Source organism: Rhodanobacter terrae (genome assembly GCF_042657005.1).
GTDB lineage: Bacteria > Pseudomonadota > Gammaproteobacteria > Xanthomonadales > Rhodanobacteraceae > Rhodanobacter > Rhodanobacter terrae.
On record NZ_JBHSNG010000005.1, the window covers coordinates 115343 to 169514 of the forward strand.

The 54172-nt window shown below is 65.7% G+C and carries 61 protein-coding genes (2 of these 61 cut by a window edge); 37 read left to right on the forward strand and 24 right to left on the reverse strand.

Translation table 11 applies throughout. The features are described from left to right. The 3 genes from ACFPPB_RS06820 to ACFPPB_RS06830 form a co-directional block, all read right to left on the reverse strand. Positions 1-206 carry the beginning of a catecholate siderophore receptor Fiu gene (locus ACFPPB_RS06820; RefSeq protein WP_377325666.1) on the reverse strand. The gene continues 2128 nt to the left of window position 1, outside the view, so the window shows 206 of its 2334 coding nt (coding positions 1-206); the start codon lies at positions 204-206; its stop codon lies beyond the left edge, outside the window. Positions 207-525: 319 nt separating this feature from the next. Next, complete coding sequence (locus ACFPPB_RS06825; RefSeq protein WP_377325668.1) at positions 526-2679, reverse strand: M13 family metallopeptidase; 2154 nt, start codon at positions 2677-2679, stop codon at positions 526-528. Between the two features lie 292 nt (positions 2680-2971). Beyond that, positions 2972-3649: a DUF502 domain-containing protein gene (locus tag ACFPPB_RS06830; protein ID WP_377325670.1), complete on the reverse strand. Its 678-nt coding sequence runs from the start codon at positions 3647-3649 to the stop codon at positions 2972-2974. 198 nt (positions 3650-3847) lie between these two features. On the opposite strand from ACFPPB_RS06830, the gene ACFPPB_RS06835 reads away from it, so the two are divergent. Together ACFPPB_RS06835 and ACFPPB_RS06840 are read left to right on the forward strand one after the other, a co-directional pair. Then, positions 3848-4378, forward strand: a complete 531-nt coding sequence (locus tag ACFPPB_RS06835; RefSeq protein ID WP_377325672.1) for an RNA polymerase sigma factor — start codon at positions 3848-3850, stop codon at positions 4376-4378. Continuing rightward, positions 4375-5034: a hypothetical protein gene (locus ACFPPB_RS06840; RefSeq protein ID WP_377325674.1), complete on the forward strand. Its 660-nt coding sequence runs from the start codon at positions 4375-4377 to the stop codon at positions 5032-5034. The genes ACFPPB_RS06835 and ACFPPB_RS06840 overlap by 4 nt, the downstream gene beginning before the upstream one ends. Here ACFPPB_RS06840 and ACFPPB_RS06845 read toward each other — a convergent pair. After that, positions 5031-5504 (reverse strand): DUF4442 domain-containing protein, encoded by a 474-nt coding sequence (locus ACFPPB_RS06845; RefSeq protein WP_377325676.1) that lies wholly within the window; start codon positions 5502-5504, stop codon positions 5031-5033. The two genes, ACFPPB_RS06840 and ACFPPB_RS06845, sit on opposite strands and share 4 nt — an antisense overlap. Positions 5505-5560: 56 nt before the next feature. Continuing rightward, entirely contained in the window at positions 5561-6427 is an 867-nt protein-coding gene (gene trxA / locus ACFPPB_RS06850; protein WP_377325678.1) for a thioredoxin, read from the reverse strand. A 127-nt stretch (positions 6428-6554) separates the two neighbouring features. Here trxA and ACFPPB_RS06855 point away from each other — a divergent pair, with 127 nt between their 5' ends. From ACFPPB_RS06855 to nadD, 8 genes are all read left to right on the forward strand, one after another. Beyond that, the gene (locus ACFPPB_RS06855; RefSeq protein WP_377325680.1) at positions 6555-7172 is read left to right on the forward strand and encodes a paraquat-inducible protein A; all 618 of its coding nucleotides are present in this window, start codon (positions 6555-6557) and stop codon (positions 7170-7172) included. Next, the gene (locus ACFPPB_RS06860; RefSeq protein ID WP_377325682.1) at positions 7169-7810 is read left to right on the forward strand and encodes a paraquat-inducible protein A; all 642 of its coding nucleotides are present in this window, start codon (positions 7169-7171) and stop codon (positions 7808-7810) included. The genes ACFPPB_RS06855 and ACFPPB_RS06860 overlap by 4 nt, the downstream gene beginning before the upstream one ends. Next, entirely contained in the window at positions 7803-9500 is a 1698-nt protein-coding gene (locus tag ACFPPB_RS06865; protein WP_377325684.1) for a PqiB family protein, read from the forward strand. Before ACFPPB_RS06860 ends, ACFPPB_RS06865 begins: the two co-directional genes overlap by 8 nt. After that, positions 9497-10108: a PqiC family protein gene (locus ACFPPB_RS06870; RefSeq protein WP_377325686.1), complete on the forward strand. Its 612-nt coding sequence runs from the start codon at positions 9497-9499 to the stop codon at positions 10106-10108. The genes ACFPPB_RS06865 and ACFPPB_RS06870 overlap by 4 nt, the downstream gene beginning before the upstream one ends. Positions 10109-10208: 100 nt before the next feature. Then, positions 10209-12863 carry a leucine--tRNA ligase gene (gene leuS / locus ACFPPB_RS06875; RefSeq protein ID WP_377325688.1) on the forward strand — a complete coding sequence of 885 codons (2655 nt, stop codon included), beginning with the start codon at positions 10209-10211 and terminating at the stop codon, positions 12861-12863. A gap of 5 nt (positions 12864-12868) precedes the next feature. Next, positions 12869-13417, forward strand: a complete 549-nt coding sequence (locus ACFPPB_RS06880; protein WP_377325690.1) for an LPS-assembly lipoprotein LptE — start codon at positions 12869-12871, stop codon at positions 13415-13417. Next, a complete protein-coding gene (gene holA, locus ACFPPB_RS06885) occupies positions 13417-14427 on the forward strand; it encodes a DNA polymerase III subunit delta (protein ID WP_377325692.1) in 1011 nt (336 codons plus the stop codon). Before ACFPPB_RS06880 ends, holA begins: the two co-directional genes overlap by 1 nt. Continuing rightward, positions 14424-15062, forward strand: a complete 639-nt coding sequence (gene nadD / locus ACFPPB_RS06890; RefSeq protein WP_377325694.1) for a nicotinate-nucleotide adenylyltransferase — start codon at positions 14424-14426, stop codon at positions 15060-15062. Before holA ends, nadD begins: the two co-directional genes overlap by 4 nt. Positions 15063-15075: 13 nt before the next feature. Here nadD and ACFPPB_RS06895 read toward each other — a convergent pair whose 3' ends face one another. Further along, the gene (locus tag ACFPPB_RS06895; protein WP_377325696.1) at positions 15076-16947 is read right to left on the reverse strand and encodes a 3'-5' exonuclease; all 1872 of its coding nucleotides are present in this window, start codon (positions 16945-16947) and stop codon (positions 15076-15078) included. Positions 16948-17022: 75 nt separating this feature from the next. Further along, positions 17023-17946 carry an oxygenase MpaB family protein gene (locus ACFPPB_RS06900; RefSeq protein ID WP_377325698.1) on the reverse strand — a complete coding sequence of 308 codons (924 nt, stop codon included), beginning with the start codon at positions 17944-17946 and terminating at the stop codon, positions 17023-17025. Between the two features lie 234 nt (positions 17947-18180). Between ACFPPB_RS06900 and ACFPPB_RS06905 the strand changes: the two genes are divergently transcribed. Then, positions 18181-19278 carry a 3-deoxy-7-phosphoheptulonate synthase gene (locus ACFPPB_RS06905; protein ID WP_377325700.1) on the forward strand — a complete coding sequence of 366 codons (1098 nt, stop codon included), beginning with the start codon at positions 18181-18183 and terminating at the stop codon, positions 19276-19278. Between the two features lie 25 nt (positions 19279-19303). On the opposite strand, the gene ACFPPB_RS06910 is transcribed toward ACFPPB_RS06905, so the two are convergent. After that, positions 19304-19729 carry an OsmC family protein gene (locus ACFPPB_RS06910; RefSeq protein ID WP_377325702.1) on the reverse strand — a complete coding sequence of 142 codons (426 nt, stop codon included), beginning with the start codon at positions 19727-19729 and terminating at the stop codon, positions 19304-19306. A 150-nt stretch (positions 19730-19879) separates the two neighbouring features. Between ACFPPB_RS06910 and ACFPPB_RS06915 the strand changes: the two genes are divergently transcribed. The 8 genes from ACFPPB_RS06915 (at position 19880) to ACFPPB_RS06950 (ending at position 24635) form a co-directional block, all read left to right on the forward strand. Continuing rightward, entirely contained in the window at positions 19880-20155 is a 276-nt protein-coding gene (locus ACFPPB_RS06915) for a GNAT family N-acetyltransferase (RefSeq protein WP_377325704.1), read from the forward strand. A 140-nt stretch (positions 20156-20295) separates the two neighbouring features. Continuing rightward, positions 20296-20901 (forward strand): DUF1345 domain-containing protein, encoded by a 606-nt coding sequence (locus ACFPPB_RS06920; RefSeq protein WP_377325706.1) that lies wholly within the window; start codon positions 20296-20298, stop codon positions 20899-20901. A gap of 63 nt (positions 20902-20964) precedes the next feature. Continuing rightward, positions 20965-21294 carry a pentapeptide MXKDX repeat protein gene (locus ACFPPB_RS06925; RefSeq protein WP_377325708.1) on the forward strand — a complete coding sequence of 110 codons (330 nt, stop codon included), beginning with the start codon at positions 20965-20967 and terminating at the stop codon, positions 21292-21294. A 107-nt stretch (positions 21295-21401) separates the two neighbouring features. Continuing rightward, positions 21402-22490: an NAD(P)H-dependent flavin oxidoreductase gene (locus ACFPPB_RS06930; protein ID WP_377325710.1), complete on the forward strand. Its 1089-nt coding sequence runs from the start codon at positions 21402-21404 to the stop codon at positions 22488-22490. Between the two features lie 64 nt (positions 22491-22554). Then, complete coding sequence (gene rsfS, locus ACFPPB_RS06935; RefSeq protein ID WP_083572972.1) at positions 22555-22941, forward strand: ribosome silencing factor; 387 nt, start codon at positions 22555-22557, stop codon at positions 22939-22941. Between the two features lie 136 nt (positions 22942-23077). Next, positions 23078-23548 carry a 23S rRNA (pseudouridine(1915)-N(3))-methyltransferase RlmH gene (rlmH, locus tag ACFPPB_RS06940; RefSeq protein ID WP_377325712.1) on the forward strand — a complete coding sequence of 157 codons (471 nt, stop codon included), beginning with the start codon at positions 23078-23080 and terminating at the stop codon, positions 23546-23548. Between the two features lie 31 nt (positions 23549-23579). Further along, positions 23580-24029: a GNAT family N-acetyltransferase gene (locus tag ACFPPB_RS06945; RefSeq protein WP_377325714.1), complete on the forward strand. Its 450-nt coding sequence runs from the start codon at positions 23580-23582 to the stop codon at positions 24027-24029. A 33-nt stretch (positions 24030-24062) separates the two neighbouring features. Then, positions 24063-24635, forward strand: a complete 573-nt coding sequence (locus tag ACFPPB_RS06950; RefSeq protein ID WP_377325716.1) for a Maf family protein — start codon at positions 24063-24065, stop codon at positions 24633-24635. A 6-nt stretch (positions 24636-24641) separates the two neighbouring features. Here the strand turns inward: ACFPPB_RS06950 and ACFPPB_RS06955 are convergent, their stop codons facing one another. Together ACFPPB_RS06955 and ACFPPB_RS06960 are read right to left on the reverse strand one after the other, a co-directional pair. After that, positions 24642-25472 carry a CPBP family intramembrane glutamic endopeptidase gene (locus ACFPPB_RS06955; RefSeq protein WP_377325718.1) on the reverse strand — a complete coding sequence of 277 codons (831 nt, stop codon included), beginning with the start codon at positions 25470-25472 and terminating at the stop codon, positions 24642-24644. A gap of 105 nt (positions 25473-25577) precedes the next feature. After that, complete coding sequence (locus ACFPPB_RS06960) at positions 25578-25970, reverse strand: MAPEG family protein (protein WP_377325720.1); 393 nt, start codon at positions 25968-25970, stop codon at positions 25578-25580. 119 nt (positions 25971-26089) lie between these two features. Between ACFPPB_RS06960 and ypfJ the strand changes: the two genes are divergently transcribed. Together ypfJ and ACFPPB_RS06970 are read left to right on the forward strand one after the other, a co-directional pair. Then, positions 26090-26956, forward strand: a complete 867-nt coding sequence (gene ypfJ / locus ACFPPB_RS06965) for a KPN_02809 family neutral zinc metallopeptidase (protein WP_377325722.1) — start codon at positions 26090-26092, stop codon at positions 26954-26956. Positions 26957-27058: 102 nt separating this feature from the next. Next, entirely contained in the window at positions 27059-27442 is a 384-nt protein-coding gene (locus ACFPPB_RS06970; RefSeq protein WP_377325944.1) for a YkgJ family cysteine cluster protein, read from the forward strand. Between the two features lie 3 nt (positions 27443-27445). Here ACFPPB_RS06970 and ACFPPB_RS06975 read toward each other — a convergent pair whose 3' ends face one another. Both ACFPPB_RS06975 and ACFPPB_RS06980 read right to left on the reverse strand, forming a co-directional pair. Next, entirely contained in the window at positions 27446-28237 is a 792-nt protein-coding gene (locus tag ACFPPB_RS06975; RefSeq protein WP_377325724.1) for an anti-sigma factor family protein, read from the reverse strand. Then, entirely contained in the window at positions 28227-28796 is a 570-nt protein-coding gene (locus ACFPPB_RS06980; RefSeq protein ID WP_377325726.1) for a sigma-70 family RNA polymerase sigma factor, read from the reverse strand. The genes ACFPPB_RS06975 and ACFPPB_RS06980 overlap by 11 nt, the downstream gene beginning before the upstream one ends. Positions 28797-28960: 164 nt before the next feature. Here ACFPPB_RS06980 and ACFPPB_RS06985 point away from each other — a divergent pair, with 164 nt between their 5' ends. Beyond that, positions 28961-29902 (forward strand): metallophosphoesterase family protein, encoded by a 942-nt coding sequence (locus ACFPPB_RS06985; RefSeq protein ID WP_377325728.1) that lies wholly within the window; start codon positions 28961-28963, stop codon positions 29900-29902. Further along, positions 29899-30291, forward strand: coding sequence for a cupredoxin domain-containing protein (locus ACFPPB_RS06990; RefSeq protein ID WP_377325730.1), 393 nt, complete (start codon positions 29899-29901; stop codon positions 30289-30291). The genes ACFPPB_RS06985 and ACFPPB_RS06990 overlap by 4 nt, the downstream gene beginning before the upstream one ends. On the opposite strand, the gene ACFPPB_RS06995 is transcribed toward ACFPPB_RS06990, so the two are convergent. Together ACFPPB_RS06995 and ACFPPB_RS07000 are read right to left on the reverse strand one after the other, a co-directional pair. Continuing rightward, a complete protein-coding gene (locus ACFPPB_RS06995; protein WP_377325732.1) occupies positions 30278-31087 on the reverse strand; it encodes a DODA-type extradiol aromatic ring-opening family dioxygenase in 810 nt (269 codons plus the stop codon). The two genes, ACFPPB_RS06990 and ACFPPB_RS06995, sit on opposite strands and share 14 nt — an antisense overlap. A 140-nt stretch (positions 31088-31227) precedes the next feature. Further along, a complete protein-coding gene (locus ACFPPB_RS07000) occupies positions 31228-33174 on the reverse strand; it encodes a DEAD/DEAH box helicase (RefSeq protein WP_377325734.1) in 1947 nt (648 codons plus the stop codon). A gap of 166 nt (positions 33175-33340) precedes the next feature. Between ACFPPB_RS07000 and fghA the strand changes: the two genes are divergently transcribed. Next, positions 33341-34189 (forward strand): S-formylglutathione hydrolase, encoded by an 849-nt coding sequence (gene fghA / locus ACFPPB_RS07005; protein WP_377325736.1) that lies wholly within the window; start codon positions 33341-33343, stop codon positions 34187-34189. Between the two features lie 97 nt (positions 34190-34286). Here fghA and ACFPPB_RS07010 read toward each other — a convergent pair whose 3' ends face one another. Together ACFPPB_RS07010 and ACFPPB_RS07015 are read right to left on the reverse strand one after the other, a co-directional pair. Next, positions 34287-35624: a DEAD/DEAH box helicase gene (locus ACFPPB_RS07010; protein ID WP_377325738.1), complete on the reverse strand. Its 1338-nt coding sequence runs from the start codon at positions 35622-35624 to the stop codon at positions 34287-34289. Positions 35625-35789: 165 nt separating this feature from the next. After that, positions 35790-36446, reverse strand: coding sequence for a class I SAM-dependent methyltransferase (locus ACFPPB_RS07015; RefSeq protein WP_377325740.1), 657 nt, complete (start codon positions 36444-36446; stop codon positions 35790-35792). Positions 36447-36571: 125 nt separating this feature from the next. On the opposite strand from ACFPPB_RS07015, the gene ACFPPB_RS07020 reads away from it, so the two are divergent. Beyond that, complete coding sequence (locus ACFPPB_RS07020; protein WP_377325742.1) at positions 36572-37804, forward strand: MFS transporter; 1233 nt, start codon at positions 36572-36574, stop codon at positions 37802-37804. A 67-nt stretch (positions 37805-37871) separates the two neighbouring features. Further along, positions 37872-38357, forward strand: a complete 486-nt coding sequence (locus ACFPPB_RS07025; protein ID WP_377325744.1) for an FKBP-type peptidyl-prolyl cis-trans isomerase — start codon at positions 37872-37874, stop codon at positions 38355-38357. 113 nt (positions 38358-38470) lie between these two features. Here the strand turns inward: ACFPPB_RS07025 and ACFPPB_RS07030 are convergent, their stop codons facing one another. Then, positions 38471-39046: a C40 family peptidase gene (locus ACFPPB_RS07030; RefSeq protein WP_377325746.1), complete on the reverse strand. Its 576-nt coding sequence runs from the start codon at positions 39044-39046 to the stop codon at positions 38471-38473. Between the two features lie 275 nt (positions 39047-39321). Here ACFPPB_RS07030 and ACFPPB_RS07035 point away from each other — a divergent pair, with 275 nt between their 5' ends. The 4 genes from ACFPPB_RS07035 to ACFPPB_RS07050 all read left to right on the forward strand — a co-directional run bounded on the left by ACFPPB_RS07035 (position 39322) and on the right by ACFPPB_RS07050 (position 43239). Continuing rightward, entirely contained in the window at positions 39322-40581 is a 1260-nt protein-coding gene (locus ACFPPB_RS07035) for an NAD(P)/FAD-dependent oxidoreductase (protein WP_377325748.1), read from the forward strand. A gap of 114 nt (positions 40582-40695) precedes the next feature. Continuing rightward, complete coding sequence (gene gorA / locus ACFPPB_RS07040; RefSeq protein WP_377325750.1) at positions 40696-42042, forward strand: glutathione-disulfide reductase; 1347 nt, start codon at positions 40696-40698, stop codon at positions 42040-42042. Between the two features lie 14 nt (positions 42043-42056). Continuing rightward, the gene (hutG, locus tag ACFPPB_RS07045; protein WP_377325752.1) at positions 42057-42836 is read left to right on the forward strand and encodes an N-formylglutamate deformylase; all 780 of its coding nucleotides are present in this window, start codon (positions 42057-42059) and stop codon (positions 42834-42836) included. A 10-nt stretch (positions 42837-42846) separates the two neighbouring features. Next, entirely contained in the window at positions 42847-43239 is a 393-nt protein-coding gene (locus ACFPPB_RS07050; RefSeq protein WP_377325754.1) for a hypothetical protein, read from the forward strand. Between the two features lie 91 nt (positions 43240-43330). Here ACFPPB_RS07050 and ACFPPB_RS07055 read toward each other — a convergent pair whose 3' ends face one another. The 7 genes from ACFPPB_RS07055 to asnS form a co-directional block, all read right to left on the reverse strand. Beyond that, positions 43331-43753, reverse strand: coding sequence for a RidA family protein (locus ACFPPB_RS07055; RefSeq protein ID WP_377325756.1), 423 nt, complete (start codon positions 43751-43753; stop codon positions 43331-43333). Next, positions 43750-44421 carry a carbonate dehydratase gene (gene can, locus ACFPPB_RS07060; RefSeq protein WP_377325758.1) on the reverse strand — a complete coding sequence of 224 codons (672 nt, stop codon included), beginning with the start codon at positions 44419-44421 and terminating at the stop codon, positions 43750-43752. The genes ACFPPB_RS07055 and can overlap by 4 nt, the downstream gene beginning before the upstream one ends. 85 nt (positions 44422-44506) lie before the next feature. Beyond that, positions 44507-45973, reverse strand: coding sequence for an aldehyde dehydrogenase (locus tag ACFPPB_RS07065; protein ID WP_377325760.1), 1467 nt, complete (start codon positions 45971-45973; stop codon positions 44507-44509). A 54-nt stretch (positions 45974-46027) separates the two neighbouring features. Then, positions 46028-46819, reverse strand: a complete 792-nt coding sequence (locus ACFPPB_RS07070) for an SDR family oxidoreductase (protein ID WP_377325762.1) — start codon at positions 46817-46819, stop codon at positions 46028-46030. Positions 46820-46841: 22 nt separating this feature from the next. Further along, positions 46842-47156: a hypothetical protein gene (locus ACFPPB_RS07075; protein ID WP_377325764.1), complete on the reverse strand. Its 315-nt coding sequence runs from the start codon at positions 47154-47156 to the stop codon at positions 46842-46844. Next, positions 47153-47986, reverse strand: coding sequence for a MalM family protein (locus ACFPPB_RS07080; RefSeq protein WP_377325766.1), 834 nt, complete (start codon positions 47984-47986; stop codon positions 47153-47155). Before ACFPPB_RS07080 ends, ACFPPB_RS07075 begins: the two co-directional genes overlap by 4 nt. A gap of 14 nt (positions 47987-48000) precedes the next feature. After that, complete coding sequence (gene asnS / locus ACFPPB_RS07085; RefSeq protein WP_377325768.1) at positions 48001-49401, reverse strand: asparagine--tRNA ligase; 1401 nt, start codon at positions 49399-49401, stop codon at positions 48001-48003. 161 nt (positions 49402-49562) lie between these two features. On the opposite strand from asnS, the gene ACFPPB_RS07090 reads away from it, so the two are divergent. The 7 genes from ACFPPB_RS07090 to radA form a co-directional block, all read left to right on the forward strand. Then, complete coding sequence (locus ACFPPB_RS07090; RefSeq protein ID WP_377325770.1) at positions 49563-49889, forward strand: HesB/IscA family protein; 327 nt, start codon at positions 49563-49565, stop codon at positions 49887-49889. A gap of 172 nt (positions 49890-50061) precedes the next feature. Further along, a complete protein-coding gene (gene rpsF, locus ACFPPB_RS07095) occupies positions 50062-50496 on the forward strand; it encodes a 30S ribosomal protein S6 (protein ID WP_072760477.1) in 435 nt (144 codons plus the stop codon). A gap of 15 nt (positions 50497-50511) precedes the next feature. Then, positions 50512-50742, forward strand: coding sequence for a 30S ribosomal protein S18 (gene rpsR / locus ACFPPB_RS07100; protein WP_007081973.1), 231 nt, complete (start codon positions 50512-50514; stop codon positions 50740-50742). A 134-nt stretch (positions 50743-50876) separates the two neighbouring features. Further along, positions 50877-51326 (forward strand): 50S ribosomal protein L9, encoded by a 450-nt coding sequence (rplI, locus tag ACFPPB_RS07105; protein ID WP_377325772.1) that lies wholly within the window; start codon positions 50877-50879, stop codon positions 51324-51326. Between the two features lie 232 nt (positions 51327-51558). Beyond that, positions 51559-52953, forward strand: a complete 1395-nt coding sequence (locus tag ACFPPB_RS07110) for a replicative DNA helicase (protein ID WP_377325774.1) — start codon at positions 51559-51561, stop codon at positions 52951-52953. A gap of 19 nt (positions 52954-52972) precedes the next feature. Continuing rightward, complete coding sequence (gene alr, locus ACFPPB_RS07115; protein WP_377325776.1) at positions 52973-54061, forward strand: alanine racemase; 1089 nt, start codon at positions 52973-52975, stop codon at positions 54059-54061. A 110-nt stretch (positions 54062-54171) separates the two neighbouring features. Next, position 54172, forward strand: a 1-nt sliver of a protein-coding gene (radA, locus tag ACFPPB_RS07120; RefSeq protein ID WP_377325778.1) for a DNA repair protein RadA. It continues 1385 nt past the right edge of the window; a 1-nt sliver of its 1386-nt coding sequence is all that appears in the window; its start codon straddles the right edge of the window (only 1 of its three bases is visible, at position 54172); its stop codon lies off the right edge, out of view.

A 54172-nucleotide genomic window follows, 5' to 3' on the forward strand; every position in this document is an offset into this window, starting at 1 on the left:
CTGGCGGCTTCCACTTTCACGCCAGGCAGGTTCTTCGCGTTGGCGACCTGGGCATCGCTGGACGGTATGGACGCAGGCATGTCCGTGGCGGTTGCGGGAAAGGCCAGTGCCAGACCGGTGAGCAAGGTGGCGGCGCTTGCCAGGCCGGATGCCGAAGAGGACTTGCGAGTGGTGATCGGGTGCTTGCGGCTGTTGATGAAGGCCATGGGGATCCTGATGAGTGGCATTTTCGGGGCAGCCGAAAGCACGCACAGCGGGGTGGCTGTGTGGGCGATTGCGTGCCACGGTGGGCGGGGATCTGAGCTTTATGAAACGTGCCGGCGATGTCGCTGCGCGAATCGGCCAGGGCAGGCACGTACGATAATTTTAATGAGAATGATTTGCAATACCAAAATATCATCGAGGCGTGCCGGCAGCGCAAAACCGTCGGAGGCTGATGGCATGTCCCACGAAAAAGGCCCCGCATTCACATGCGGGGCCTCGGTATCCATGCCGCGATGATCTGCGGCACTCAGGGACGACGGTTTACCAGATCTTCACCTGCTTGTCGGCCGGACGTACCATCGCATCGCCGGGCTTGCACTGGAACGCGGTGGCGAACGCTTCCATGTTCGAGGGGGCGGCCATGGCGCGGATCGATATCGGTGAGTGCGGGTCGGTGTTGAGCCGCAGTTCCATCTGCTTCTCGCGCGTGCTGCCGCGCCAGACGCGCGCCCAATTGAGGAAGAAGCGCTGGTCCTGGGTGTAGCCGTCGATCTTCTTGTCGGCTTCGGCGGTGTTTTTCTTCAGCGCGGTCTGCAGCGCGTCGTAGGACACGTTGAGGCCGCCCAGGTCGGCGATGTTCTCGCCCAGGGTCAGCTTGCCGTTGACATGCAGGTCGGGCTTGTCCTTGATCGGCGCGTAGGCATTGAACTGGTCCACCAGCTTGCCGGTGCGGGCATTGAACTGGGTCTTGTCGTCCTTGGTCCACCAGTCTTTCTGGTTGCCGTCGCCATCGAACTGGCTGCCCTCGTCGTCGAAACCGTGGCTGGCCTCGTGGCCGATCACTGCGCCGATGCCGCCATAGTTGATCGCGTCGTCGGCCTTCGCATCGAAGAACGGCGGCTGCAGGATCGCGGCCGGGAAGTTGATGGTGTTGTCGGTCGGGTTGTAATACGCATTGACCGTCTGCGGGGTCATGCCCCATTCCTTGCGGTCGGTCGGCTTGCCGATCTTGGCGATGTCGTACTGGTAGTTGAACTTGCCGGCGGCTTCGACGTTGCCGTAGTAGTTGTCCGGCTTGATGTCCAGGCCGGACCAGTCGCGCCATTTGTCGGGATAGCCGATCTTGGGCAGGAACTTGTTCCACTTGTCGATCGCCTTGGCCTTGGTGTCGGCGCTCATCCAGTCGAGGTTCTCGATGCGGGCCTTCAGCGCATTGCGCACGTTGGTGACCAGTTCCTCGGCGCGCTGCTTGGCTTCCGGGGTGAACTCCTTGGCGACGTACAACTGGCCCAGCGCCTGGCCCATGCCCTGGTTGACGGCGCCCAGCACGCGCTTCCAGCGCGGTTTCTGCTGCGGCTGTCCGGCCAGCGTGGTGCCGTAGAACGCGAACTTGTTGTCCTGGAAATTCTTGCTGAGATACGGCGAGGCATCGTCGATCGCGTGGAAGCGCAGATAAGCCTGCCACTGGCTGACCGGCGTGCTCGCCAGCATCTTGTCGAACTCGGCGAAGAACTTCGGCTGCGACAGCGAGAAGCCCTTGTCGACGGTGACGCCCTGGGCGGCAAAGAATTTTTCCCAGTGGAAGTGCGGGGTGACCTTGTCGGCGTCATTGACACTGACGAAGTGGTACTGGTTCTTCGGGTCGCGTTCTTCCACCGGCGCCAGCGACGCGGCGGCGAGCCGGGTTTCGAATTTCAGCACGTCGTCGGCCTGCTTCTTCGCATCGGCTTCGGCGACGCCGGTCAGTTCGAGCGATTTGGCGATATAGGCGACATAGGCATCGCGGATCGCCTTGTAGTCCGGCTTGGTGTAGTAATCCTTGGTCGGCAGGCCCAGGCCGCCTTCATTGGCGTACGCGATCTGCATGTCGGCGTGCTGAAAGTCGGCGCCGGAGCCGAACTGGAACACCTGGCCGTCGCCTTCGGCGTAGCGCTGGGTGATGAAGTCGGCCACATCGCTGCTGCTCTTCAGGCCGGCGATGGCGTCCAGCTTGGGCTTGAGCGGCTCGAAGCCGTTCTTTTCGATGGTCGCCTCATCCATGCCCGAGTGATACAGCCAGCCGATCTTCTGCTCGATCGAGCCGGCTTTGGCGCTGTCCGCGTTCTTGCTCGCTTCGTCGACGATGTCGTGCTGGGTCTTCAGGCTGGCTTCGTTGAGGATGTTGAAGGCGCCCCAGCTGGTCTGGTCGTTCGGGATCGGGTTGGCGGCCACCCACTTGGCATTGACGAAGCCGTTGAAGTCCTGGCAGACGTTGATCTTCGGGTCGAGTTCGCTGACATCGAAGATGCTCTTGCCGGTATCGGCTGCCGCGCTGGTGCCAGCGGCGGCCGGAGCGGTGCCGGCAGGGCCTGGACTGCTGCTGGCACTGCTGGTCGGCGCATTGGCAGCCGGCTCCTGCTTGCCGCAGGCAGTCAGCGCCAGGCCCAGGCTCACGGCGAGTGCCAACGTCAGGGGCTTCAGATATTGCTTGCTCATGGATATCCCTTTGTGAGTGATGTTGCCCGTCGGGCGGTTGCGGTGAGACCGCGCTGGCCGCGATGTCGTGTCCCCCCCGAATCGTGGCCATACCTGCTCACGCTAGGTCAAACGTCATGGAGCAGACAGTGTCATAGGTCAGGGGTTCCGGTACTCCCGGCCGGGGCGGGATTCGCCGGCAAAGGATGCCGTCGCCCGGCATCCAGCCGCAGCGGGGGATAGGCGCCGACGTACCGGGCGGCGTGCCACGGCGAACGCTACAGGCAAGGCGGACAGCGGACGCGACGCCGATTCATGCACCATCTTCCGTTGCTTCATGGCGCAGCGCCGCGGGCGAAGCGGGCAGCGTATCGGGCGCCACCGCGCCGCCGGAAATGATGAAGGCCATGGCCTGATCCATCGTCCAGTCGGTGGGGGTCAGCTCCTGCAGCGGCAGCACGACGAGATAACCGCCGGTGGGATTGGGCGTGGTCGGGACGAACACGGCAGCCATCTCGCGGCCGGTGCCATCCTCGACCATCACCCGGGTGACGAATCCGACCACTTTCATGCCCCTGCGCGGGAATTCGACCAGCACCACGCGTTGCACGCCGGATGGCTTGTTCTGCAGCACGGCCATCAACTTCTTGGTGCCACCGTAGATCGTCTGCACGACCGGAATGCGCGCGAGCAGGCCGTCGAACGCATTGATGAAACGCTGGCCGATCACCCGGTTGGCCAGCCAGCCGAGCATGTACAGCGCCAGCAGCGTGATAAGCAGGGCGATGATGAAGATCAGCCATTCCGTCTTGAGCGTGTCGGCCGCATGCGGTGCGACCAGCGCCAGCGCATTGAGCATGGCGCTGACCAGCGGCGCACCGATCCCCGCCAGCATGCCCAGCACGAACTTGAACACCAGCCAGGTCACCCACAACGGGATGAAGGTGAGCAGGCCGGTGAGCAGATAGCGTTTGAGGCGCAGGGGACGCATGGGGATTCTGTCGGTGAAAGGGAGTCAGTCATTCTAGAGGACGGCGCCAACATGGCGGCATCGCCGTCGGTCGGCATGGGGAGCGACGATGGCCGGGGGGCGGGCTGGATCATCGGCCGTGGCGGGTGTGGCGGGCCGCTGTGATTTTTCCCGCGGCCGTGCGAATCATGTGGTGAATCGCAGGGAATATCGACGTCCATGACTGCCAGACAACATCAGCAACGCTTCGAATCGCTGTTGCACGAACATCGCGGGATCGTCTTCAAGGTGGCCTGTCTGTACAGCCGCAGCGCTACCGATCGCGAGGATCTGGTGCAGGAAATAAGCGTGCAGCTGTGGCGTTCGTTCGGCGGCTACGACGAGGCGCGGGCGAAGTTCTCCACCTGGATGTACCGCATCGCGTTGAACGTGGCGATTTCGCAGGCGCGGCGCGAGCGCTGGTCGGAGGCCAGCCGCTTCGAGCCGCTGGAAGCGCACCACCTGGAAACCGTCGGCGGCGGCGAGCCGATTGCCGAACCGGACGAGCGGCTGCAGGCGATGTACACGTTCATCGGCCAGCTCGATCCGCTCAACCGCGCGCTGATCCTGTTGTACCTGGAAGACCGCAGCTACACCGAAATTGCCGAGATCCTCGGTATCAGCGAAACCAATGTGGCGACCAAGATCAGTCGCATCAAACAAAAAATGCGCGGCCGGATGACCGGCGCGGTAACCACCGTGAGGGCATGACGATGGAACTGGATGACTTCAAGCAGGCCTGGCAGGAGCTCGACCGTCGGCTGGAACGGCAGGAGGCGTTACAACGGCGTATGTTCCGCGACGGCAAACTGGACAAGGTCCGCCGGGGTCTGCGTCCGCTGGCCTGGGGTCAGGCGATCCAGTTGGCTCTTGGTGTGATCTTTGCTGCCTGGGGAGGGGCGTTCTTGGCGGATCATCGGCAGGTTCCGCACCTGCTGATCTGCGGCTTGTTAGTGAATGCCTGCGGCCTGCTTTTCATCATTTCCGCCGCTCGCAACCTGTACCTGATCCAGCGCATCGACTATGCGGCGCCCGTGCTCGAAATACAGCGTCGGCTCGCTGATCTGCATGCCTGGCGCCTGTCCGTCGAGGGGCCGGCAAACGCGGTGATCGCCTGTTTCATCTGGATTCCCGTGTTGTGGATGAGCCTGGCCGAACACGGTTTCGATCTGTGGACATACGACAAGGTCGGCTTCCTGCTTTGGTCGCTATCGAGCAGCGTGGTCGGGCTGGTGATGGTCGTGCTGGCGGCTCGGCTGATGCGCCGCCTGGGGCATGCCCGCGCGCTGGAGGACAGCGCAGTCGGTCGCAGCGTGCGAAACGCCGAAGCCATACTCAGGGAGATTACCCGTTTCGAACAGGGCTAGGTCGGCAGCGGCGACGTTCCGCGTGCCTTCGGCTTCAGCCGCACGTAGATCTGCTTGCGCACGATGGCAATGACCTCGCCGGAGGCGGTCTTCACTTCGGTCTCGAACCAGCGCAGCACCTTTTCACCGCCGGCTGCCGCTGCACGCAGCTCGTCGACGACGCTGCTCTCTAGCTTGAAGTGCGCGTAGACATCCTCACGCCCTGGCGCCACGAAATCGATAGCGCCGGCTTTGTCCCAAACGTAATAGTCGTTGCCTAGCTGGTGCATCACCAGCAGCATCCAGAACGGATCGGTCATGGAAAACAGGTTGCCGCCGAACTGGCTGCGTACATAGTTGCGGTTCCATGGTCGTAGCCGCAGCACCACCTGCGCCTCGCTGTAGTCGTCGCGGAGCGCCTGCACGCGGATGGAGTTGCACAGGAACGGCGGCCACAGGTTGAGCAGTCGGCGGAACGTGGATGCGCGCATGAATGTCGGGTCCGGGCATGATCGGGGTGGGCTGGTGGGTGTAGCAGTGGCGGTGCTCAGAACAGCAGCGACGCCATCCTGCGCCGATAACGGCTGACCAGTTCGGCGTCGTCGAGCGTGGCGAATGCGGCGAGCAGGCGCTTCCTGGCCTGGCCGTCATTCCAGTCGCGGGCTTTCTGCAGAATGAGGAGGAACTGCTCCAGGCCGGCTTCGGCATCGCCTTCCAGCAGCAGCCGCACGCCCAACTGATCACGCGCTGCCCAGTCGCCGGTGTCGGCCTGCAAGCGTTGCAGCAATTCGGCCCGTGTAGGCGCACCTTTCAGCGCATGGGCCAGGTCCAGTTCGCTGCGCAGGCGCACGGCACGCGCATCGATGGCGAGGTTGGCGGGCAGTGCGGTCAAGGCAGCCTCGGCCGCGTCGGTCTGGCCGGCACGCATCAGTGCCTGGGCCAGTTCGAGTTTCAGTTCGGCCTTGTCAGGCTCGGCGGAGATCGCCTGCTGCAGCCGGGTCAGGGCCTGGTCCGGAGTTTCCGGCGCAGCTTCTTCCTCGACGGCCTGTTCGATCGCTTCCAGCGGTTGCACGTGACGCGACAGGAATTCGCGCAGCTGGCCTTCCGGCAACGCACCGGCGAAACCGTCGAGCACCTGGCCGTCCTTCACCAGCACCACCGTGGGTATGCTGCGGATGCCGAACATGCCGGCCAGTTCCTGCTGCTTGTCCACGTCGACCTTGCCGAGCCGGAACGCACCGTTGTATTCGGCGGCGAGCTTTTCCAGCATGGGGCCGAGCGTCTTGCACGGCTCGCACCAGATCGCCCAGAAATCCACCAGCACGGGTGTGGTCAGGGAAGCCTGCAATACCTCGGCTTCGAAGGTCTGCTGATCGACGTCGAAGACATGGTTGGTGAGGGCAGCATCGGTCACGGAAAACTCCAGCTCGGCGGATGCCGTTCAGATCGGGGCATCGCGCAGCATATCAAGCCGTTTACCGCGTTCACCTCAGATTTGCGAGAATCCACGCATCGTCACGCCAGAGCAAGGCATCGGGTGCATGAGCACGGCCTCACCAGGAACGCTGTTGATCTGCGAGCACTGCGACACGGTTTACCGTCGCCGCACGCTGCAGCGTGGTGAAGTGGCGCGCTGCGCATGCTGCCTGGCGGAACTGGAGCGGCACCAGCCGCTGGGCGTGAACGCACTGCTGGCGCTGGTGTTTACCGCGATGATCGTGTTCGTGCAGGCGAACATGTGGCCCATCGTCACGCTGGGACTGAACGGACAGTACAGCGGCACCACGCTGTGGGGCATGATCATCGCGATGTGGCAGCAGCAGGCGCAGGTGGTGTCGGTGCTGGCTGCGGTCACATTGTTCTTTTTCCCGCTGACCAAGATGCTGGTGCTCGGCTGGCTGCTCTGGTTTGCCCGCAGCGGCCGGCGTGCGCCGGGTTTCGTGCGGCTGATGGTCCTGCTGCACCACGTCGGGCCGTGGACGATGAGCGAGGTGTTCGTGCTCGGTGCGCTGGTGGCCATCGTCAAGGCACACAACTATTTCGACGTGGTGGCGGATCCGGGCATTTATGCCTACGCCGCGCTGACCTTGCTGATCACCGTCTTCGCCGGCGTCGACTTGCGCCGGTTGTGGGAACTCACGCGGGAGGATCCGGCATGAGCGCGTTTCCGCGCGCTGCGGAACTCGGCTTGATCGGCTGCCACGTGTGCGGCCTGGCCTGCCGAAGCGGGCCGGGCGATGAGTGCCTCGCTGGCGGGCACGTGGTTTGCCCGCGTTGCGGCTCGGCGCTGCACCGGCGCAAACCGAACAGTTTTGCGCGCACATGGGCATTGCTGATCGCCGGGTTCCTGCTTTACATCCCGGCCAATGTGCTGCCGATCATGCGTACGGCCAGCTTGAACGATATCGACGACAACACCATCATCAGCGGCGTGGTCGAGTTGTGGGTCAAGGGTTCGCCGGATCTGGCGGTCATCGTGTTCACCGCCAGCATCGTGGTGCCGATGCTGAAATTCCTTTCGATGGGCACGCTGTTGCTGAGCAGCCAGCGCGGCAGTGGCTGGGCTCGGCCGCAGCGGGCCAGGCTCTACCGGCTGGTCGAGTTCATCGGCTACTGGTCGATGCTGGATGTGTTCGTGGTGGCGCTGCTGACGGCACTGGTGCGCTTCGGCCTGTTGAGCCTGGTCGAACCGCTGCCCGGCGTGATCTTTTTCGGCCTGACCGTGGTGCTGACCATGCTGGCCTCGATGAGTTTCGACCCCCGGTTGATCTGGGATGGCAGGGATACGGATGACTGACGACAGCCACACTGAGCCGGGCTCCCCGAACGACGCCGAGCTGCCGCGACCGGTGGTGAAGCGCCGCCGCTTCAATGCCTCGCTGATCTGGCTGGTGCCGGCGCTGGCCGCTCTGGTGGGTCTCTCGCTCGTGGTCCATTACTGGCTGCAGGCCGGCCCGCAGATCAGCATCAGCTTCCAGAGTGCCGAAGGCCTGGATGCGGGCAAGACGCCGGTGAAGTACAAGAACGTGGTGATCGGCAAGGTGCAGAAAATCCGCCTCAGCGCCGATCACAAGCGTGTGCAGGTCACCGTGGCGCTGGAGAAGAGCGCCGAGAGTTTCGCCACCGAAGGCACTCGCTATTGGGTGGTGCGGCCGCGCATCGGGCTGGGTGGCGTATCCGGCATCGACACCTTGTTGTCCGGTTCCTTCATCGGCGCGGACGTGGGCGACTCCTCGACGCCGCAGGAGGACTTCAAGGGGCTGGAGACGCCGCCGTCGGTGAATCACGGCGCGCCGGGCCGCAGCTATGTGCTGCACACCGACGACCTCGGTTCGCTGGATATCGGCTCGCCGGTTTATTACCGGCGCATCCAGGTCGGCCGGGTGGTGTCCTACGAACTGGACAAGGACGGCAAGGGCATCTCGATAGGCATTTTCGTGGACGGCCCCAACGATCGGTTCGTCACCACATCCACCCGCTTCTGGAACGCCAGCGGTATCGATCTGTCGCTCGGAGCCGGTGGTCTGAAGGTCAACACGCAGTCGCTGGCCTCGGTGCTGGCCGGCGGCATCGCCTTTCTCGATCCGCGCGGCCCCCACGACAGCACGCCGGCAGCCGAGCTGACGTCGTACCAGCTGTTTGCCGACCAGGCTACGGCGATGGCGCCGCCCGATGGCGAGCCGCATTATTTCCGCATGCGTTTCGAGCAGTCGGTGCGCGGGATGGCGGTGGATGCGCCCGTGGAGTTTCTCGGCATCAACATCGGCAAGGTGGTGTCGGTCAATCTCGATTACGACGAAAAGACCCAGCGCTTCCCGGTGGTCGTGGGCGCGGTGGTGTATCCGCAGCGCCTCGGCAAGGCCTACGACAAGCTGGTGGCGCTGGCCAAGGCGCGCGGCGAGAATCCCGACCTGTCGCAACTGCTGGGGCGCATGGTCGAACACGGCTTGCGCGCTCAGGCGCGCACCGGCAACCTGCTGACCGGCCAGTTGTACGTGGCGCTGGATTTCGTGCCGCATGCGGCACCGGTGGCGTTCGATCCCAACGCCAAACCGCTGCTGATGCCCACCGTTCCGGGCAGCTTCGACAAGCTGCAGGAGCAGATGGCCAGCATCGTCGACAAGCTCGACAAGATTCCGTTCGACAGCATAGGCAGGAATCTGGACCAGACCCTGGCCGGGCTCGACGCCACGCTGAAGCAGGTCAACGGCCAGACCTTGCCGGCATTCAACGACACTTTGAAAGGCGTGCAGAAAACCATGGGCACAGCCAGCGATGCGCTGTCCAGCGACTCGCCGCTGCAGCAGAACCTGGGCACCACGCTGGAGCAGATGCAGCGCATGGCGCGTTCGCTGCGGGTGCTCACCGATTATCTGGGCGAACATCCGGAGGCATTGATCCGCGGCCGCCGGCCCGATGACAAGCCCGCCACCACTGCCGCACCGCCGGCAGCGGCTGCCAGACCGCCACAAGGGAGCCAGCCATGATCCGTATCGCCATGCGCCTGCTGGGCACGGGAGCCGCGCTGGCGCTGGCTGCCTGCGCATCGGCACCGCTGCATTACTACACATTGGTTGCACCGGCAGCCGACACGCCGGTGAGTTCAGCGCCGCCGTCGTTGCCGTTCGAATTGCTGCCGGTCGGCGTGCCGGCGCAGGTCGACCAGCCGCAACTCGTGGTGCGCGAAGGCGGGCAGGGCGTGGCCCTGCTCGACAGCGAGCGCTGGATCGCGCCGCTCAACGACGAGGTGCGCAGCGCGCTGTCGGCGGATCTGGCGCGCGAGCTGCACAGCCAGGATGTCAGTGGCTTGCCCGGCAACGACAAGCCATTGCTGAGGATCAAACTGGATCTGCGCCGGTTCGACTCGCAGCCGGGCAGTTACGCGCTGATCGAGGGGGCGTGGAGCGTGCGGCTGTTGCGCGGGCAGCACCCTGCTGCGCTGGCCTGCACCAGCCGGGTCACTGAAACAGTCGGGCCGGGTTACGACGCGCTGGTGCAGGGGCACCAGCGCGCGATCGGCGCGTTGGCGGCGCAGATCGCCGCGGCGGCACGCCTGCTCGGCACTGGCCAGACGCCCCTCTGCCCGGCCGGCTGAAGGCCTCGCGCTTGGCGCCCGGCTCGTGCTGGGCTAGTCTGACCAGTTCGCCGCAGTCGGCTTCGCCGGCCTGCACCAACCGCATTACGGCACCGGAATCATGCAGGACATTCATCAGGACTCGAACTCTCCCGATCAGGGCAGCACGCCGGAGGGCTACGCGCCGCAGGCGGTGGAGGCCGCTGCGCAGCTGTACTGGAACGCGCGGCACGCGTACGAGGTGAAGGAGGACAACTCGCGGCCGAAGTTCTTCTGCCTGTCGATGCTGCCCTACCCATCGGGCGCGCTGCACATGGGGCACGTGCGCAACTACACGATCGGCGACGTGATCAGCCGCTACCAGCGCATGCAGGGCAAGAACGTGCTGCAGCCGATGGGCTGGGATGCGTTCGGCCTGCCCGCCGAGAACGCGGCGATCAAGAACCAGACCGCACCGGCGAAATGGACCTACGCCAATATCGACCACATGCGCAGCCAGCTGAAGTCGCTGGGCTATGCGATCGACTGGTCGCGCGAGTTCGCCACCTGCCGCCCGGACTATTACCGCTGGGAACAGCTGATGTTCACCCGCCTGCTGAAGAAAGGCATGGCGTACCGCAAGAACGCGGTGGTGAACTGGGATCCGATCGACCAGACCGTGCTGGCCAACGAGCAGGTCGTCGACGGTCGCGGCTGGCGCTCCGGCGCGGTGGTGGAAAAACGCGAGATTCCGCAGTGGTTCCTGCGGATTACCGACTACGCGCAGGAATTGCTGGACGGGCTGGACACGCTGCCGCGCTGGCCCGACGCGGTCAAGACCATGCAGCGCAACTGGCTGGGCCGCAGCGAGGGGCTGGACATCCATTTCGTCGTGGAGGGCGAGGCCGAGCCGCTGACGGTATTCACCACCCGTCCGGACACGCTGATGGGTGTCACTTTCGTCTCGATCGCCGGCGAGCATCCTCTGGCGGTCAAGGCGGCGCAGGGTAATGCGAGGCTGGCTGCCTTCCTCGATGAGCTGAAGCATGGTGGCGTCTCCGAGGCCGAGCTGGAGACGCAGGAAAAGCGCGGCATGGCTACCGGCCTGTTCGCGGTGCATCCGGTCAGTGGCGAAAAAGTGCCGGTGTGGGTCGCCAACTTCGTGCTGATGGGCTATGGCACCGGCGCGGTGATGGCGGTGCCGGGGCACGATCAGCGCGATTTCGAGTTCGCGCACAAGTACGGTTTGCCGATCAAGCAGGTGATCGCGGTCGCCGGTGCGGACGCCGACTACGATCCGAACCAGTGGAAGGACTGGTACTCCGACAAGACCCGCGCCGACATGCGCGTGGTGAATTCCGGGGAACTGGACGGCAAGACGTATCGCGAGGCATTCGAGTTTCTGGCCGCGAAGCTCGAGGGCGACGACAAGGGCCTGCGCCGCGTGAACTGGCGTCTGCGCGACTGGGGCGTCAGCCGCCAGCGTTACTGGGGTTGCCCGATTCCCGTCATCTACTGCCCCAAGTGCGATGCGGTGCCTGTGCCGGAAGACCAATTGCCGGTGGTGCTGCCCGAGGACGTGGCCTTCAGCGGCGTGCAGTCGCCGATCAAGGCCGACCCGGAATGGCGCAAGTGCGTGTGTCCGCAATGCGGCGGCCCGGCCGAGCGCGAGACCGACACCTTCGACACCTTCATGGAGTCGAGCTGGTACTACGCGCGCTACACCAGCCCCGGCGCGAACGCGCAGATCGACGAGCGGGCGAACTACTGGCTGCCGGTCGACCAGTACATCGGCGGCATCGAGCACGCGATCATGCACCTGCTGTACTTCCGCTTCTATCACAAGCTGCTGCGTGATGCGGGCATGGTGCATTCGGACGAGCCGGCGCAGAACCTGCTGTGCCAGGGCATGGTGATTGCCGAGACGTTCTATCGCGACAACGCGGACGGCTCGAAGGACTGGATCAATCCCTCGGCGGTCGAGATCCTGCGCGACGACAAGGCGCGTGTGATCGGCGCCACGCTCAAGGCGGACGGCCAGCCGGTGCATATCGGCGGCACCGAGAAGATGTCCAAGTCGAAGAACAACGGCATCGACCCGCAGACCATGGTGGACAAATACGGCGCCGACACGGTGCGGCTGTTCTCCATGTTCGCCGCGCCGCCGGAGCAGTCGCTGGAATGGAGCGAGGCAGGTGTCGAAGGCATGGCGCGCTTCCTCAAGCGCCTGTGGCGCGAAGTCACCGCGCACGCCGCGAGCCCGGATCACCCGGTCACCGACCCGGCGGCGCTGGATGCGGGTCAGAAGACGTTGCGCCGCCAACTGCACGAGACGATCCAGAAGGTCGGCGACGATTTCGGCCGGCGCCATGCGTTCAACACCGCGATCGCCGCGCTGATGGAATTGCTCAACGCGCTGAGCAAATTCGGCGATCAGAGCGAGCAGGGTCGCGCGGTGCGCCATGAGGCACTGGAAGCGATGGTGCTGCTGCTCAATCCGGTGGTTCCGCACATCAGCCATGCGTTGTGGCAGGTGCTTGGCCATGCCGAGACGGTGCTGGAGGACCAGCCATGGCCCGTGGCCGATCCGGCCGCGCTGGTGCGCGACAGCATCACCCTTGCGGTGCAGATCAACGGCAAGTTGCGCGCTACCATCGAACTGGCCGCGAATGCCTCGAAGGAAGAGGCCGAGGCTGCGGCGCGTGCGCAGCCGCAGGTGGCGCATTTCCTCGAAGGCATGAGTGTGCGCAAGGTCATCGTGGTTCCCGGCAAGATCGTCAACATCGTCGCAGGATGAAATCCATGAGCTTCATGAAAGCGCGTCGCCTGTTCCAAGCCTCATTGCTGCTGGTCGCGGCGCTCGCACTGAGCGCCTGCGGCTTTCACCTGCGCCGGAACGCGAGCCTGCCGCCGCAGATGCAGCGGGTGCATCTCACCGTGAGCGGCGGCGGCGAGTTCCAGCGCCGTCTGACGCGCGCGCTGGAAACCTCCGGGGTCACGGTCGAGGACGACGCCGGTCCCGGCATCGCCGAACTGCGCGTGCCGGTGGCGGCGTTCAGCACCGATACGCTGAGTGCCGGCGGCTATGTGCGCATCACCGAATACGCCGTGCACTACCAGGTGCAGTTCGACGTGGCCGACGCCGAGGGCCGCACGCTGGTGCCGCATCAGCGCATCGACATGTCGCGCGAATACAGCTACGACGCCACCAACACCGTCGGCAACGCGTCGCAGGTGCAGGAGATCCAGCGCAGCCTCAACGACGACATGGTGCAGGCGATCCTGTTCCGCCTGCAGGCCGCCAGCAAGCACGAGCTGGCCGCACCGGCGACCGCCTCCAGCGCGCACTGATGCCGCTCAGTTCCGGCCAGTGGCAGAAGGCGTTGGCGGCAGACAGCCTGCAGTCGGCATACCTGCTCGCCGGCGAACAGCTGCTGGTGCTGGAAGCGGCCGATGCGTTGCGCGCGCAGGCCCGGAAGCTGGGCTACAGCGAACGCGAAGTGCTCGACGTCGGCCAGCATTTCGACTGGAACGACCTGGCCCGCGCGGCTGCCGGCATGTCGCTGTTCGCCACCCGCCGGCTGATCGACTTGCGCCTGCCCACCGGCCGCCCCGGCACCGAGGGCGCCAAGGCGATCAATGCGTTCTGTGCCGACCCGCCGCCGGATGTCACCTTGCTGATCACCGCGATGGAGTGGAGCAGCAAGCACGACGGCGCGTGGAGCAAGAAGCTCGACGCCAGCGGCACGATGGTGGTGTTCAACTCGCCGCGGCCGGATCAGTGGGGCGCGTGGATCACGGCGCGACTGGCGACGCGCGGCCTGTCCGCCACGCCCGACGCGGCCGCGTTGCTGGCCGAACGCGTCGAAGGCAACCTGCTCGCCGCCGCGCAGGAAATCGACAAGCTTGCCGTGTTGCACGGGCAAGGTCGCATCGATGCGGCGGAGATGGAAAACCTGGTCGCCGACAGCGCCCGCTACGACGTGTTCAAGCTCACCGATGCCGCGTTCGTCGGCGATGGCGCGCGTGCGCTGCGCATTCTGGCCGGGCTGCGTTCCGAAGGTGACGAACTGCTGGCGCTGATGGGCTGGCTGGTCAACCAATTGCAACTGGCACTGCGCCTGGCCAATGCCCACGATCTGGCCGCGCAGATCCGCGCCGAGCACCTGTGGCAGGCGCGCGAACAATTGTTCCGTCAGGCGCTGCGCCGCGCGCCGCGCGAACACTGGCTGCAATGCCTCGCCCGCGCTTCGCGCATCGACCGCATGGTCAAGGGTCGCGAGCAGGGCAATCCATGGCAGGAGGCCGAGCGGCTGATCGCCGCGATCGCCGAACCGCGCGCTGCCAAGGCGCTGGCGTGAAACCGCTGGCGATTTTCGGGGGCACCTTCGATCCGGTGCACCTGGGTCATTTGAGCGTGGCGTGGGAAGCGTCCGAGCTGCTCGACGCCGACGTGCGCCTGATGCCGGCCAGCGTGCCGCCGCATCGGCCAGCACCGACTGCCTCGGCAGCGCAGCGCGTGGCAATGCTGCGTGCCGCGCTGCAAGGCCAGTCGCGCCTCACGCTGGACACGCGCGAACTGGAACGCGCCGGCCCGTCGTACACGATCGACACCTTGATCGAATTGCGGGCAGAGCAGGGCGCGCGCCCGCTGGTGTTGCTGATCGGCGCCGATGCGTTCGCCGGCTTGCCCGGCTGGCATCGCTGGCGCGAGCTGTTCGATCTGGCGCATATCGGCATTCTGAGCCGGCCCGGCGTGGGGGTCGTGTTGCCCGATGAGCTGCAGCGCGAGATCGCCGATCGCCGCGTCGACACGGCGGCCGCGTTGTGCGAGGTCGCCGCCGGCAACGTGATCGACCTGGCGGTCACGCCGCTGGAAATCTCCGCCACCCGTATCCGCGAGCTGCTCGCCAGCGGACGCGAGCCGCGTTACCTGTTGCCCGCGGGGTTGTTCGACGACTTCGACTTGCTGTCGCCGTATCGCTCGCGCAGATAGCCGCGCAACCGTATCAGGCGCGACCCTCCAGTTGCTCCTGCACCTCGTTGATCGAATCGCGGATGCGCTTGCTGAAGACCGAGTCGTCGTGGTGGATAAGCAGCAGGTGTTCGGTGGCGCGGGTCATCGCGACGTAGAGCAGGCGCGCCTCGTCGGCCTCGCTCTGCCCGGGTTTGGGCAGCGAGCCCAGGCCCGGGATGATCACGAACGGAAATTCCAGGCCCTTGCTGGAATGCATGGTGACCAGCTTGACGCTGTCCTCGACCACGAACAAGGTGTGCTTGCCGGTACCGTCGGCAAGCCGGCTGGGGATGCCGATGCGCTGCAGGGCCTCGTGCAGCCTCTCGCCCTCCCACTGGTTGCGGAACAGCACGGCCATGTCGGAATACGGCCGGCCATGCGCGTGCTCGTCGCGCAGCCGTGCGATCAGTACATCGAGCTGCGCGGCGGCGGTGTCGGTGCGCAAGAGTTCGGGCAGCGCGCCGCGGCGGCCGGCGCTTTGCGGCGCGATCAACGGCACGCCATCGTCATCGTCGCCGCGCGATTCGAGCAGTTCCTGGGCGAAGCCGCGCGCGACCGAGAGGATTTCCAGCGTGTTGCGGTAATTGAGCTTGAGAATGGTGGTGCGGCCCTGCGCCTGCACGCCCAGGCTCTTCCAGCTGATCTTGCGGCGGTCGGCCTGGCCGTAGATGTTCTGCGCGTCGTCGTACAGCACCAGCAGCGAGTTGGTGGCCGGATCGATCATCTGCACGATCAGCTTGTACCAGTCCGGCTCGAAGTCGTGGCCTTCGTCGATCAGCACGGCGCCATACTGGAAACGCGGAATCTGGCCGCTATCCACGCCGGCGATCACCGCGGGCGGCAACGCTTCGAAGAACGCCTTGTCTTTGCCGGACGGCAGCGGCACGTGGTACGCCACCAGCATCTTGCGGCACCACTTGTGGAAGTTGTAGACCTGCACCTTCTCGCTGAGGCCGCGCTCGCCGATCAGCTGTTCAAGCCGCGCGGCCAGCGTCTTGTTGTAGCAGAGCACCAGAATGGGTTTCCCCAGCTCGCGCGCCAGCTGCATCGCGCGGAAGCCGAGGATCATCGTCTTGCCGGAGCCGGCGACGCCGTGGATGATCCGGTGCTCGTCGCCGAGCGAACGCGCCAGTTGCTCCTGCTGCGAGTCCATCACCTTGACCAGGTCGGGAATCTCCAGCGGACGCACCGCCGCGGCGGTGGGACCGAACAAGCCGAACTGGCCGCTGCCGGGCTCGACCCGCAGCTCGGGAAACAGGTGCCAGCGCACGCGGTCGATCTGCGGCAGCGTCAGCGTCACCGGGAACACCTGCGGGAACATCGCCCACAGCCGTTCCTGGAACGCCTCGGCGTCCACCGTCTCGTACAGTTCGTCGCGACAGATCACCAGGTGCTCGGGCAGCACTTCGCCCAGCGCGCCTTCGTCGAACTGTCTGCGGGTGATGTTGGCCAGCACTACGCCCCAGGCCCACGGCATGATCAGCTTGCCGGCGTAGCGGCTGCCTCGCGGGTGGCGCAGCGCCGGATCGCGTTCCAGCACCACGCCGATTTCCAGCGCGTAGGCGCGTGCCTGCAGCAGCGGGTTGTTTTCCTTGACCAGGCCGCGATCGGTGACCAGGGTGAACTGGGTGCTGTCGGCGTGGCGGATGGTATCGGCCTTCCAGTCCTTCACCTCCAGCACCAGCAGGCCTCGGCGCGGATGGAACACCACGAAGTCCGGATGGCGCTGCTTCAGCCCGACCGGCACGTCGTACCACAGCAGGTAGTCGTCCTCGAGTTTCTGCTCCAGCCGCTCGGAAACGCGCTTCTCGCCGCCGGTCATGCGCGGCAGGCAGCTGTTGCGGGTCGGAATGAGTGTTGCCACGAAAGTCCTTGGCTGACGCTGTCGCATGACGTTAGCCGATGGGACGAAGCTGTCAATGCCGCTGGACGGCGGCGATCAGGCCCAGTGCTGCAACCGCTCCGCCGGCACGCCCACGCGCCGGCAGGCGCGGCTGGCGATGCCGTCCTTCAGTGCGGTGCGAAAGACCGGAGCGACTGTCCACAGCGCGTGGGCCGCCAGTCGCGCCTGGCGTTGTTGCCGCGGGGTGCGGCCGAGTCGCCCGGTCGCCCAGTCCGGCAGCAGGGCGGCGCCGGCATGCAGGAACAGATCGCGCGACAAGCCGGCTGCCGGCACCGGCAGACGCACTTGCGACAGCAGTTCGAGCACCACGCGCGAACGTTCGGTGCAGGCCAGTTCGGGCTGGATGCGCTGAAAGTAGGCGTTGACGGCCTGCTCCGAGGCGGGCACCGCGTGGGCGCCCAGCGCTTCGGCAATCCGCCGCGCTTCGTCGTAGTAGCGATCGGCCGCATTTGCCGGAAGGGCTACATGGCTGTAGCGGCGATAACCCTGCAGGAAACTGTACGCTTCGGTGACGTGTACCCAGGTCAGCAGTGCGGAATCGTTCGCGGCATACGGACGTCCATCCTCACCATGGCCGGTGATGTGCGCGTGGATCTGCCGCACGTGTTCGATCAGCGCCTCGGCCTGCGCGCGGGGTGCGTAGGTGGTGCCGCCCACGAACGCGGTGGTGCGGCGCAGGCGCCCGAGCAGGTCGCCGCGGAAATTGGAGTGATCCCACACGCCGGCCAGCGCCAGCGGATGCAGCGTCTGCAGGGTCAGTGCGGCCAGGCCGCCGGCAAGCATGCCGGGGAAATCCGAGTGCACGCGCCAGGTCGCGCTGTCCGGCCCGAACAGGCCCGGGTCGCCGTGCGGATGGTCGTAGTCGAGGCTGCCGGTGTCGGCGCGCGGAAAGGCGTTGAGGACCCAGCGACGGATCGGCTCACGGGCGGGACGGGTCAGCAGATCGAGGGGAGAAAGCATGCCGGCAGTCTATCGTCAGTGCGGGGGGAGTTTGATCTGGACGTCCGTTGTGTTATCTATGTCGCCATGCATTCCGCCACCGCCCGCCTGTATTTCTGGTTTTACGGCTATCCGAAGCCAACGGCGGCGGCGCGGGCGCGATCTTACTGAACTGATCGACACAACCACGACCGAACCGCCATCACCGGCGGTTTTTTTATGGCCGCCACCGGAAAATCCTCCAGGAGAGCCGCCATGCACCCCACCGACGACTTGCGCATCCGCGCCATTCACCGCCTCAGCACGCCTGCCGAGGTCATGCGCGACTGCGCGGCCACCGACGCGGCGATGGCCACCGTCGACGCCTCGCGGCAGGCGCTGCACGGCATCCTCGCCGGCAGCGACGACCGCCTCGCGGTGGTCATCGGTCCATGCTCGATCCACGACACCCGCGCCGCGCTGGAGTACGCCGCCCGGCTGGCGCCGCTGCGCCGAGAACTCGGCGATGCGCTGGAGATCGTGATGCGCGTGTACTTCGAGAAGCCGCGCACCACGGTGGGCTGGAAGGGGTTGATCAACGATCCCGACCTGGACGGCAGCTTCCATATCGACAAGGGGTTGCGCCTGGCCCGCGGCCTGCTGCGCGACATCAATACGCTGGGCGTGCCGGCCGGCTGCGAGTTCCTCGACATGATCACCCCGCAGTACATCGCCGACCTGGTGGCCTGGGGGGCGATCGGCGCGCGTACCACCGAAAGCCAGGTACATCGCGAGATGGCCTCGGGGCTGTCCTGCCCGATCGGTTTCAAGAATGGCACCGACGGCAACGTGAAGATCGCGGTGGACGCGGTGCAGGCCGCGGCGCAGCCGCATCATTTCATGGCGGTGACCAAGGACGGCCAGGCCGCCGTGGCCGCCACCCGCGGCAACGGCGACTGCCATGTGATCCTGCGTGGCGGCAAGGCGCCGAACTACGACGCCGCCAGCGTCGATGCGGCCTGTGCCGCGATCGGCAAGGCCGGGCTGCAGGCCCGGGTGATGATCGACGTCAGCCATGCCAACAGCGACAAGAAGCCGGAGAACCAGCCACGGGTGGCCGAGGACATCGCCGTACGGATCGCCGCCGGCGAGCGGCGCATCCTCGGCGTCATGGTGGAGAGTCATCTGCTGGGCGGACGCCAGGAACTCCAGCCCGGCCAGCCGCTGCGCTACGGCCAGAGCATCACCGACGGCTGCATCGACTGGGACAGTTCGGTGCAGGTGCTGCAGCGGCTGGCGCAGGCGGTGCGCCTGCGCCGCGAAGGTGAAGCCACCGCGGGGTCGCCACGCGCTCTCGAAGTCGCCGCCGGGTGAGCCGGCGCGCCGGAAGTGCCGCCGATCAACTCTCCAGGCTGGCGTCCAGCGTGATGGTGGCCTTGAGCACCTTGGAGACCGGACAGCCGAGCTTGGTAGCCTGCGCGATCTTGTCGAAGGTGTCCGCATCGGCACCGGGCACGTTGGCCTTGCAGGCCAGATGCACGGCGGTGATCGAGAAGCCGTCGCCGTCCTTCTCCAGGGTCACTGTCGCCTGGGTGTCGATGCTGTCGGCGGTGAGCCCGGCATTGCCCAGCCCCAGCGACAGCGCCATCGAATAACAGGCCGCATGCGCCGCGGCGATCAATTCCTCCGGATTGGTGCCGGCGCCGTCCTCGAAGCGTGACTTGAAACCGTACGGGGCCTCGCGCAGCACCTTGGTATCGGTCGAGATCGTGCCCTGGCCGTCCTTGATGCCGCCGGACCAGTGGGCGGATGCGGATTTCTTCATGGAATGCTCCTGTTGGGGGATGGTAGGCAAGCGCTCACTGTGCCGGACAGTTCATGCAGCTGGCGCGAACGGATCCAAGCCCGGGCTTCACGTGCGGTTGTCCCGTGCCCGCCGTATGCTCGCAGTTTGTCTTTACAGCAGGGAGTCCACATGCCGTTTGCTATCCAGCACGATCGCGCCGCACATCGCTTCGAGACCGATGTAGATGGCGTCGAATGCGAACTCGACTACACCTTGACCGACGCCGTGATGACGATCACCCATACCGGGGTGCCGCCTGAGGTCGGTGGGCGCGGGATCGCGGCAGCACTGGTTCAGGCCGCGTTCGAAGCGGCGCGCAGCGAGGGCTGGAAGGTCGTGCCGGCATGCTCGTATGCCGCCGCCTGGATCGGACGGCACCCGGAATATCGCGATCTGCGCACCTGAAACTCCCGCTATGATCGCTGCGTGCCGGCGCCAGTGGTTGCGCCATGGAGGCTTGCTTGAATAGTGACGAAACAGGTGTAACGACCCCACGGAAAAAGCGCCGCTGGCGGCCGTTTCACTACGTAAGGGCGCGGCCGCGGATGATCGTGTCGCTGATCATTTTCCTGGTGGCCAGTGCCGTGCTGGTGGAAATGAAGCTGCGTGTGGCCACGGCCATCCTGCTGGCTTTCGATCTGGCTGCCGTAGTGTTCCTGAGCATCCTGGCGCGCCTGTTCAATAAAGCTGCGACGAGCCACATGCGCCGCCAGGCCCAGGCGCAGGACACCGGACGCTGGGGTGTGCTGTGGAGCGGCATCGTGCTGTCGACGGTGGTGCTGGTGGCATTGAGCAACGAACTGCACGCGGCCAAGAGCGGTGGTGTGCTGGCGCTGGCGGTGGGGGCGCTCAGCGTGGTGCTGAGCTGGCTGTTCCTCAACACCATGTTCGCGATCCACTACGCACATGGGTTCTACGGCGATTTCGGCGACAAGCACACCGGGCTGGATTTCCCCGGCACCGAGCAACCGGATTACTGGGACTTCGTCTATTTCGCGATCGTGATCGGCATGTGCTTCCAGGTGTCCGACGTGCAGATCACCAGCCGCTACCTGCGCCGCGTGGTGCTGCTGCACAGCGTCATCGCGTTCTTCTTCAACGTGTTTATCATCGCGATCACGGTGAACATCGTGGCCGGGCAGGGCGGTTAGGCCGGGCTTGTTCCAGCGGTGTAACCGTGGATCGTCCGCAAACGAATGAAGCATGGGGACGGCATGGCTGTCCTCACCTCTTACTTACTTTCCAGGACCTCTCCCATGAACCTACGTCTCGCCACCCTTCTCGTCGTTGCCATGAGCTGCGGCCTTGCCACCACGGCGGTGTTCGCGCAGGACACGATGGCCGCCAGCTCCAGCTCCGCGATGTCGCACGACGCGATGCACAGGGACATGATGAAGAAGGATGCCATGGGCAAGAATGCGATGAAGCACGACTCCATGAAGATGGACGGCATGAAGCATGGCGCCATGAAATATGACGCCATGAAAAAGGGCGCGATGAAAAAAGATGCCATGAAAAGCGACGCGATGAACTCCGGCGGCTGATCGACGGCCGCTTGGCGGCGCGCCGTCACGGCGGCGCCCCGTCGGCGGCTTCTGCCGGATGCTGCAGCGGTGGATACTTGGGCCTTCCACGCCGCAGGCCATCCCCCATGAGTTCGCCATTCGCCAGCCGACTCGGTATCGAGCACCCGCTGATCCAGGCACCGATGGCCGGTTCGTCGCCGCCGGCGCTGGTGGCGGCCGTATCGAGTGCGGGCGGACTGGGCTCGCTGGGCGCCGGTTATCTGGAGCCGCAAGCCATCCTCCAGCAGTCGGCGCAGGTCCGCGCACTCGGCGATCGGCCTTACGCGATCGGCCTGTTCGTGTTGCCTGATGAATTCGAGGCCGACATGGCCGCGGTGGCGAAGGCGCGCGAACAGCTCGATGCGCTGATGGCGCGCGAGGGCCTGGCCGTCCGCACCAGCTTGCCGGCACGCTGGGCGCCGCGCTTTTCCGATCAGTTTGCCGCGCTGTGCGAGGCGCAGCCGGCGGTGGCGAGTTTCGCATTCGGCGTCATCAGCGGAGCGCAACGGCGCGAACTGCGCCAGCGCGACATCTACGTGATCGGTACGGCCACCACGGTGGCCGAAGCACGAGCCTGGGTCGACGCCGGTGCCGATGCGGTCTGCGTGCAAGGCGCCGAGGCCGGCGGTCACCGCGGCACCTTCCTGCACCAGGCCGAGGACGCGATGATCGGCCTGTTCGCGCTGCTGCCGCTCACCGTGCATGCGCTGGCGGCGGATGTTCCGGTGATTGCCGCCGGCGGCATCATGGACGGCCGCGGCATGCTGGCGGCCGAAGTCCTGGGCGCGGCAGCCAGCCAGCTGGGTACCGCTTTCCTCACCTGCCCGGAGTGTTCCGCGGCCGAGGCGTGGAAGCGGGACTTGCCCCAGGCCGAGGAATCCCGGGTCACCACCATCCGGGGCTTCTCCGGGCGCGCTGCGCGCGGCTTGCGCAACCGCTTTGTCGAGGCGATGCCGGAGGCGGCGCAAGGCTTGCCGTATCCGGTGCTGAACGCGCTCACGGCGCCGTTACGCCGTGCCGCCGCCGATGCCGGCCGCGGCGATCTGCTGTCCGAATGGTGCGGCCAGGCTGCCGGCCTAGTGCGTCCGCAGCCCGCGGCCGAGCTGGTCGCACGCCTGATGTACGAGCACCGGCTGGCCAGGCGGACTATGGCGGGCGCCCGAAATACCCCTTGACGGCAGGGCGGTTATACTGCGCCCGCGCCATTCCGCGCTGCGATCACGCCTGAGGCTCCTCCTCTTGAGTACTGCCCGTACGAACAAGTCCGTCACTACGGCCACCCTGCGCAAGTCGGTCATCGACGCGCTGGAAGAACTGAAAGCCAAGGACGTTCGCGAGATCGACGTTCGTGGCAAGACCTCCATCGCCGACTTGCTGGTCATCGCCTCCGGCACCTCCGCCCGCCACGTCAAATCCATCGCCGACGAAGTCGGCAAGTTCGCCAAGAAGGCCGGCGTGATGCCGCTGGGCGTGGAAGGCGAACAGGAAGGCGAGTGGGTGCTGGTGGACCTGGGCGACGTGATCGTCCATGTAATGCTGCCGCGCATCCGCGAGTTCTACGGTCTGGAACGGCTATGGACGGTGGGTGACCACGGGCACGAAGTCGACGCTGCGCAAGCGGGCTGATTTCCGTGCGGGGAGCGCCGCTAGATGGGCCCCTCACCTCGATCCTCTCACCCGCAAGGGGACTCCCTGAGGGTCGCCCGGCGGGGAGAGGAAGCGAACGTGGCACTTCGCACGCGTTACTCGATAAGAGCGCCACATGCGCGCACGTCTGATCGCGGTCGGTGAACGCATGCCCGGCTGGGTGGCCGAAGGCTTTGCCGAATACCGCAAGCGGCTCTCGCGTGAGCTGCCGCTGGAACTGATCGAATTGAAACCCGGCATTCGCGGGAAGGGACGCGACGATGCGCGGGCCATCCTGGACGAAGGCGCGGCGATACTCGCCGCCTTGTCGCACGACATCCATGTGATCGCGCTCGATGGCCGCGGCAAGCCGTGGTCCAGCGAGGAACTGGCTGGGCAACTGGCGCAGTGGCGCATGGCCGGGCGCGATCTGGCGTTTCTGATCGGCGGTCCGGATGGCCACGCGCCCGACGTGCTGGCGCGTGCCGATCAGCGCTGGTCGCTCGGTCCGCTGACCCTGCCGCACATGCTGGTGCGGCTGGTGCTGGCCGAACAGTTGTACCGCGCCACCACGATCATGGCCGGACACCCTTATCATCGCGCCTGATTGTCAGCCCTGCCTACGGAGCCTATTCCCCATGTCCTTCCAGATCCGGCAAGCCACCATCCTCGATCTCGACACGCTGGCGCCGCTGTTCGACGGTTATCGCCAGTTCTACGGCCAGCCGGCCGATCTGGCGCGGGCACATGCCTTTCTCGCCGAGCGCGTCCACCAGCACGAGTCGCTGATCCTGCTGGCGCGGGACGAACACGGCGAAGGCCTGGGCTTCACCCAGCTCTACCCGCTGTTCTCCTCCGTGCGCACGGTACGCATCTGGTTGCTCAATGATCTGTTCGTGGTGCCGTCGGCACGCCGGCAAGGCGTGGCGGCCGGCTTGCTGGATGCCGCGGCGGAACAGGCGCGGGCCTTGGGCGCTGCCAGCCTGTCGCTGTCGACGGCGCTGGACAATGCGCCGGCGCAGGCCTTGTACGAGTCGAAGGGCTGGCAGCGCGACTGGCAGTTCTGCGAATACAGCCTCATCTTGTGAGTCGCTGCGACTTCACCACCGATCGGAATCCAGATGCTTCATCTCGCTTCGCAGTCGCCGCGCCGTCGCCAGTTGCTGGAACAGATAGGAGTGGATTTCGCCGTGCTCGACGTGGATGTGCCCGAGCAGCGCATGCCGGGCGAATCGCCGGGGGCCTACGTAAGCCGCGTGGCGCGCGACAAGGCGCTGGCGGGACTGGCCGGCCTGGGCAACCCGCAGGACGCCATCGTGCTGGGCGCGGATACCGAAGTGGTGCTGGACGATGAAGTATTCGGCAAGCCGCAGGACGCCGATGCGGCCGCCGCGATGCTGCGCCGCCTGTCGGGGCGTACGCATGCGGTGATTTCGGTGGTGTGGCTGGTCGCTGCCGCACGCGAGCAATCCGTGGAGTGCGTGTCGCAGGTGCGCTTCGCCGCGCTGGACGAACCGGCCATCGCCGCCTATGTCGCCACCGGCGAGCCGTTCGGCAAGGCCGGCGCCTACGCCATCCAGGGACGCGGCGCGGCGCTGATCGAGCACCTGCAAGGCAGCTATTCCGGCGTGATGGGCTTGCCGGTGTTCGAGACGGCACGCCTGCTGCACGACTTCGCCATCCCGTCGAGGTGAGTGTGCTCAGCCGGGCAGGTTGACCGCCACGAACCAGCTCAGCACGGCCAGCAGGTTGTTGGCGCCGTGCGCCACGACGGCGGGCCAGATCGAGCCCGAGCGCAGACGCAGCCACGCCAGCACCAGCGCCAGCAGGGCCAGTCCGGGCAGCGCGTACCACTGGTACTGCAGGCCCGGCAGATGGATCAGCGCGAACGCCAGCGAGGTGAGCGTCATGGCCCAGCCCGCGTGCCAGCGCTGCAGCAGCGCCGACAGCAGCACGCCGCGGAACAACAGCTCCTCCACCAGCGGACCCACGCTGACCACCATGAGCACCAATGGAATACGCAGCCCCAGCGGGGTGTTGCCGCCGAGTTGCTGGATGTCCTGGGTCACCGTATGGCCGTGCGCCAGCCACTGGGTCAGCAGTGAACCCGCTACCGGTGCAGCCAGGCCCGCCACCACCGCGAGGGCCAGGAACCGCAGGTTGCGCGGCAACGTGAAGCCGAAGCCGGGCGGCTGTGCCAGCGACCATAGCTGTGGCCATTTCCGGCGCGCCAGCCACAGGGTCAGTGGTGCGGCGATGCCGATCGAAAGCATGGCCAGCAGCGCCTGCATGGCGGGCTGTCCGAGGATGGCCGCAATCGCATGATGGAGATCCGGCCCGGCATGGCTGAAAGCCGTCGCCACGCTCACTGCCGACACGAATGAGGCGCCGGCCACGACCTGCAGCACGAAATACGCGGCGATCAATCCCGCGGCGGCCCACAGGCCGGGCGCGCGCACATGGAGCAGCGGTACCGGCGGGAACGACCGTGCGGGAGGCGGCAGCGGAGCTTCGGTGCAGATGACGTCCATGCGGAAACTATGCCTGAGGGGTTGCGGGCGGGGAACAGGCGAGCGCCATGCGGGCGAGCCGATGGCCGCGCCGCAAGCGGATGTGGCCTGGTCGAGGAGATGTCCTCAGCCCAGCAGCATGACCCGGCCGACCCCGAAGCAGGCCATCACCAGCGCTGCCGCCCAGCCCAGCAGGGCGACCGTGAAGCCGGGCCCCCGGCTGCCTGCCGCTTTCAGGTAGGCCTGCGCGTACCACACGCGGCCGACAAGCCAGACCAAGCCTGCGATTCCGGCCCAACCGCTGAAACCATAGTTGGCCGCCAGCCACAGCGTGGGCAGGAACATCACCGTGCTCTCCAGCGTGTTCATCTGCACCCGATAGGCACGCTCGAAGGCCGGATCGCCTGTGGTCGAAGGTGCCTTGATGCCGTACTTGCCGCGGGCGTGACTCACGATCCAGGTGGTGCCGAACAGCAGCAATACGGTGAGCAAGGTAACCAGCGCAGGCAGATGGGTCATGGCGGATTCTCGTGGAAGGTAGCCTACTGTAGCCGCACGGCCCGCTTGGCGTGATTCCGATCGAGGCGTTATCGTCGCCCTGTGGCATCGGGTGCGGTGCATGAGTCAGCGAGGGGCGTATGGATTGGCAGAAAGGTGGCAGCAGCGAGAACGTCGAGGTCGACAGCGGCAGCGGTGGCGGGTCGCGCTTCGGTGGTGGTGGTGGCCGCATGGGCATTGGCGGCCTGATCGTGCTGGCGATCCTGGGCTGGATCTTCTTCAAGAATCCGCTGGCCTTGCTCGATCAGGGCGGCGGTCAGTCCTACGCGCCGACGCAGACGAGCGTGCCGGCGCAGGTCGATCCGCAGCAGAAGGCCTTTGTCAGCGCGATCCTGCATTCGACCGAGCAGACCTGGGGCGAAATTTTCCAGGCAAAGGGAGCGACCTACGTCGACCCCAAGCTGCACCTGTTCAGCGGCGGCGGCGGCGTGAACACGGCCTGCGGCGGCGCCACCACGGCGGTGGGCCCGTTCTATTGCCCGGGCGACCAGAAGGTGTACCTGGATGTGGCGTTCTTCCAGCAGCTGCAGGATGAGCTGCATTCTTCCGGCGATTTCGCCCGCGCCTACGTGATCGCGCACGAGGTCGGCCACCACGTGCAGAAGCTGACCGGCGTGTTCGACAAGGTCGACGCCGCACGTCGCCGCGGCGCGTCCATGGACGGCGCCGATGGCTTGTCCGTGCGGCAGGAGCTGCAGGCGGATTGCTATGCCGGCGTATGGGCCAACCACAGCCAGCAGGAACTGAACTGGCTGCAACCGGGCGACATCGAATCGGCGCTCAACGCCGCCAGTCATATCGGCGACGACACGCTGCAGCAGGCGCAGGGGCGGGTACGGCCCGATACGTTCACCCACGGCACCTCGGCGCAGCGGGTGAAATGGTTCAAGACCGGCTTCAGCAGCGGCGACATGGACCAGTGCGACACGTTTGCCGGCGAACCCTGAGCCAGGCCGGTTCGGCGAATGTGCAAGGCCTGCTGTATGGTGGGCCCTGCACGTTGCGGAATCCTCCGGATGCGTGCGGCGGAGTGCTTCTTGGTCGATACATTGCAACATCCCTGTCTGCGCTGCGGTGCCTGCTGCGAGTTCTTTCGCGTGGGGTTCCACTGGTCGGAGACCGAGGCCTCGCTGGGCGGGTGCGTACCGCCGGAGCTGACTGAAAAGCTCGATCCGCACCGCCTGTCGATGCGCGGTACCGATGCAGCGCAACCACGCTGCGTGGCATTGCAGGGAACCGTGGGCAAGGCGGCGCATTGCGGTATCTACGCGCGACGTCCGTCGGTATGCCGCGAAGTGCCGCCATCGTGGGAGTTCGGTGTAATCAGTCCGCAATGCGACAAGGCGCGACTCGCGCATGGGCTGCCGCTGCTGACGCCTGAGGACTGGCTCGAGCCGTTCGATGCTGCCGGGTCGTTGTCGCAGATCGTCTGACTGCTATGGCGGCGAGTGCGCGGTCGGCGTGCCGGCATCGTTCTGGAAGGCGAGCACGAACTGTTTCAGGTCGCCCGCGCTGACGTCGGAAACGGCGACGTAATGCATGCCTCCGTTCGCCCAGCGAATGACGGTGTAACCGTGGCGCTGCTCTTCGGATGACGCTGTTGCCGATGCATCTGACGGCCACTGGTAGAGGTTGATCACGTGCAGGTGCCGTTTGTAGATCAGGGCAGCGACACTGCGTCCGGCTATCGCATCGAGACGGCCGCCGATGAGCGGGAATCCTTCGCTGGCGAGATCCTCCACCCGCGGCGAGAAATCGAGCTTGCCCTCGAACCACGGTTTCACCGTGTGCTGATCGGTCGACACCACGTCCATCAGGTGTTGTGCCTGCAGCGAACGGATATGGCTGGAGATGGCCTCGGCCACGATCGGATTGCCGCCCGCACCGCCTTGCCTCAAGGCAGCGATCCAGGCCGGGCTGGTGAGCAGCAGCGCCCCGGCAAAACCGGCAGCCATCGCGTAGGCGAGCGGTGCGCGCCGGCGGCTGGGCGACGCGAGGACGGCGGTCGCCGCGGGTTGCGCGGGATTCCAGCGTTCGCGCAGCGCATCCGGTGCGCGACGGTACAGCCCAGGTTGTGCCAGCGCCTTGCGCAGCCGGCCGTAGACGTCATAGCTGGCCGCACATGCGGTGCAATCGTGCAGGTGCCTGATCATGGCGGCGCTCTGCGCGGCGTCCAGTTCGTCGTCGAGATAAGCGTGCACCAGCAGCCTGGCGTCATCACACGTCATGGCGGCGTACCTCTCTGGGATGGTGGATCAGCTCGGCTTTCAGGCGTTCGCGCGCGCGGGCGAGCCGGGACATGACCGTGCCGATTTTCTGTTCGGTGATCGCGGCGATCTCCTTGTAGGAACACTCTTCCAGCTCGCGCAGCACCAGCACTTCGCGCAGCGGAGAAGGCAGGCGTTCCAGCGCCAGCTGCAGCGTGCCGACGTCGACCGCGAGCAAGGTCAGGGTCTCCGGGGAAGGGCCCTCATCGACGAGCGCGTGGGTGTCTTCGTCCAGCGACTGGTGCAGGCTGCCCTGCGGCGTCTTCGTGCGCAGCGTGTAGAAGCTGTTGCGCACAATGGCGAGCAGCCAGACCCGCGCGTCGCCGCCATGGAAACTGTCGAAATAGCGCAGCGCCCGCAGCATCGCTTCCTGCACCACATCCTGCGCGTCGGCATCGTCGCGCGCGAGCCAGCGCGCGAGGTTGTAGGCCGCGTCCAGGCACGGCAGCACCAGCGCCTCGAAGCGCGCGCTGCGGACACTGTCCGGGCTTGGCGGGATGACGTGCAGATCGGCAGGCATAAAAGGATTACCTCGGCCGACTCGACTTTATTCCCGACGCGCAAAAGCGGGAATAGGGGATGCGGACGAGCGGTAATGCAGGGTGAAGGGTGGCTTGGGCATCGACGGCCACCCGATTCCCGGAATCGGTCATTCCGACCATTTCACTCCTGCGGAGTTTCATCATGCAAGACAATCACGACAACGAAACCGGCGGCCGACGCCAATTCCTCAAATGCATGGCCTGGGCCGGCGCCGGCACGCTCTGGCTGATGAAGGGCGGCGTGCTGCACGCCCACGCGCTGGATGAAGGCGCCAAGGCAGCCGCGACGGATGCCAGCTTCAGCTTTGCGCAGATCAGCGATTCGCACATCGGTTTCCACAAGGAGCCGAACATGGATGTGGTGGGTACGCTGCGCGCCTCGGTGGCGCTGGTCAATGCGCAGGCTGTCTGTCCGGATTTTCTGCTGCATACCGGCGACCTCACGCATCTGTCCAAGCCCGAACAATTCGACACACTGGCCGGCGTGATGCAGGAGTCGCACGCCCGCAAGGTGTTCTACGTGCCTGGCGAGCACGACGTGATCGGCGACAACGGCGCCGAGTTCTTCCGGCGCTTCGGCGAACGCCAGCACGCCGGCGGCTGGTACAGCTTCGATCATCGGGGCGTGCACTTCGTCGGTCTGATCAACGTGCTCGATCTCAAGGCCGGCGGGCTGGGTTCGCTGGGAGCGGAACAACTGACCTGGCTGAAAAAGGATCTCGCCGGGCTATCCGCCGAAACGCCGCTGGTGGTGTTTGCCCACATGCCGCTGTGGCCGTTGTACCCGCCGTGGGGCTGGGGTACGGACGACAGCGCCGAGGCGATGTCCTTCTTGCGGCGGTTCGGCTCGGTCAGTGTGCTCAATGGCCATATCCACCAGATCCAGCAGAAGGTGGAGGGCAACATCACGTTCTACACGGCGCGCTCGACCGCCTATCCGCAGCCGGCACCGGGCGTCGGACCCGGGCCAGGTCCCATGAAGGAAGTAGCGGCCGGTGCGCTGCATCGCTATCTCGGCATCCGCGATGTGCGCCACGTGCAGGGCAAGCAGGTGCTTGCCGTGACTGAGGAGGTGCTGTCGTGAAAGCTCTCGCACAAGGTTCTGCGCGCAAGCGCGCGATGCGCCGGCATCCCGGTGCGCTGTGGCTGTTGGGATCGCTGTGCCTCGCCATGAGTGCGTCGCCTCCCTCCGGTGCAGCGAGCGCGGCAGCTTTGAAAGCGCAGGCGCAGCAGATCGAGATACGCAACTTCGCCTTCGCGCCCAAGTCGCTGACGGTGCGGGCGGGTACCCGTGTGATGTGGACCAACCGGGACGAGGAGCCGCACGTGATCACCAGTGCCGGTTCGCTGTTCGCTTCCTCGAAGGGACTGGATACCGGCGACTCCTACGCCGTGACGTTTTCCAAGCCGGGGACCTATGCCTACTACTGCTCGATCCATCCGATGATGGTCGGCACGATCATCGTGCAGTGAGCGGGGTGGTCGGGCCGTCGAAGCGGTAGATGTCCATCGCCAGCAGGCCCATGTCTATCCCGGCGTCGATCCGTTGCGCCCGCGCGCTGGCACCCGCGGCGCCCAGCGCCACGAACAGCGGCAGCAGGTGTTCGTCGGTGGGATGGGCGCGTTCGGCGAACGGGGCCTGGCGGCGGTAGTCGAGCAGCGCATCGATGCCGCCGGCGGCGAGCTTCTGCTCGATCCAGTCGATGAACGGCTTCACATACGGCGCCTGCCGTTCGTCGCTGTAACCGGCGCGGAGATCATGCAGGTTGTGGGTGATGCTGCCGGAACCGATCACCAGCACGCCTTCGTCGCGCAATGGCGCCAGCGCCTGACCCAGCGCGTAATGATGGGCCGGGCCCAGCTCGGGCTGTATCGAGACCGGCACCACCGGAATGTCGGCGTCCGGATACAGCAGGCGCAGCGGCACCCACGCACCGTGGTCCAGCCCGCGCGCGGGATCGGCGCCAGGCGCTAGCTTCGCCTGGTCCAGCATTTGCACGATGCGTTCGGCCAGCGCCGGCGAACCGGGCGCCGGGTAGCGCAGCTGGTAAAGCGCTGCGGGAAAGCCGCCGAAGTCGTGGATGGTTTCCGCAGCCGCCGCGCTGCCGACCAGCGGCTTCCGTGACAACCAGTGCGCGCTCGCCATCACGATCGCCTTGGGCCGCGGCAATACGGCGGCCAGCTCGGCCAGCCGCGCGCCGGTCAGGCCCGGGTGCAGCGCGGTCATCGGGGAACCGTGCGAGATGTACAGGCTGGGCAGAGTGGTCATGGGCATCGCTCCGTTGAAATCGACGCCTCCATGATGGGGGCGCGGCGGAGATTTGCAGAGGCTGCCGGCGGAAACGATGTGTTGCCGCATCGCTGCCTGCCGCACCGCCGCCTCGAAGGCGAGCGGTGCGGCAGGCGCGCTTACTTGCGCCGCGGCGGCTTGCCGCCGCCGGGCCGCGGCTTGAATCCGCCGGGTTTCTTGAAGCCGCCGGGCTTGTGCGCCGGCGGCGCGCTGGTGCCGGTGTCGGTGCCGTCCCACTCGTGGATGCGCAACTGCTGCTGCACCACCCACACTTTCTTGAGGTGTTCGAACACTTCCGCCGGCATGCCTTCGGGCAGGTCGATCAGGCTGTAGTGGTCGCGGATGCTGAGGCGGCCGATGAACTGGCTTTCCAGCCCGGCCTCGTTGGCGATCGCGCCCACGATATTGCCCGGCTTCACGCCGTGTTCGTGGCCGACCTCGATGCGGTAGGTGCGCTTGCCTTCCTCGGTGGCGTGCGCGCGTACCGGGCGATGGCCGAAGTCGCGCGGCGGTGCTTGCTCGTGTCCGGCACGCTCGTGCGCGGCATGCTCTCGAGAGGCATGTTCGCGCGGCCGCTGTTCATGCGGCCTGGATTCGCGCGGAGCATGGCTGGCTGCGCTGGTTTCGCGGCCGCCGGGCGGGCGTCGCTCGCTGCTCGTGCGTTCGCGCGGGGCCGCGCGCTCGACGCGTTCGCGTGAGGCGGGCTCGTATTTTTCGCGCTTCGGCGGCGGCGCCAGCAGCAGCGGCTGGTCGCCTTGCGCGATGCGCGCGAGTGCGGCGGCAATCTCGACCGCCGGCACGTTGTGTTCCTGCTCGTACTGCTCGATCAGCTGCTGGAACTGGCCCAGGTCGCCCTGCGCCAGCATGTCGCTGATGCGCTGCTTGAACTTGCCGATGCGCACGTCGTTGACCACCTCGACCGACGGCAGCTGCATCTGTTCGATCGGCTGGCGGGTGGCGCGCTCGATCGCGCCCAGCATGCCGCGCTCGCGCGGGCTGACGAACAGGATCGCGTCGCCGGCGCGGCCGGCGCGGCCGGTGCGGCCGATGCGGTGCACGTAGCTCTCGGTGTCGTACGGGATGTCGTAGTTCAGCACGTGGCTGATGCGCTCCACGTCGAGGCCGCGCGCGGCCACGTCGGTGGCGACCAGGATGTCGAGCTTGCCGTCCTTCAGCTGCTGGATCACCCGCTCGCGCTGCGGCTGGGCGATGTCGCCGTTGATCGCGGCGGCGGCCAGGCCGCGTGCCTGCAGCTTGCCGGCCAGTTCCTCGGTGGCCTGCTTGGTGCGCGCGAAGATGATCATCGCGTCGAACGGCTCGGCTTCCAGGATGCGCGTCATCGCATCGAGCTTGTGCATGCCGCTGACGAACCAGTAGCGCTGGCGGATGTTCGGCGCGGTGCTGGTGGAAGTCTTGATGGTGACTTCGACCGGATCCTTCAGGTGACGCTGGGCGATCTTGCGGATCACCGACGGCATGGTCGCCGAGAACAGCGCGACCTGACGCTCGGGCGGCGTCGCCTGCAACACCTTCTCGACGTCGTCGATGAAGCCCATGCGCAGCATTTCGTCGGCTTCGTCGAGCACCAGGTACTTCAACTCGGACAGATCCAGCGTGCCCTTGTCCATATGGTCGATCACACGGCCGGGCGTGCCGACCACGACATGCACGCCGCGCTTGAGCGAGTGCAACTGCGGGCCGTAGCTCTGGCCGCCGTAGATCGGCAGCACCTGGAAACCGGGAATGTGTGCGGCGTAGCGCTGGAACGCTTCGGCGACCTGGATCGCCAGCTCGCGCGTGGGCGCCAGCACCAGCGCCTGCGGCTTGCCGGCGCGCGGGCTGATCCGCGACAGGATCGGCAGCGCGAACGCGGCGGTCTTGCCGGTGCCGGTCTGCGCCTGGCCGAGCACGTCGCGGCCTTCCAGCAGGGGTGGGATGGTGGCGGCCTGGATCGGCGACGGCGATTCATAGCCGACATCGGCCAGTACGCGCAGAACGTCAGGGTGCAGCGCGAGTGCGCCAAAGCCGGACGGAACCGGGGCGTTGTCGGAAACGGGGGAAGACATGGGAACCTCGAAACTGAAAGCGGCATCGGGAATGCGACGCGCAAGTCGTGCATTCTATCAGCCTGCGGCGTTGTGCGTTGCAGTATTGGCTGAACGTGGAGGCAGGTGCTTGGATATGCCGGGATGGTGGATGTGTGGATATGCCGGGATAGTTGATGTAAGGACGATGAGTATGTTTGAGACGATTTCCGAACAGCAGCTGCATGGCGGCATACAAGGCTTTTACCGGCACCATTCGGATGCCTGCGATGGCCCGATGCGTTTTGCCGTGTACCAGCCGCCGCAAGCCGCACAGCGGGCGTGTCCGGTGTTGTATTTCCTGGCCGGCCTGACCTGCACTGAGGAGACGGCGACGATCAAGGCCGGCGCGCAACGGCTGGCGGCCGAGCTGGGCCTCGTGCTGGTGATGCCCGATACCAGCCCGCGCCATACCGGCATCGACGGCGCCACCGGCGACTGGGAGTTCGGCGAAGGCGCCGGCTTCTATGTCGACGCCAGCGCCGCGCCGTGGTCGATGCATTTCCGCATGCGCAGCTACGTGGCCGACGAGTTGCCGGCGTCGATCGCCGCGCACTTTCCGGTGGATGTCGAGCGCAGCGGCATCAGCGGCCATTCCATGGGTGGCCACGGCGCGTTGACGATCGCATTGGCGCATCCGGCACGCTACCGCTCGGTGTCGGCGTTCGCGCCGATCGTGGCGCCCAGCCAGGTGCCATGGGGCAGGAAGGCGTTGCCGCGTTATCTCGGTGCCGACCCGAAAGCCTGGGCCGACTACGATGCCTGCGAGCTGGTGCGCCGGCAGACTTTTCCCGGCGTGATCCTGATCGATCAGGGCGAGGCCGACCAGTTTCTCGAAGCCCAGCTGAAACCCGAGCTGTTCGACCAGGCCTGTGCGGAATCGGGGCAGGCGTTGCTGCTGCGCCGGCACCCCGGTTACGACCACAGTTACTGGTTCATCGCCAGCTTTATCGACGACCACCTGCGCCATCACGCCGAGGCGTTGGACCTGATGTAGGAGAGGCTTCGGCCGCGATGCTCTTCAGGCTCGGAGAAAGGCATCGTGGCTGAAGCCGCTCCTACAAGAGCCGTTCCCAAACAGGGAAGTGGCGGATTCAGGCCTTGGCGGCAGGGCGCGGATTCGAGCGGCGGCGCTGGTTGCCGGCGGCGTGGTCGCCACGGCCTTGCGGCGCATAGCCATTCGGGCGGGCCGAACCGGCGGGCTTGCCCTGACGCGGCGCGCGCGATTGACGTTGTCCGCCGCCACCGCCACCGCCACCTTGTTTCGGGCGCGGCGCACCGGCATCCAGCCGCAGTGGTGCAGAGGGCTCGTAGCTGGCGATCGGCGTGATCGCAATGTCCTGCTTCAGCAGTTTGCGGATGTCGTGCAAGAGACCGGACTCGTCGTGGCTGACCAGCGATACCGCCAAGCCTTCCATGCCGGCGCGACCGGTGCGGCCGATGCGATGCACATAGTCTTCGGCGACCGAGGGCAGATCGAAATTGATCACGATCGGCAGCTGCTCGATATCGATGCCGCGGGCCGCGATATCGGTGGCGACCAGCACGGTGACGCGGCCGTTCTTGAAGTCGCTGAGTGCGCGGGTGCGGGCGTTCTGGCTCTTGTTGCCGTGGATCGCGGCGGTGCGCAGGCCGGAGGCGTTTAGGAACGTCACCAGCTTGTCGGCGCCGTGCTTGGTGCGGCTGAACACCAGCGACTGCCGGCGGCTGTCAGCCGACAGCAGGTGCAGCAGCAAATCACGCTTGCGCGAGGCATCGACCGGGTGCACCTGATGGCTGACCAGGGTGGTGACGGTGTTCGGCGCCGAAACCGAGATCTCTTTCGGGTTGTGCATGAACTCCATCGCCAGCGTCTTGATCGCAGGTGCAAACGTGGCGGAGAACAGCAGCGTCTGGCGCTTCTTCGGCACCGACTGCAGGATGCGCTTCAGTGCCGGCAGGAAGCCCATGTCCAGCATGCGGTCCGCTTCATCGAGGATCAGCGTTTCCACGGCTGACAGATCGAGTGTGCGCTGCTGCATGTGATCGATCAGCCGACCCGGGGTGGCGATGACGATGTCGACGCCGCGACGCAGTGCGTTGATCTGCGGGCCCATGCTGACGCCGCCGAAAATGGTGGTGGCGCTGACCTGCATGTGCTTGCCGTAATCGCGCAGGTTTTCATGTACCTGGGCGGCCAGTTCGCGTGTCGGGGTCAGTATCAGCGCGCGCGGGCGACGGGTCATGGTCTGGCCGCTGGTGGACAGTTTCTGCAGCAGCGGCAGCGCGAACGCGGCGGTCTTGCCGGTGCCGGTCTGGGCAGCGGCGAGCAGGTCGTGGCCTGCCAGTGCCGGCGGAATCGCGGCGGTCTGGATCGGGGTGGGCTGGGTATAGCCGTAATCGGCAAGCGCACGCAGCAACGCGGGCGCAAGGCCCAGCGAATCGAAAGACATGTAACACTCCTGAGCAACCCGGAGTGTTCATACCGTGTTGCGGACTTGGGGGAAGAGGGCGGCGTATGCCGCAGCAGTCAGAGCGACTGCGCCGGCGAGTATAGCCTATCCATGGGCATCGTGCCTGCGCGATGGCCGGCAAACTGAATGGAACGGTGGAGCCGCTCAGTCACGCCGGCGCGCCACGATCAGGTAACTGTTGAACGGGGTCCAGCCACGCAGTGGTTCGATGCGCGCCTCGAGCCCGGCATTTTCCAAGGGCGCACGTAGTTCACCAGCCACCGGATAGTGCTGCGCTCCACCGGGAATCCAGCCGGACACGCGCAGAAAAAACTCCTCGATCCGGGTGGCGTGGAAACGCCAGTTCGGTTCGCGCAACACATTGCGGATGATCAGGCAGCCTTGCGGTGCCAGATGACGAATGGCCGCCCGCAACAGCGCGGGCTGACGTTCGGCAGGCAGATAGTGCAGCACGTCGAGCAGGGCGACGTTACCGTGCATCGGCGGAAGATCGGCCACGTCGGCATGCTGCAGGCTCATCACCGCGTCGACTCCCGCACGCCGTACGGCCATCCGTCCAGCAGCGATCTTGCGCGAGTCGTGATCGAGTCCGAGGTACGGCTGCCGATGTCCCTGCGCGTGCAGGTACTGTCCGAGCAGGCCGATGCCGCAGCCGATGTCGAGCAAGGGCAGCGGACTGCCGGCAATCAGCGCCGCGGTGGCCGCATAGACCGGATCGCTGGCCAGTTTGCTTCGGATGTAGCAGCGCTGCAGGTGACTGTCATACAGGCTGACGATGCGATGTCGGGTGCGGCGATCCATTTAGGGCATCCCTTGGTCGGCCTGCAGCCTAGGTCATCGAGCGCGCGCGTGCCATGCGTCGCTGCCGCGCATTTCGATCATACCCAGCATACGATAGCGGCCATCCGCCGTCCGAGGAGCTCCCGATGCCGTTGCTTGCGCCCCTGCGCGAACTCGATGCCACCCAGCGACGCACCGTGCTGGCAAGTTTCCTCGGCTGGACGCTGGATGCGTTCGACTACTTCCTGCTGACCTTCGTCATCGTCACGGTGTCGGAGGAGTTCGAGGTGGGTACGGCGCAGATCACCTACGCGTTGTTCCTGACCCTGGCCGCGCGGCCGCTGGGTGCGTTGCTGTTCGGACGGCTGGCCGACCGGTTCGGGAGGCGGCCCATCCTGATGCTCGATGTGATTCTGTTCTCGGGGTTCGAACTGGCCACGGCTTTCTCGACGTCGCTAACGATGCTGCTGGTGCTGCGTTTCCTGTTCGGCGTGGCGATGGGCGGTGAATGGGGCATCGGTGCGTCGCTGGCGATGGAGTCGATACCGGCGAAGGCCCGCGGTGCGGTTTCCGGTCTGCTGCAGAGCGGCTATCCGTGCGGCTTCTTCCTCGCGGCGCTGGCGAACTGGCTGCTGGTCGACCACATCGGTTGGCGCGGGCTGTTCGTGGTCGGCGCGGCTCCGGCCCTGCTGGTGCTGTACATCCGGCGCAAGGTGCCCGAGTCGACGGTATGGCAAGAGGGACAGCGGGCGTCGAAACGCCCTGGGCTGCGCGAGGCCATGCGCGGGCAATGGAAGCTGGCCGTCTATCTGATGCTGTTGATGATGGCGTTCAACATGTTCAGCCACGGCTCGCAGGACATGTACCACACCTTCGAGGAAACCAACCTGCACTTGCCCACCGGCTCGGCAACGGCCTTCATGCTGGTGGCGATGCTGAATCTCGGCGCCCTGGCCGGCGGTCTTTATTTCGGCGCGGTGTCGGAACGGATCGGGCGGCGCAAGGCGATGATGATCGCCGCGTTGCTGGCGATACCGGTGATTCCGCTGTGGATGTATGGCGGCTCGCTGATCCTGCTGGGCCTTGGCGCGTTCCTGATCCAGGTGATGGTGCAAGGTGCCTGGGGCGTGGTGCCGACCCATCTGAACGAGTTGTCGCCGGCCGCAGTGCGCGGCACCTTGCCTGGGTTCGCCTATCAGATGGGCAACCTGCTGGCAGCGGTCACCGCTACGGCGCAGACCTGGCTGGCCCAGCGGCATGGTGGTGATTTCGCGTTCGCGATGTCGCTGTGGATGGTGCTGGTGGCCTTGTTGCTGGCAGTGCTGCTGTGGTTCGGGCCGGAGGCGCGCGGGGTGGGTTTCGGTCACGCGGAGTCGTGAGGCCGACGCCGGCGGCCTGTCCGCTGCTGGTAGAATCCGTCGTTTGATCCCATCGACGAGACACGCAATGAAGGCTGGCAAGGACAAGGTCATCGCGATCCACTACACGCTGACGGTGGACGGTGAAAAGGTTGAGAGCTCGCACGACCACGACGAGCAACTGTGGATCCTGCTGGGCCACGGCCAGCTGATTCCCGGTCTGGAGACGGCGCTGGAAGGCCACGAGGCCGGCGATACGCTGTCGGTGGACGTGGCCGCCGCCGACGGTTACGGCGAGCGCCAGGAAGGCCAGGTCCAGCGCATGTCGAAGAAATATTTTCCGAACGCCAACCGGCTCAAGCCGGGCATGGTCACCGTGCTGAAGCTGAAGGACGGCGGCCAGCGCGCCGTGACGGTGCACAAGGTCGGCATGAGCGCGATCGATGTGGACCTGAACCACCCGATGGCCGGCAAGACCTTGCATTTCGACGTGGCCCTCGGCGAAGTGCGCGATGCCACCGAAGAAGAAATCCAGCACGGCCACGCGCATGCGCCGGGCGCCGATGCGCATTGAAAGTCCTTTTCAGTGAAGTAAAACCTCGACGGCGCCCACGGCGCCGTCGTTCGTTTGGCCGTTCTTCCGTCCGGGGACAAGGTCGGGATGAGGGGCCAATCTCGCCCGGTACCTCAATCCAGCAATCGCTTGCCGTACGCAAAATGGCCGCCCCAGTAAGGCCCGTCGATGTCGTCCAGCCGCACCGTGCCGCCGCTGTTCGGCGCGTGCACGAAACGGCCCTTGCCGACGTACACGCCGACGTGGCTGATCGCGCCGCCGATGTCGAAGAACACCAGGTCCCCACTGGCCAGCTGGGTCATACGGTGCACCTTCCGGCCGTCCATGGCAGCCATCTCGTGCGAAGTGCGAGGCAGCTCGATGCGGGCGGCGGTGCGATAGATGTAGTCGATCAGGCCGCTGCAGTCGAAGCCGCCAGCGGGGGTATTGCCGCCCCAGCGATATGGAGTGCCGACCAGGGCGATCGCGCGGAACAGGATGTCATTCGCCTCGCCGGCGCTGGCCGCCGATGGCGCCAACGCCGGCAGGTCGGCCAGCGCCGAATGCGACGGCTTGTAGGTGGATTCGCGTCGATGGGGGGTGCTGGCACAGGCGGCCAGCAGCAGGATCGCGACGGCCAACAGTGCCAACCGGGTGAAACGCCGTGGACATCGTGTGGAACGGAATCGGGACAGCGGATCCGAATACATGGGGCGGCCTCGGCATGAGTCGAGCTGAGGTTATCAAATCAATGGGTTGGAAGGAAGTTGTGAGAAACTAGGCGAATCAACTGGCATGTCCGCCAGTGCGGCTGCATGTGCAATGCAACTGCCCGGGTTGTGCCGCTGCCCCTGTCGGGCCGCAGCTGAGGTTGGATGGGTAGTGACTCTCGATCCGCCCGCTGCCCTTCATGGGCGGATCGATGACGCCGGATTGCGTTCGGCCGTTCCGGCAGTGCTGGCAAATCGGCCCTTACAATCGCTGCATGAGTGCTTCGCGAACAGATGTGTTGATTCTCGGCGGCGGTGTCATCGGCCTGGCATGTGCGCTGTACCTGCTGAAGGCGGGGGCCAGCGTGCGGGTGCTCGAGCAGGGCACGCCTGGCTGCGGCAGCTCGCATGGCAACTGCGGCACGATCACGCCGAGCCATGCGCCACCGCTGGCGATGCCGGGGGTCATCGGCGTGGCCTTGCGCTCGATGCTCAGCGCGGACGCACCGCTGTATCTCAATCCGCGTTTCGACGGGCCGCGGCTGCGCTGGCTGCTTGGCTTCGCGCGCCATTGCAACTGGCGCGACTTCGCCCGCGCCACCACCGCACGCGCGGCGATCCTGCAGCGCTCGCGTCTGCTGCTGGCCGGGCTGGTGCGGGACGAGCAGCTCGATTGCGAATTCGTCGAAGAGGGCGACCTGTACGTCTATCGCACAGCGCAGCGACAGGCGGCCGACGCGCGCGATCACTTCGCGGTGCTGGATCGGCTGGGCATCGAGGTACAGCGCCTGCGTGGCGATCAGGTCGAGGCGATGGAGCCGGCGTTGAAACCGGGCGTGGTCGGCGGCCTGCTGCATCCGGGCGATGCACGGCTGCGGCCGGACCGCTACGCGGCCGAACTGGCGCGGCGGGTAGTCGAACTGGGCGGCGTGATCGAGACGGGTGCGCGAATCGAACGTTTCAGCACCGACCCTGGCCGCATCACCCTGGTGCACAGCAGCCGTGGCGTGTTCGAGGGCGACCGGGTCGTCATGGCACTCGGCGCCTGGTCCCCGCTGCTGGCCAGGACGCTGGGGCTGCGGCTGCCGATGCAGCCGGGCAAGGGTTATTCGCTGACCTACACGCGCCCCGTACGCGTACCACGCCGTGCACTGGTGCTGCGTGAGCCGTCGGTCTGCGTCACCACCTGGAACAGCGGCTATCGGCTGGGCAGCACGATGGAGTTTTCCGGTTACTCCGAGGGCCTCAACCGGCCCCGGCTCGACGCGCTGCGGCGTGGCGCAGCCAGCGGTCTGCACGAACCGGAAGGCCCCGAGTTGCTGGAAGAGTGGTGGGGCTGGCGACCGATGAGCGTCGACGAGGTGCCTATCATCGGTCCCTGTGCGCGCTGGTCGAACCTGCTGCTGGCCACCGCGCACGGCATGCTCGGCGTGAGCATGTCGGCGGCGACTGGCGAACTGGTCGCATCGATGCTGGGCGGCGGGGCCTCGCCCATCGATGCGGCACCTTATGCGCCGGCCCGATTCGGGTTGTAGGAGATTTCTCCATCAGAGCATTCACCATAAAGTACCTGGCATCGCAGCGAGCGGTTCGACGACGGCATCGCCTGCCGGTCGGGCAGCTTTGGGCGAATCCCCGAGGACGTACCGATGATCGCAAGTCATGACCTGATCGTGCTGGGCGCGGGCTCCGCTGGTCTGGCTACCGCCTTCCGTGCCGCGCAGCATGGCGCCAGGGTGGCGTTGCTCGAACCCGGTGCACTTGGCGGTACCTGCGTGCATCGCGGCTGCGTGCCGAAGAAGGCATTGTGGTTTGCCGCGCAGTGGGCGCAGGCCCAACAGTTTGCCTTGGATGTGGGTTTTGCGTCGGAACCGGGCCCGTTGGACTGGGAGCGCTTCCGTCAGGTGCGACTGCGCTACGTCGATGGCATCGACCAAAGTTATGCCCGCCGGCTCAAGGACGAGGGCGTGCAGTTGATACGTCAGGCGGGCCGTTTCATAGCGGCCGATACGATAGAGCTGGCCGACGGTAGCCGGATGCAGGCGGCGCATATCGTGGTTGCCACCGGCGCGCGTCCGCGCACGTTGGCGTTGCCCGGTTTCGGGCTGGGCATGGTTTCCGACGATGTCTTTACGCTGCAGTCGTTGCCGCGTCGTTTGGCGATCGTGGGCGGTGGCTACGTGGCAGTGGAATTTGCCGGTTTGCTGCAGGCACTGGGCAGCGACGTGGAGGTACTGGCACACGAACGCCTGCTGGAAGGCTTCGATACGGAACTCGTGCGGGCATTGCAGGAGTTGATGGAGGCACAAGGCATACGGGTCAATCCGCAGAGTGCGGTACAGGCGGCACATCGAGAGGCCGATGGCATCCGGCTCGATGACGCGGCGGCCGGTTCGCGTGGTCCCTATGACGCGGTGCTGTGGGCGGTCGGGCGCGTGCCCAACAGCGAGGCGCTCGGGCTGGCTTCGATCGGCGTCGAAACCGACGAGGGTGGCCACGTGCTGACCGATGCGCGGCAGGATACCAAGGTGAAAGGCGTCCACGCGGTCGGCGACGTTACTGCACGCAAGGCGTTGACGCCGGTGGCCGTTGCCGCCGGCCGGCGATTGGCTGACCGGCTGTTTGGCGGTCAGCCCGGCGCGCAGCTGGATTATGAAAATATCCCCAGCGTGGTGTTTTCCAAGCCGCCGCTGGGCATGGTCGGACTGACCGAGCAGGCCGCCCGCGAACACTACGGCGATGCGGTCACCGTCTACCGCACTCGGTTCACGCCGATGCAATGGGCATTGACCGGGGCGCATGGGCGGAGCCTGATGAAGCTGGTCTGCGTGGGCAGCGACGAACGCGTTGTCGGCATCCATGTGCTGGGCCCGGGGACCGATGAGATGCTGCAGGGTTTCGCGGTGGCGCTGAAAGTCGGCGTGCGCAAGCGCGATCTGGATGCGACGGTGGCGATCCATCCCAGTTCGGCCGAAGAACTCGTGCTGATGGGTTGATTACAATGCAGCGCATGGCCAACTTCATCTTGCAGCGCGGCCGCGTGCCGCTGCTGATCAGCTTGCCGCACGACAGCAGCTTCATTCCCGACGACATTGCCGCACGGATGCGGCCGGCGGCGCGCCGTTCGCCGGATACCGACTGGCATGTGGGACGTTTGTACGAGCCGCTGGCGCAGGCGCTGGGTGCCAGCGTGCTGAAGCCGCTGGCGTCGCGTTACGTGATCGACCTCAATCGTCCCGCCGACGGACATGCGCTCTATCCGGGGCAGCGCGAGACCGGTCTGGTGTCGACGATAGGCTTCGACGGCGATCCGCTGTATCAGGATGGTCGCGAGCCGGACGGTGCCGAAGTACAACAGCGGATAAACGAGTTCTGGCTTCCTTATCACCAGGCATTGACACAGGAACTTGCGAGACTGTGCGCTGAACATGGCCAGGCGATATTGTGGGAAGGTCATTCCATCCGCAGCCGCGTACCGATGCTGTTCGAAGGACGGTTGCCGGATTTCAATCTGGGCACGGCGGCCGGAGCGAGCTGCGACGATGCGTTGCAGACGCAGTTGCAACACTGTCTGGAGTCGCAGTCGCGCTTCAACTATGCCGTCAACGGCCGCTTCAAAGGCGGTTACATCACCCGCCACTACGGTGAGCCCGGCACCCGCGTGCAGGCGGTGCAACTGGAGCTGGCGCAGCTCAACTACATGGACGAAGCGAGTTTCGAATACGACACGGCCAAAGCGCCGGCGGTGCAGGAATTGATCGGCCGCATGCTGCGGGTTTGCCTGAAATGAGCGCAGGTTTTTGCGTTTTTTGGCGTGTTTGGGCGAAAGTCAAGATCCTGCCGACCAGGCGCGTAAGAAATCAGGTAACTCGTTCAGCATGGGTAACCCGTTTTCACCGCATTGTCGAGGCGTCGCGCTACCCGTGTTGTCGGGTTCCGGCCGGGCTCGCGATACCCCAATTCCGAGGCTCAACATCATGATGCGTAAACTTCTGATTGCTTCCCTGCTTGTGGCTGGCGTTGCGCTTTCCGGTTCCGTATTGGCCCAGACGGCCGCTCCGAAGGCTGCTGCCACGGCAGCCGAACCCGCTTCGGCCATGACTCCCAAGGCTGCCACCAAGACTCATCACGCGAAGAAGCATCACAAGCACCACAAGGCTGCTGCTCCGGCAGCAGCCAGCACGGCCGGTTGATAGCCGACCGATGACGGCGTGAATCGAAACCCCGCCGGTGCAGACCGGCGGGGTCTTCGTGCGCGCCGCGCCGGTTTGCCGTGCGGCGTGTTCAGCGCGCGGGCAGCACCGCGATGCATTTCAGCTCGATCGCGATCGGCGTCGGCAGGGCGCTGATGCCCAGCGTGGTACGGCAGGCATCCACGCCTGCGAAGTATTCCGCGTACAACCGGTTGTAGGTGGCGAAGTCGCGCTGCATGTCGGTCAGAAACACGGTGACGTCGGCCAGATCGGTCCACGCGGCACCGCTGGCTTCCAGTACGGCGCGCACGTTGGCGAACACCTGCCGGCATTGCGCCTCGATGTCGTAGCCGACCAGCCGGCCTTCCGCGTCGTGCACGTTGCCGGGGATCGCATCGCTGCCGGGCTGGCGCGGGCCGACACCGGACAGGAACAGCAGATCGCCGACGCGCCGCGCATGCGGGTAGGCGCCGACGGGTGCGGGTGCCTTGTCGGTGCGGATGATGCTGTTCATCGCTGCGGCACAGCCGGTAGCCGCAGCAAGCGCTGCAAGGCACTTTCGTAAGCGGGCTGCAGCGCTGCACGCGAATCGACGTGCATGTTCAGGTCGTGCATATGGCCGTTGTCGAGGCTGTAGCACCACGCGTGCACGGAGAGTTTCTGGCCGCGTTCCCACGCATCCATCACCATCGTCGTGCGGCAGGTATTGGTCACCTGCTCGATGGCGTTGAGTTCGCACAGGCGCGCATTGCGCAGCGGCATCAGATCCAGTGCGGCCAGCATCGAGGAGTGCTTTTCCGCCACGTCGCCGACATGTCGCAGCCAGTTGTCGACCAGGCCGAGCCGGCGTTCGTCCAGCACCGCCTGGACGCCGCCGCAGCCGTAATGACCGACGATGATGATGTGCTCGACCTTGAGGATGTCCACCGCGAACTGGATCGTGCTGAGGCAGTTGAGATCGCTGTGTGCGACCACATTGGCCACGTTGCGTTGCACGAAGATCTCGCCGGGCGGCAGGTCGACGATCTGGGTCGCCGGCACGCGCGAGTCGGAACACCCGATCCACAGGTACTTCGGCGATTGCTGCTTCGCCAGATACTCGAAGAAGTGCGGATCTTCCGCGTGCCTGGCAGCGGACCAGCGGCGGTTGCCGTCTAGCAGGTCTTGCAGGGGGCTGGTCAAGTCAGGGTACTCGTCAATGGGGTTTGTGCCGCGGATTTGATCAAAAGACGTCTGATCAACATGATTTGACTGATGGCAAACTCGATCAATAACGGATGCAGATGTTTTTCGGCTCGGTGAAGAAGTGCAATGCCTCCTCGCCGCCTTCGCGGCCGAGCCCCGACTGCTTGGCGCCGCCGAAGGGCGTGCGAAGGTCGCGCAACAGCCAGCAGTTGATCCACACGATGCCGAACTCGAGCCGGCCGGCGAGCCGGTGGGCGCGGGAGAGGTCCTGCGTCCACAACGAGGCGGCGAGACCATACTTGCTGTCGTTGGCGATCGCCAGCGCCTCCGCCTCGTCCTCGAACGGAATCAAGCTGACCACCGGGCCGAAGATTTCCTGCTGGTTGGTCTGTGCCGTGGACGGCAGGCCTTCGATCACGGTCGGCGCGATGAACCAGCCACCGGCGCAGCGGCCCGACATGCGGACCGGCCCGCCGCCGCACAGCACGCGGCCACCTTCGGCGCGGGCCTGGTCGATGCAGCCCAGCACCTTGTCGTAATGCGCTTGCGAAACCATCGCGCCGAGGTCGTTGTCTGCGTCCCGGGGATCGCCAACGCGCAGCGCCCGCACCCGCGCGAGATAGCGTTCGCGGAAGGTCTCGTAGATCGAGCGCTGCACCAGCAGGCGCGAACCGCACAGGCAGATCTCGCCCTGGTTGGCGAAGCCCGAGCGCACGATGGTGTCCAGGTTCGCCTCGGAAAGGTCGGCATCGGCGAAAACGATCGCCGGATTCTTGCCGCCCATTTCCAGCGACACTTTCTTGAACTGCGACACGGCGGTTCGGGCGATCTGCGTGCCGGTGACGGTGCTTCCCGTGAAGGAGATCGCCCGCACCGCCGGATGCTCCACGATCGCCTGGCCGACGCTGGGGCCGCGGCCGAGCACGATGTTCAGCACGCCCGGCGGAAACCCGGCTTCGATGCTCAGCTCGCCCAGCAGTGCCGCGGTGCAGGGGGTGACTTCGGACGGTTTGGCTACCACCGTATTGCCGGCGGCCAGTGCGGGCGCGATTTTCCAGGTGAACAGGTACAGCGGCAGATTCCATGGGCTGATGCAGCCGACTACGCCGAGCGGCTGGCGCAAGGTGTAATTGATCGCGCCGGTCCCTGCCGCGCCGGTTTCCATGGCGTGCGACTCGCTGCCCCAGCTCATGATCGCCGCCGCGAAATAACGCAGGTTGCTGATCGCGCGCGGGATGTCGAGCCGGCGCGCGAGGCTCGACGGCTTGCCGTTGTCGCGCGATTCCAGCGCCGCGAACTCTTCCAGCCGCGCCTCGATCAGGTCGGCCAGTCGCTGCAGCAGATGCGCACGTTGTTCGATCGGGGTATTCGCCCAGCCGGTGGCGGCGCGGGTGGCGGCCGCGACAGCGGCGTCGACATCGATCGGGCCGGAATCCGGGCAGTGCGCGAACACCTCGGCGGTGGCCGGCTCATGCACCTCCAGCCATGCGTCAAGGTGTGGCGCCTGCAGGCGACCGTCGATCAGATTGGCTAGGCGCACGGTAGGCATCTGCACAAGCTTAAAACCAGCGGGCCGCAAATGCACTGGATGGTGCCGATCGGCTCAACTCAAGGCGCGCGTGCGGCCGCCATCCACCGCGATGCTGACGCCGTTGACGTAGGCGGCAGCGGGTGTGCACAGGAACGCGATCACCGCCGCGACTTCGCCGGCCTCGCCGAACCGACGGGCCGGGATCGTGGCAATCAGATCCTGCGCGATTTCTTCCTCGGCTCGACCGCAGGCTGCGGCCTTCGCAGTCAGCAATCCATCGAGGCGACCGGTTCGGGTATAGCCGGGCAACACGTTGTTGACCGTGATGCCGTCGGCAGCCAGTTCGCCCGATAGCGTCTTGGCCCAGCCCGCGACGGCGGCGCGCACAGTGTTGGAAACGCCCAGCCCCGCGATGGGTTCTTTCACCGAAGTGGAAATCACGTTGACGATGCGGCCGTAGCCGCTGGCGCGCATCCCGGGCAGCAGCGCCTGCAACAGCGTCTGGCCGGCCAGCAGGTGCTGACGGAATGCGGTTTCGAATGCGGCCGGCGTGGCGGCATATGCCGGCCCCCCCGGCGGTCCGCCACTGTTGTTGATCAGGATGTGCACCGCTTCGCCGGCGGCGATCTCGCTGGCGGTCGCCTGCAGGCTGGCGGTGTCCAGCATGTCGACGCTGCGCCAGCCGTGTCGCTGTCCGGCATGTTTATGCGGCAGGCTTTCGGCGACGGTCTTGAGCGCGCCGGCCGAACGCGCGAGCAAGGTGACGCTGGCACCCAGTTCGGCCAGTTCGATCGCGCTGGCGCGACCGATGCCTTGCGAGGCGCCGCAGACCAGTGCATGCCGTCCACTCAGATCCAGTTGCATGCGGGTTCTCCGTTCGGTCTTGTCAGTGCAGCAGCAGTCGCATCGCGACCGCCGCCAGCCAGCACGACCAGCCCAGCCATGGGCTGAAACGCCAGATCTGGCGCCAGCGGTTGATGGCCGCATCGTCCAGCGCCGGCAACGCCGGTGAGCGCAGCACGTGCTGCAGGCGGATCCAGGTGCGGAACGCCGAAGTCCTGCCGTGTTCGGGTTCGGCGATGATCTGCCAGTGTTGCGGGTAGCGTTTGCGCAGCAAGGCGATAAGCCGGAACTGGGCCAGATACGACAACAGGAGCAAGCCGACGCCGCCGATCAGCAGGGTCAGATACAGGACGATCATGGCGAGCTGGGGCGGTTGGTCTTGCCGTCGCTGTTGTTGCTGTCGCTGATCCACGGCAGAGGCAGTGCGGTGCGCAAGGTGTTGAGCACGCCGTCGCCTTTTTCCGCCTTCTTGCAGATCGCGTTGCCGATGGTCTTTTTGTAGGTCTTGTTCATCATGCCCACCCACAACGAACCATCCGGTCCGTGCGGGATGCTGAAGCTGCCGGTGGGATTCATCGTCAGCGTCGCCGTGGTGGTGGGGATGGACGCCGGCGACTGTTCCCAATAAGTCTTGCCCGACTGCTGGTCGGCGGAGCTGTAGACCAGCAGATAGCGCGCCTGCGGTTCGTCGATATTGACGCTGCCGAAGGCGCCGGTGGTTTCGTCGCTCCAGCCCATGTGCTCGCACAGGCCGATGTCCACGGAGCGGATCGGCTGGAAGCCGCCATCGAGCAGCACGACGGTGGGCGCGAACAGATAGCTGGCGTGCAGCCAGCGGCCATTCAATTCGGATTTCATGGCCACCTGGTACGGCAGCTTCACGTCGGCTGGCAGGCGGAAAGCGAGGAAGTAGCTGTGCGTACCGTTGAGGTTGGCGACCATGCTGCCGCTGCCCAGGGTGAACTTCTGGGGTTGCCACGGCAGCATGTTGCGATAGGAGAAATCGGCAAAGCTGCTGCAGCATGGCGTGGCCTGCAACAACTGCTGCTGGGCCAGCTTCAGCGCGTCGCCGGTGTTTTCCGAGGGTGGTCGCAGATTGGGCGGTATCAGCACCTTGGCGGTGTGACAGCCAGCCAGGAGAACGGCGAGAACCAGTGCGGCAACGGTGGCGGGGAAGCGATGCGGCATGACGGGCGGGATACTCAGAATTCGGCCGTACCGGCCGCGCGTGGGTAGGGAATGGCGTCGCGAATATTGGCCAGACCGCAGATATAGACCAGCAGGCGTTCGAAGCCAAGCCCGAAACCGGCATGCGGCACCGTGCCGTAGCGGCGCAGATCACGGTACCAGCCATAAGTGGCAGGATCGAGACCGAACTGGATCATGCGGCGGTCGAGGTAGTCCAGTCGTTCCTCGCGCTGGCTGCCCCCGATGATCTCGCCGATGCCCGGTGCCAGCACATCCATCGCTGCCACGGTCTTTTCGTCATCGTTCAAGCGCATGTAGAACGCCTTGATCGCCTCGGGGTAGTTCATTACGACAACCGGACGGCCGATATGTTTCTCGGCCAGGTAACGTTCGTGCTCGGTCTGCAGGTCGATGCCCCAGGCGACCGGGTACTCGAATTTCTGGCCGCAGTTCTTCAGGATCTCGATCGCGTCGGTGTAGTCGATGCGTTCGAACGGCTTGGCGATGAAGGCCTCCATCCGGCTGATCGCATCCGGCTGCACGCGCTCGGCGAAGAACGCCATGTCGTCGGCGCGCTCGTCCAGCACGGCCTTAAAGATCGCCTTCAGGAACGCCTCGGCACAATCGGCATCCGCGGTGAGGTCGGCGAACGCAATCTCGGGCTCGACCATCCAGAATTCGGCCAGGTGGCGCGGCGTGTTGGAATTTTCGGCACGAAAGGTCGGGCCGAAGGTGTAGACCTTGCTCATCGCCAGGCAATACGCCTCGACATTGAGCTGGCCGGACACGGTGAGGAACGCCTCGCGGCCGAAGAAATCCTTGCGGAAGTCGATCTTGCCGTCGGGCAGGCGCGGCAGGTTGGCCAGGTCCAGCGTGGACAGCCGGAACATGTCGCCGGCGCCTTCGGCATCGGAGGTGGTGATGATCGGGGTGTTGATCCAGAAGAAGCCCTGCTCGGTGAGGTGGCGGTGGATCGCCGTCATCATGGTGTGGCGCACGCGGGTGACCGCGCCGAACAGGTTGGTGCGCGGACGCAGGTGCGCGACTTCGCGCAGGAACTCCATGGTGTGCGGCTTGGGCTGGATCGGGTAGGTCAGCGGGTCGTCGACGAAGCCGGTGACCTCGACCGACTCGGCCTGGACCTCGAAGCGCTGGCCCTTGCCCTGCGAGGAAACCAGGGTGCCGGTGACGACCAGGCCGGCGCCGGTGGTCATACGCTTGACCTCGCTCTCGTAGTTGGACACCTGGTCGGTGACTACCACCTGGATCGGATCGAAGCAGGAGCCGTCGGTCACGTTCACGAAGGACAGGCCGCCCTTGGACTCGCGGATGGTACGCACCCAGCCGCGCACGGTCACCGTGCTGCCGGCTTCGAGCTTGCCGGAGAGAGCCTGCTTCACACTGACCACCGCCATCGTTGAAACTCCTGCTGATGCGCCGCATATCGGCGCGTAAGGGATGAATGGCGTGTGCGCGCGGCGCGCGAGGCCAAAACCGGCATGATAATGTAGCCGTTGCCCGCACTGCGACTTTCCGGGCTCCCGCAATGCTTTTTCCTCGAGATTGGATTCGCTCCATGACCATCACCATCACTCCCGCCGCCAACGAACGCATGCGCCATTTTCTGGCAGGCGCGCCGGCGGCGGCCGGTGTGCGTTTCGGCGTCAAGCGCACCGGCTGTTCCGGGTTTGCGTACGTGGTGGATCTGGCCGAGTCGATCGGCGAGGGCGACCAGGTGGTCGATGTGGACGGGCTGCCCTTGATCGTCAACGACAAGAGCCTGGCGCTGGTCGAAGGCACGGTGATCGACTTTCAGCGTCAGGGCCTCAATGCCAGTTTCGTGTTCCACAACCCGAATGCCACCGGTGAATGCGGCTGCGGCGAGAGTTTTACCGTCAGCTGACCGGCGTGCACCCTGCAGGTCATGATTTTCAATGACTTGCGCGATCATTCGCCGGCACCGTACAATTCCGCTTCTGTCCGCGCCTGTTTGGGTGCCGGCAGGACACTTGCCTCACCGCAACGGCGGGAGGCTGCGAGGCCGCAAGGCCGCATCCACAAGGAGTCAAACCACAATGACCCTGCGTCATTACGAAGTTGTGTTCATGGTCCATCCTGACCAGAGCGAGCAGGTTCCCGCCATGCTCGAGCGCTACAAGGCGCTGATCGAGACCGACGGCGGCAAGATCCACCGCCTGGAAGATTGGGGCCGTCGTCAGCTGGCTTATCCGATCGTGAACCTGGCCAAGGCACATTACGTGCTGCTCAACATCGAAGTGAGCCAGAACGCGCTGAACGAGCTGGAGTCGGGTTTCCGCTTCAACGATGCCGTGCTGCGTCATCTGGTCGTGCGTCGCGACGAGGCCGATACCGAGCCGTCCTTCATCCTGAAGTCGAAGGAAAAGGACGATGCCAAGTCCACCCGTCGCCGCGATGACGACGATGGCGAAGGCGAGGGCCGCCCGCGTGGGCGTGACCGCGACGACAACGATCGCGACAGCGACGACTGATTAGGAATCCAGACCATGTCCAAGTTTTTCCGCCGCCGCAAGTTCTGCCGCTTCACCGCCGAAGACGTGAAGGAGATCGACTACAAGGATCTCAACACCTTGCGTCAGTACGTCACCGAGAACGGCAAGATCGTGCCGAGCCGCATCACCGGTACCAAGGCGCGCTACCAGCGCCAGCTGGCTACCGCGATCAAGCGCGCACGCTTCCTCTCGCTGCTGCCGTACACCGACAACCACGACGTCTGAGCGTGACTGACCGCAGCCTGGTGCTGTGGTCAGTGGTCTAGTCCGGCCACGGCCGGACGCGACTTCAGACACCCTTCGGACAACCGTCCTCTGGCTGCGTCGGGCCACACCGGCGCTAACGAAAAGGAAGCATCATGGAACTCATTCTTCTGCAGAAAGTCCGCAACCTCGGCACGCTCGGCGACAAGGTCACCGTGAAGCCGGGTTACGGCCGCAATTTTCTCCTGCCGCAGGGCAAGGCCGTGCGCGTCAATGCCGCCAACCTGGCCGCGTTCGAACAGCGTCGCGCCGAGTACGAGGCGAAAGCCAGCACCTTGCTGACCGACGCCGAAGCCCGCAAGGCCAAGCTGGCCGACGCGTCGGTGACGATCTCCGCGCATGCCAGTGCGGAAGGCAAGCTGTTCGGTTCGGTCGGCCCGCGCGATATCGCCGAGGCACTGGCCGCAGCCGGGCACACCGTCAACAAGGGTGAAGTGATCCTGGGCGAAGGCCCGCTTCGCAACACCGGCGAGTACGACGTGGTGGTGAGCCTGCACGCCGACGTGCAGACCACGGTCAAGGTGATCGTGGTCGGCGACAAGTAAGCGGACACTCCGTCATCCACTGACGGAACAAGCGGGCGCCTCATGGCGCCCGTTTGTTTTTTTATGCTCCCGGCAACCGGGCGGCTTTTATACCCGGCAAGTCACAGCTTATCCACAGGGTTATTGTCTCGACGGGTGAGACGCCGTCGCGCATGATGATGTAGGTGTGACTACCTGCGGATTGTCGGCGCGTCGCCTGCCGGTCGTGGAGCCATTCACTTGAGGTAAGCCGATGTCCTTCGTGCCCGAACGCAAATCCTCATCGCCGGCCATCGAGGCGCTGCGCATCCCGCCGCATTCGATCGATGCCGAACAGGCGGTGCTTGGCGGCCTGATGCTGGCACCGGATGCGCTGGACAAGGTGGCCGACCGGCTGGCCGAGCAGGACTTCTACCGCAAGGATCACCGGCTGATCTGGCGGGCGATCAACGAGCTGGCAAACAAGGGCATGCCGTGCGACGCGGTGACCCTGGGCGACTGGTTCGAGAGCAACGGTCTGGCCGAGATGGTCGGCGGCGCCGGCTACCTGATCGAGCTGGCCAACAGCACGCCCAGCGCCGCCAACATTGCGGCCTACGCCGAAATCGTGCGCGAGAAGTCGGTGATGCGTCAGCTGATCGACGCCGGCACCTCGATCACCGAGGACGGCTACCGGCCCGACGGCAAGAGCGTGCAGGAGGTGCTGGAAAGCGCCGAGCAGCGGGTGTTCCACATCGCCGAATCCGGAGCGCGTGGCAAGAAGGATTCGGTGTCGATGCGCGAGGCGGTCAAGGATGCGTTCCGCCTGCTGACCGAGCGTTACGAGAATCGCGGCCAGCTCACCGGTGTCAGCACCGGCTTCAACGATCTGGACAGCCTCACCTCCGGCCTGCAACCGTCGGATCTGATCATCGTGGCGGCGCGCCCGTCGATGGGCAAGACCGCGTTTGCGCTGAACATCGCCGAGACCGCCGCGTTGGGCGGCAGGAAAGCGGTGGTGGTGTTTTCTATGGAAATGTCCTCCTCGCAGCTGGCGTTCCGTCTGATTTCCTCGGTCGGCCGCATCCATCAGCAGCACCTGCGCAACGGCACGCTGGAAGAGGAAGACTGGCCGCGTGTCTCCAACGCCATTGCGCTGCTGTCCGATGCCAAGATATTCATCGACGACACGCCCAGCCTGTCGCCGGTGGAGATGCGTTCGCGTGCGCGCCGCCTGCACCGCGAGCACGGTGGCCTGGGCCTGATCGTGATCGATTATCTGCAGCTGATGCAGGTGCCCGGCAACAAGGAGAATCGCGCCACCGAAATTTCAGAAATTTCGCGTTCACTCAAAGGCCTCGCCAAGGAGTTGAACGTGCCGGTGATCGCCCTGTCGCAGTTGAACCGCTCGCTGGAGCAGCGCGCAGACAAGCGTCCGATGATGTCGGACCTGCGCGAGTCCGGCGCGATCGAGCAGGACGCCGACGTGATCATGTTCATCTACCGCGACGAGTACTACAACAAGGAATCGGCGGACAAGGGCATTGCCGAAATCATCATCGGCAAGCAGCGCAACGGTCCCACCGATACCTGCAAGCTGACCTTCCTGGGTCACTACACCAAGTTTGTGAACTACGCGCCGGATTCGTTCGTCGGGTCGTTCGACTGATCCCGGGCTTCCGTCTGCCATGAGCCGCACCACCGTCGCCACCATCCACCTCGGCGCATTGCGTCACAACCTGGCGCGGCTGAAGGCGCTGGCGGCGCCGGCGAAGGTGATGGCGGTGGTCAAGGCCGATGCCTACGGCCATGGCCTGGAGCGGGTTGCCCGCGCGCTGAACGGCGAAGCCGAGGCGTTCGCCGTGGCGGCGCTCGGCGACGGCTTGCGGCTGCGCGCGGCAGGACACCAGCAGCGCATCGTGGTGCTGTCCGGCCCCGACAACGCCCGCGATATCGCCGAAATGCAGCGGCTGCAGCTGGACGCGGCGATCCATCATGAGGCGCAACTGCAGTGGCTGACGCAGGCCGAGCCGGCGCGCGGACGGCTGCGCGTCTGGCTGAAAATCGACAGTGGCATGCATCGGCTAGGCTTCGCGCCGGAGCGCGTGGCCGACGTGCATGCCCGACTCGCTGCAATGCTCGGTATCGATCCCGAAATCGGCCTGCTCACCCACTTCTCCGATTCCGAAATCTTCGACGGCCAGCAGACGCTGGCGCAGATCGCCTGCTTCGACGAGGCGACAAGAATGTTCCGGGGGCCGCGCTCGCTGTCCAATTCCGCCGCCGTGGTTGGCTGGCCCGACGCGCGCGGCGACTGGGTGCGCACGGGCGGCCTGCTGTACGGCTTGTCGGTGGTCGAGGGCAAGACCGGCGCGGATTTCGGCTTTCGTCCCGCGATGACGCTGAGCACGCGCCTGATCGCGATCAACCCGATCAAACGCGGTGAACGCATCGGCTACAACGGCACCTGGACATGTCCCGAAGACATGCCGGTCGGAGTGGCTGCCGTCGGTTACGGCGACGGCTATCCGCGCAGTGCCATGGCCGGCACACCGGTGCTGGTCGGCGATCGGCGCGTTCCGCTGATCGGCCGCGTCTCGATGGACCTGATCACGCTGGACCTGCGCGATGCGCCGGCCGCGAAAATCGGCGACCGCGTGCTGTTGTGGGGCGCGGAGTTGCCGGTCGAACTGATCGCCGCGCAATCCGGCACGATCTCCTATGACCTCACCTGCGGCATGACACGCCGGGTGCTGTTCGTCGAAGACGAACATTGACTGGCATGGCGTGGAAGACGAAAGCTGACAGGGTCCCGGGCCGATGCGTCTCGCCGCATGCGATGGCCGCAGGCTAAGCTCAGCGTCATCGTATCCAGCCGGGAACCCGCA

Coding starts and splice junctions, on each gene's coding strand:
- asnS (WP_377325768.1), bottom strand. CDS start 49,401: ATGGCGGTGGTCAGTGTGAAGCAGGCTCTCTCCGGCAAGCTCGAAGCC.
- hutG (WP_377325752.1), top strand. CDS start 42,057: ATGGCCAACTTCATCTTGCAGCGCGGCCGCGTGCCGCTGCTGATCAGC.
- ACFPPB_RS06855 (WP_377325680.1), top strand. CDS start 6,555: ATGAGCACGGCCTCACCAGGAACGCTGTTGATCTGCGAGCACTGCGAC.
- ACFPPB_RS07055 (WP_377325756.1), bottom strand. CDS start 43,753: ATGAACAGCATCATCCGCACCGACAAGGCACCCGCACCCGTCGGCGCC.
- holA (WP_377325692.1), top strand. CDS start 13,417: ATGCCGCTCAGTTCCGGCCAGTGGCAGAAGGCGTTGGCGGCAGACAGC.
- ACFPPB_RS06840 (WP_377325674.1), top strand. CDS start 4,375: ATGACGATGGAACTGGATGACTTCAAGCAGGCCTGGCAGGAGCTCGAC.
- ACFPPB_RS06980 (WP_377325726.1), bottom strand. CDS start 28,796: ATGCCTGCCGATCTGCACGTCATCCCGCCAAGCCCGGACAGTGTCCGC.
- rpsR (WP_007081973.1), top strand. CDS start 50,512: ATGTCCAAGTTTTTCCGCCGCCGCAAGTTCTGCCGCTTCACCGCCGAA.
- ACFPPB_RS06900 (WP_377325698.1), bottom strand. CDS start 17,946: ATGCTTTCTCCCCTCGATCTGCTGACCCGTCCCGCCCGTGAGCCGATC.
- ACFPPB_RS06920 (WP_377325706.1), top strand. CDS start 20,296: ATGATCGTGTCGCTGATCATTTTCCTGGTGGCCAGTGCCGTGCTGGTG.
- ACFPPB_RS07065 (WP_377325760.1), bottom strand. CDS start 45,973: ATGCCTACCGTGCGCCTAGCCAATCTGATCGACGGTCGCCTGCAGGCG.
- ACFPPB_RS06975 (WP_377325724.1), bottom strand. CDS start 28,237: ATGACGTGTGATGACGCCAGGCTGCTGGTGCACGCTTATCTCGACGAC.
- ACFPPB_RS06915 (WP_377325704.1), top strand. CDS start 19,880: ATGCCGTTTGCTATCCAGCACGATCGCGCCGCACATCGCTTCGAGACC.
- ACFPPB_RS07000 (WP_377325734.1), bottom strand. CDS start 33,174: ATGTCTTCCCCCGTTTCCGACAACGCCCCGGTTCCGTCCGGCTTTGGC.
- ACFPPB_RS06910 (WP_377325702.1), bottom strand. CDS start 19,729: ATGAAGAAATCCGCATCCGCCCACTGGTCCGGCGGCATCAAGGACGGC.
- ACFPPB_RS06955 (WP_377325718.1), bottom strand. CDS start 25,472: ATGGACGTCATCTGCACCGAAGCTCCGCTGCCGCCTCCCGCACGGTCG.
- ACFPPB_RS07025 (WP_377325744.1), top strand. CDS start 37,872: ATGAAGGCTGGCAAGGACAAGGTCATCGCGATCCACTACACGCTGACG.
- ACFPPB_RS06945 (WP_377325714.1), top strand. CDS start 23,580: ATGTCCTTCCAGATCCGGCAAGCCACCATCCTCGATCTCGACACGCTG.
- leuS (WP_377325688.1), top strand. CDS start 10,209: ATGCAGGACATTCATCAGGACTCGAACTCTCCCGATCAGGGCAGCACG.
- rpsF (WP_072760477.1), top strand. CDS start 50,062: ATGACCCTGCGTCATTACGAAGTTGTGTTCATGGTCCATCCTGACCAG.
- ACFPPB_RS07030 (WP_377325746.1), bottom strand. CDS start 39,046: ATGTATTCGGATCCGCTGTCCCGATTCCGTTCCACACGATGTCCACGG.
- ACFPPB_RS07110 (WP_377325774.1), top strand. CDS start 51,559: ATGTCCTTCGTGCCCGAACGCAAATCCTCATCGCCGGCCATCGAGGCG.
- ACFPPB_RS06830 (WP_377325670.1), bottom strand. CDS start 3,649: ATGCGTCCCCTGCGCCTCAAACGCTATCTGCTCACCGGCCTGCTCACC.
- ACFPPB_RS06825 (WP_377325668.1), bottom strand. CDS start 2,679: ATGAGCAAGCAATATCTGAAGCCCCTGACGTTGGCACTCGCCGTGAGC.
- ACFPPB_RS07080 (WP_377325766.1), bottom strand. CDS start 47,986: ATGCCGCATCGCTTCCCCGCCACCGTTGCCGCACTGGTTCTCGCCGTT.
- ACFPPB_RS06870 (WP_377325686.1), top strand. CDS start 9,497: ATGATCCGTATCGCCATGCGCCTGCTGGGCACGGGAGCCGCGCTGGCG.
- rplI (WP_377325772.1), top strand. CDS start 50,877: ATGGAACTCATTCTTCTGCAGAAAGTCCGCAACCTCGGCACGCTCGGC.
- ypfJ (WP_377325722.1), top strand. CDS start 26,090: ATGGATTGGCAGAAAGGTGGCAGCAGCGAGAACGTCGAGGTCGACAGC.
- fghA (WP_377325736.1), top strand. CDS start 33,341: ATGAGTATGTTTGAGACGATTTCCGAACAGCAGCTGCATGGCGGCATA.
- ACFPPB_RS06995 (WP_377325732.1), bottom strand. CDS start 31,087: ATGACCACTCTGCCCAGCCTGTACATCTCGCACGGTTCCCCGATGACC.
- ACFPPB_RS07015 (WP_377325740.1), bottom strand. CDS start 36,446: ATGGATCGCCGCACCCGACATCGCATCGTCAGCCTGTATGACAGTCAC.
- alr (WP_377325776.1), top strand. CDS start 52,973: ATGAGCCGCACCACCGTCGCCACCATCCACCTCGGCGCATTGCGTCAC.
- ACFPPB_RS06950 (WP_377325716.1), top strand. CDS start 24,063: ATGCTTCATCTCGCTTCGCAGTCGCCGCGCCGTCGCCAGTTGCTGGAA.
- ACFPPB_RS07070 (WP_377325762.1), bottom strand. CDS start 46,819: ATGCAACTGGATCTGAGTGGACGGCATGCACTGGTCTGCGGCGCCTCG.
- ACFPPB_RS07020 (WP_377325742.1), top strand. CDS start 36,572: ATGCCGTTGCTTGCGCCCCTGCGCGAACTCGATGCCACCCAGCGACGC.
- ACFPPB_RS06880 (WP_377325690.1), top strand. CDS start 12,869: ATGAGCTTCATGAAAGCGCGTCGCCTGTTCCAAGCCTCATTGCTGCTG.
- ACFPPB_RS07090 (WP_377325770.1), top strand. CDS start 49,563: ATGACCATCACCATCACTCCCGCCGCCAACGAACGCATGCGCCATTTT.
- ACFPPB_RS06835 (WP_377325672.1), top strand. CDS start 3,848: ATGACTGCCAGACAACATCAGCAACGCTTCGAATCGCTGTTGCACGAA.
- ACFPPB_RS07075 (WP_377325764.1), bottom strand. CDS start 47,156: ATGATCGTCCTGTATCTGACCCTGCTGATCGGCGGCGTCGGCTTGCTC.
- ACFPPB_RS07035 (WP_377325748.1), top strand. CDS start 39,322: ATGAGTGCTTCGCGAACAGATGTGTTGATTCTCGGCGGCGGTGTCATC.
- ACFPPB_RS06930 (WP_377325710.1), top strand. CDS start 21,402: ATGAGTTCGCCATTCGCCAGCCGACTCGGTATCGAGCACCCGCTGATC.
- ACFPPB_RS06865 (WP_377325684.1), top strand. CDS start 7,803: ATGACTGACGACAGCCACACTGAGCCGGGCTCCCCGAACGACGCCGAG.
- ACFPPB_RS06960 (WP_377325720.1), bottom strand. CDS start 25,970: ATGACCCATCTGCCTGCGCTGGTTACCTTGCTCACCGTATTGCTGCTG.
- ACFPPB_RS06905 (WP_377325700.1), top strand. CDS start 18,181: ATGCACCCCACCGACGACTTGCGCATCCGCGCCATTCACCGCCTCAGC.
- ACFPPB_RS07010 (WP_377325738.1), bottom strand. CDS start 35,624: ATGTCTTTCGATTCGCTGGGCCTTGCGCCCGCGTTGCTGCGTGCGCTT.
- gorA (WP_377325750.1), top strand. CDS start 40,696: ATGATCGCAAGTCATGACCTGATCGTGCTGGGCGCGGGCTCCGCTGGT.
- ACFPPB_RS06925 (WP_377325708.1), top strand. CDS start 20,965: ATGGCTGTCCTCACCTCTTACTTACTTTCCAGGACCTCTCCCATGAAC.
- ACFPPB_RS06985 (WP_377325728.1), top strand. CDS start 28,961: ATGCAAGACAATCACGACAACGAAACCGGCGGCCGACGCCAATTCCTC.
- ACFPPB_RS06860 (WP_377325682.1), top strand. CDS start 7,169: ATGAGCGCGTTTCCGCGCGCTGCGGAACTCGGCTTGATCGGCTGCCAC.
- rlmH (WP_377325712.1), top strand. CDS start 23,078: ATGCGCGCACGTCTGATCGCGGTCGGTGAACGCATGCCCGGCTGGGTG.
- ACFPPB_RS06845 (WP_377325676.1), bottom strand. CDS start 5,504: ATGCGCGCATCCACGTTCCGCCGACTGCTCAACCTGTGGCCGCCGTTC.